The 54,416-nt window shown below is 72.6% G+C and carries 58 protein-coding genes and 1 riboswitch (2 of these 59 running past the window's edge); of the genes, 30 read left to right on the top strand and 28 right to left on the bottom strand.

Features of this window, described 5'->3' with window-relative positions; genetic code table 11:
- Window positions 1–344 carry the 5' portion of a helix-turn-helix domain-containing protein gene (locus MOV08_RS18565; protein WP_039634026.1) on the bottom strand. The gene continues 121 nt to the left of window position 1, outside the view, so the window shows 344 of its 465 coding nt (coding positions 1–344); its start codon is at window positions 342–344; its stop codon lies off the left edge, out of view.
- Window positions 345–552: 208 nt separating this feature from the next.
- Here MOV08_RS18565 and MOV08_RS18560 point away from each other — a divergent pair, with 208 nt between their 5' ends.
- The 3 genes from MOV08_RS18560 to thrS all read left to right on the top strand — a co-directional run bounded on the left by MOV08_RS18560 (window position 553) and on the right by thrS (window position 3,532).
- Window positions 553–909 carry a hypothetical protein gene (locus MOV08_RS18560; protein WP_275308176.1) on the top strand — a complete coding sequence of 119 codons (357 nt, stop codon included), beginning with the start codon at window positions 553–555 and terminating at the stop codon, window positions 907–909.
- A 7-nt stretch (window positions 910–916) separates the two neighbouring features.
- Window positions 917–2,101, top strand: coding sequence for a glutathionylspermidine synthase family protein (locus MOV08_RS18555; RefSeq protein WP_275308174.1), 1,185 nt, complete (start codon window positions 917–919; stop codon window positions 2,099–2,101).
- 195 nt (window positions 2,102–2,296) lie between these two features.
- Complete coding sequence (gene thrS, locus MOV08_RS18550) at window positions 2,297–3,532, top strand: threonine--tRNA ligase (protein ID WP_275308172.1); 1,236 nt, start codon at window positions 2,297–2,299, stop codon at window positions 3,530–3,532.
- 344 nt (window positions 3,533–3,876) lie between these two features.
- On the opposite strand, the gene MOV08_RS18545 is transcribed toward thrS, so the two are convergent.
- Window positions 3,877–4,755, bottom strand: a complete 879-nt coding sequence (locus MOV08_RS18545; RefSeq protein ID WP_275308170.1) for a maleylpyruvate isomerase N-terminal domain-containing protein — start codon at window positions 4,753–4,755, stop codon at window positions 3,877–3,879.
- Window positions 4,756–4,787: 32 nt separating this feature from the next.
- Window positions 4,788–5,684, bottom strand: a complete 897-nt coding sequence (locus tag MOV08_RS18540) for a putative protein N(5)-glutamine methyltransferase (protein ID WP_275308168.1) — start codon at window positions 5,682–5,684, stop codon at window positions 4,788–4,790.
- A gap of 397 nt (window positions 5,685–6,081) precedes the next feature.
- Between MOV08_RS18540 and MOV08_RS18535 the strand changes: the two genes are divergently transcribed.
- The 3 genes from MOV08_RS18535 to MOV08_RS18525 all read left to right on the top strand — a co-directional run bounded on the left by MOV08_RS18535 (window position 6,082) and on the right by MOV08_RS18525 (window position 8,108).
- Complete coding sequence (locus tag MOV08_RS18535) at window positions 6,082–6,501, top strand: hypothetical protein (protein ID WP_039634016.1); 420 nt, start codon at window positions 6,082–6,084, stop codon at window positions 6,499–6,501.
- Complete coding sequence (locus MOV08_RS18530) at window positions 6,498–6,863, top strand: transcriptional regulator (RefSeq protein ID WP_039634013.1); 366 nt, start codon at window positions 6,498–6,500, stop codon at window positions 6,861–6,863. Before MOV08_RS18535 ends, MOV08_RS18530 begins: the two co-directional genes overlap by 4 nt.
- A gap of 258 nt (window positions 6,864–7,121) precedes the next feature.
- Complete coding sequence (locus MOV08_RS18525) at window positions 7,122–8,108, top strand: aldo/keto reductase (RefSeq protein WP_275308167.1); 987 nt, start codon at window positions 7,122–7,124, stop codon at window positions 8,106–8,108.
- A 97-nt stretch (window positions 8,109–8,205) separates the two neighbouring features.
- On the opposite strand, the gene MOV08_RS18520 is transcribed toward MOV08_RS18525, so the two are convergent.
- Both MOV08_RS18520 and MOV08_RS18515 read right to left on the bottom strand, forming a co-directional pair.
- A complete protein-coding gene (locus MOV08_RS18520; protein WP_039634010.1) occupies window positions 8,206–8,580 on the bottom strand; it encodes a VOC family protein in 375 nt (124 codons plus the stop codon).
- A complete protein-coding gene (locus MOV08_RS18515; protein ID WP_275311823.1) occupies window positions 8,580–9,161 on the bottom strand; it encodes a TetR/AcrR family transcriptional regulator in 582 nt (193 codons plus the stop codon). The genes MOV08_RS18520 and MOV08_RS18515 overlap by 1 nt, the downstream gene beginning before the upstream one ends.
- Window positions 9,162–9,468: 307 nt before the next feature.
- Here MOV08_RS18515 and MOV08_RS18510 point away from each other — a divergent pair, with 307 nt between their 5' ends.
- Window positions 9,469–9,888, top strand: coding sequence for a VOC family protein (locus MOV08_RS18510; protein WP_275308166.1), 420 nt, complete (start codon window positions 9,469–9,471; stop codon window positions 9,886–9,888).
- A gap of 60 nt (window positions 9,889–9,948) precedes the next feature.
- On the opposite strand, the gene MOV08_RS18505 is transcribed toward MOV08_RS18510, so the two are convergent.
- From MOV08_RS18505 to MOV08_RS18485, 5 genes are all read right to left on the bottom strand, one after another.
- Window positions 9,949–10,308 (bottom strand): winged helix-turn-helix transcriptional regulator, encoded by a 360-nt coding sequence (locus tag MOV08_RS18505; RefSeq protein WP_275308165.1) that lies wholly within the window; start codon window positions 10,306–10,308, stop codon window positions 9,949–9,951.
- Between the two features lie 146 nt (window positions 10,309–10,454).
- Window positions 10,455–11,024: an NADPH-dependent FMN reductase gene (locus MOV08_RS18500; RefSeq protein ID WP_275308163.1), complete on the bottom strand. Its 570-nt coding sequence runs from the start codon at window positions 11,022–11,024 to the stop codon at window positions 10,455–10,457.
- A gap of 109 nt (window positions 11,025–11,133) precedes the next feature.
- Window positions 11,134–11,565, bottom strand: coding sequence for an ankyrin repeat domain-containing protein (locus tag MOV08_RS18495; protein ID WP_039634000.1), 432 nt, complete (start codon window positions 11,563–11,565; stop codon window positions 11,134–11,136).
- Between the two features lie 228 nt (window positions 11,566–11,793).
- A complete protein-coding gene (locus tag MOV08_RS18490; protein ID WP_275311822.1) occupies window positions 11,794–12,786 on the bottom strand; it encodes an asparaginase in 993 nt (330 codons plus the stop codon).
- Window positions 12,787–12,880: 94 nt separating this feature from the next.
- Entirely contained in the window at window positions 12,881–13,642 is a 762-nt protein-coding gene (locus MOV08_RS18485) for an RsiG family protein (RefSeq protein ID WP_275308161.1), read from the bottom strand.
- A gap of 174 nt (window positions 13,643–13,816) precedes the next feature.
- On the opposite strand from MOV08_RS18485, the gene dtd reads away from it, so the two are divergent.
- Window positions 13,817–14,242 (top strand): D-aminoacyl-tRNA deacylase, encoded by a 426-nt coding sequence (gene dtd / locus MOV08_RS18480; protein ID WP_039633993.1) that lies wholly within the window; start codon window positions 13,817–13,819, stop codon window positions 14,240–14,242.
- Between the two features lie 211 nt (window positions 14,243–14,453).
- Here dtd and ygfZ read toward each other — a convergent pair whose 3' ends face one another.
- The 6 genes from ygfZ to MOV08_RS18450 form a co-directional block, all read right to left on the bottom strand.
- Window positions 14,454–15,434: a CAF17-like 4Fe-4S cluster assembly/insertion protein YgfZ gene (ygfZ, locus tag MOV08_RS18475; RefSeq protein ID WP_275308159.1), complete on the bottom strand. Its 981-nt coding sequence runs from the start codon at window positions 15,432–15,434 to the stop codon at window positions 14,454–14,456.
- A 30-nt stretch (window positions 15,435–15,464) separates the two neighbouring features.
- Window positions 15,465–15,920 carry a Fur family transcriptional regulator gene (locus MOV08_RS18470; protein WP_275308157.1) on the bottom strand — a complete coding sequence of 152 codons (456 nt, stop codon included), beginning with the start codon at window positions 15,918–15,920 and terminating at the stop codon, window positions 15,465–15,467.
- A gap of 21 nt (window positions 15,921–15,941) precedes the next feature.
- The gene (locus MOV08_RS18465) at window positions 15,942–16,979 is read right to left on the bottom strand and encodes an ABC transporter substrate-binding protein (protein ID WP_275308155.1); all 1,038 of its coding nucleotides are present in this window, start codon (window positions 16,977–16,979) and stop codon (window positions 15,942–15,944) included.
- Window positions 16,980–17,006: 27 nt separating this feature from the next.
- A complete protein-coding gene (locus MOV08_RS18460; RefSeq protein WP_039633985.1) occupies window positions 17,007–17,780 on the bottom strand; it encodes an ABC transporter ATP-binding protein in 774 nt (257 codons plus the stop codon).
- Window positions 17,780–18,823 carry a FecCD family ABC transporter permease gene (locus MOV08_RS18455; RefSeq protein WP_275308154.1) on the bottom strand — a complete coding sequence of 348 codons (1,044 nt, stop codon included), beginning with the start codon at window positions 18,821–18,823 and terminating at the stop codon, window positions 17,780–17,782. The genes MOV08_RS18460 and MOV08_RS18455 overlap by 1 nt, the downstream gene beginning before the upstream one ends.
- A gap of 179 nt (window positions 18,824–19,002) precedes the next feature.
- Window positions 19,003–19,087, bottom strand: a riboswitch (cobalamin riboswitch).
- A gap of 72 nt (window positions 19,088–19,159) precedes the next feature.
- Window positions 19,160–19,747 carry a heme-binding beta-barrel domain-containing protein gene (locus tag MOV08_RS18450; RefSeq protein WP_039633981.1) on the bottom strand — a complete coding sequence of 196 codons (588 nt, stop codon included), beginning with the start codon at window positions 19,745–19,747 and terminating at the stop codon, window positions 19,160–19,162.
- Window positions 19,748–20,094: 347 nt separating this feature from the next.
- Between MOV08_RS18450 and MOV08_RS18445 the strand changes: the two genes are divergently transcribed.
- The gene (locus tag MOV08_RS18445; RefSeq protein ID WP_039633976.1) at window positions 20,095–20,460 is read left to right on the top strand and encodes a DsrE family protein; all 366 of its coding nucleotides are present in this window, start codon (window positions 20,095–20,097) and stop codon (window positions 20,458–20,460) included.
- A gap of 38 nt (window positions 20,461–20,498) precedes the next feature.
- Here the strand turns inward: MOV08_RS18445 and MOV08_RS18440 are convergent, their stop codons facing one another.
- From MOV08_RS18440 to MOV08_RS18415, 7 genes are all read right to left on the bottom strand, one after another.
- A complete protein-coding gene (locus MOV08_RS18440) occupies window positions 20,499–20,798 on the bottom strand; it encodes a DUF3099 domain-containing protein (protein ID WP_078875802.1) in 300 nt (99 codons plus the stop codon).
- 169 nt (window positions 20,799–20,967) lie between these two features.
- Window positions 20,968–21,255 (bottom strand): DUF1416 domain-containing protein, encoded by a 288-nt coding sequence (locus MOV08_RS18435; protein ID WP_039633975.1) that lies wholly within the window; start codon window positions 21,253–21,255, stop codon window positions 20,968–20,970.
- 44 nt (window positions 21,256–21,299) lie between these two features.
- Window positions 21,300–22,145 carry a sulfurtransferase gene (locus tag MOV08_RS18430; RefSeq protein ID WP_039633973.1) on the bottom strand — a complete coding sequence of 282 codons (846 nt, stop codon included), beginning with the start codon at window positions 22,143–22,145 and terminating at the stop codon, window positions 21,300–21,302.
- A 204-nt stretch (window positions 22,146–22,349) separates the two neighbouring features.
- Window positions 22,350–22,457 carry a putative leader peptide gene (locus MOV08_RS44185; RefSeq protein WP_350309850.1) on the bottom strand — a complete coding sequence of 36 codons (108 nt, stop codon included), beginning with the start codon at window positions 22,455–22,457 and terminating at the stop codon, window positions 22,350–22,352.
- A gap of 216 nt (window positions 22,458–22,673) precedes the next feature.
- The gene (locus tag MOV08_RS18425) at window positions 22,674–23,375 is read right to left on the bottom strand and encodes an LmeA family phospholipid-binding protein (RefSeq protein WP_275308152.1); all 702 of its coding nucleotides are present in this window, start codon (window positions 23,373–23,375) and stop codon (window positions 22,674–22,676) included.
- Window positions 23,376–23,573: 198 nt separating this feature from the next.
- Window positions 23,574–24,875 (bottom strand): hypothetical protein, encoded by a 1,302-nt coding sequence (locus MOV08_RS18420; protein WP_275308151.1) that lies wholly within the window; start codon window positions 24,873–24,875, stop codon window positions 23,574–23,576.
- Window positions 24,876–24,885: 10 nt separating this feature from the next.
- The gene (locus tag MOV08_RS18415) at window positions 24,886–25,188 is read right to left on the bottom strand and encodes a MoaD/ThiS family protein (RefSeq protein WP_203232704.1); all 303 of its coding nucleotides are present in this window, start codon (window positions 25,186–25,188) and stop codon (window positions 24,886–24,888) included.
- Between the two features lie 131 nt (window positions 25,189–25,319).
- On the opposite strand from MOV08_RS18415, the gene MOV08_RS18410 reads away from it, so the two are divergent.
- From MOV08_RS18410 to MOV08_RS18380, 7 genes are all read left to right on the top strand, one after another.
- A complete protein-coding gene (locus MOV08_RS18410) occupies window positions 25,320–27,053 on the top strand; it encodes an ABC transporter ATP-binding protein (RefSeq protein ID WP_275308150.1) in 1,734 nt (577 codons plus the stop codon).
- Window positions 27,050–29,056 (top strand): ABC transporter ATP-binding protein, encoded by a 2,007-nt coding sequence (locus MOV08_RS18405; protein ID WP_275308149.1) that lies wholly within the window; start codon window positions 27,050–27,052, stop codon window positions 29,054–29,056. The genes MOV08_RS18410 and MOV08_RS18405 overlap by 4 nt, the downstream gene beginning before the upstream one ends.
- An 842-nt stretch (window positions 29,057–29,898) precedes the next feature.
- Window positions 29,899–30,741, top strand: a complete 843-nt coding sequence (locus MOV08_RS18400) for a response regulator transcription factor (protein ID WP_275308148.1) — start codon at window positions 29,899–29,901, stop codon at window positions 30,739–30,741.
- Between the two features lie 24 nt (window positions 30,742–30,765).
- Window positions 30,766–31,791: a LacI family DNA-binding transcriptional regulator gene (locus MOV08_RS18395; protein ID WP_039633959.1), complete on the top strand. Its 1,026-nt coding sequence runs from the start codon at window positions 30,766–30,768 to the stop codon at window positions 31,789–31,791.
- A gap of 117 nt (window positions 31,792–31,908) precedes the next feature.
- Window positions 31,909–33,024 carry a S1C family serine protease gene (locus MOV08_RS18390; RefSeq protein ID WP_039633957.1) on the top strand — a complete coding sequence of 372 codons (1,116 nt, stop codon included), beginning with the start codon at window positions 31,909–31,911 and terminating at the stop codon, window positions 33,022–33,024.
- Window positions 33,025–33,175: 151 nt separating this feature from the next.
- Window positions 33,176–33,916, top strand: a complete 741-nt coding sequence (locus MOV08_RS18385; RefSeq protein WP_275308146.1) for a response regulator transcription factor — start codon at window positions 33,176–33,178, stop codon at window positions 33,914–33,916.
- Window positions 33,913–35,577 (top strand): ATP-binding protein, encoded by a 1,665-nt coding sequence (locus MOV08_RS18380; RefSeq protein WP_275308145.1) that lies wholly within the window; start codon window positions 33,913–33,915, stop codon window positions 35,575–35,577. The genes MOV08_RS18385 and MOV08_RS18380 overlap by 4 nt, the downstream gene beginning before the upstream one ends.
- 19 nt (window positions 35,578–35,596) lie before the next feature.
- Here the strand turns inward: MOV08_RS18380 and MOV08_RS18375 are convergent, their stop codons facing one another.
- Window positions 35,597–37,021, bottom strand: coding sequence for an LmeA family phospholipid-binding protein (locus MOV08_RS18375; protein ID WP_420834179.1), 1,425 nt, complete (start codon window positions 37,019–37,021; stop codon window positions 35,597–35,599).
- Window positions 37,022–37,212: 191 nt separating this feature from the next.
- Here MOV08_RS18375 and MOV08_RS18370 point away from each other — a divergent pair, with 191 nt between their 5' ends.
- The 6 genes from MOV08_RS18370 to MOV08_RS18345 all read left to right on the top strand — a co-directional run bounded on the left by MOV08_RS18370 (window position 37,213) and on the right by MOV08_RS18345 (window position 40,547).
- Window positions 37,213–38,070: an SDR family oxidoreductase gene (locus MOV08_RS18370; RefSeq protein WP_275308143.1), complete on the top strand. Its 858-nt coding sequence runs from the start codon at window positions 37,213–37,215 to the stop codon at window positions 38,068–38,070.
- A 216-nt stretch (window positions 38,071–38,286) separates the two neighbouring features.
- Window positions 38,287–38,616 carry a type VII secretion target gene (locus MOV08_RS18365; RefSeq protein ID WP_052286791.1) on the top strand — a complete coding sequence of 110 codons (330 nt, stop codon included), beginning with the start codon at window positions 38,287–38,289 and terminating at the stop codon, window positions 38,614–38,616.
- Between the two features lie 2 nt (window positions 38,617–38,618).
- On the top strand, window positions 38,619–39,764 hold the full coding sequence (locus MOV08_RS18360; protein ID WP_039633948.1) for a WXG100 family type VII secretion target: 1,146 nt from the start codon (window positions 38,619–38,621) through the stop codon (window positions 39,762–39,764).
- Between the two features lie 3 nt (window positions 39,765–39,767).
- Window positions 39,768–40,031, top strand: a complete 264-nt coding sequence (locus MOV08_RS18355) for a hypothetical protein (protein WP_039633946.1) — start codon at window positions 39,768–39,770, stop codon at window positions 40,029–40,031.
- Window positions 40,032–40,044: 13 nt separating this feature from the next.
- Complete coding sequence (locus MOV08_RS18350; protein ID WP_275308142.1) at window positions 40,045–40,284, top strand: hypothetical protein; 240 nt, start codon at window positions 40,045–40,047, stop codon at window positions 40,282–40,284.
- Window positions 40,284–40,547, top strand: coding sequence for a hypothetical protein (locus MOV08_RS18345; RefSeq protein WP_039633942.1), 264 nt, complete (start codon window positions 40,284–40,286; stop codon window positions 40,545–40,547). Before MOV08_RS18350 ends, MOV08_RS18345 begins: the two co-directional genes overlap by 1 nt.
- Before the next feature lie 359 nt (window positions 40,548–40,906).
- Here MOV08_RS18345 and MOV08_RS18340 read toward each other — a convergent pair whose 3' ends face one another.
- Window positions 40,907–41,089 (bottom strand): hypothetical protein, encoded by a 183-nt coding sequence (locus MOV08_RS18340; protein ID WP_275308141.1) that lies wholly within the window; start codon window positions 41,087–41,089, stop codon window positions 40,907–40,909.
- Window positions 41,090–41,240: 151 nt separating this feature from the next.
- On the opposite strand from MOV08_RS18340, the gene MOV08_RS18335 reads away from it, so the two are divergent.
- The gene (locus MOV08_RS18335) at window positions 41,241–42,008 is read left to right on the top strand and encodes a helix-turn-helix domain-containing protein (protein ID WP_338057172.1); all 768 of its coding nucleotides are present in this window, start codon (window positions 41,241–41,243) and stop codon (window positions 42,006–42,008) included.
- Window positions 42,009–42,309: 301 nt separating this feature from the next.
- On the opposite strand, the gene MOV08_RS18330 is transcribed toward MOV08_RS18335, so the two are convergent.
- Window positions 42,310–44,163 (bottom strand): bifunctional metallophosphatase/5'-nucleotidase, encoded by a 1,854-nt coding sequence (locus MOV08_RS18330; protein WP_275308140.1) that lies wholly within the window; start codon window positions 44,161–44,163, stop codon window positions 42,310–42,312.
- A gap of 186 nt (window positions 44,164–44,349) precedes the next feature.
- On the opposite strand from MOV08_RS18330, the gene mshD reads away from it, so the two are divergent.
- Window positions 44,350–45,321, top strand: a complete 972-nt coding sequence (mshD, locus tag MOV08_RS18325) for a mycothiol synthase (RefSeq protein ID WP_107080325.1) — start codon at window positions 44,350–44,352, stop codon at window positions 45,319–45,321.
- 46 nt (window positions 45,322–45,367) lie between these two features.
- Here the strand turns inward: mshD and MOV08_RS18320 are convergent, their stop codons facing one another.
- Window positions 45,368–46,009 carry a GNAT family N-acetyltransferase gene (locus MOV08_RS18320; RefSeq protein ID WP_275308138.1) on the bottom strand — a complete coding sequence of 214 codons (642 nt, stop codon included), beginning with the start codon at window positions 46,007–46,009 and terminating at the stop codon, window positions 45,368–45,370.
- 318 nt (window positions 46,010–46,327) lie between these two features.
- Here MOV08_RS18320 and MOV08_RS18315 point away from each other — a divergent pair, with 318 nt between their 5' ends.
- From MOV08_RS18315 to MOV08_RS18300, 4 genes are read left to right on the top strand one after another with little or no spacing between them, the layout of a single operon-like run.
- Window positions 46,328–48,625: an RNA degradosome polyphosphate kinase gene (locus tag MOV08_RS18315; RefSeq protein WP_275308137.1), complete on the top strand. Its 2,298-nt coding sequence runs from the start codon at window positions 46,328–46,330 to the stop codon at window positions 48,623–48,625.
- 55 nt (window positions 48,626–48,680) lie between these two features.
- Complete coding sequence (locus MOV08_RS18310) at window positions 48,681–50,000, top strand: CHAD domain-containing protein (RefSeq protein WP_275308135.1); 1,320 nt, start codon at window positions 48,681–48,683, stop codon at window positions 49,998–50,000.
- Between the two features lie 18 nt (window positions 50,001–50,018).
- Window positions 50,019–50,504, top strand: coding sequence for an NUDIX hydrolase (locus MOV08_RS18305; protein ID WP_078875798.1), 486 nt, complete (start codon window positions 50,019–50,021; stop codon window positions 50,502–50,504).
- Between the two features lie 48 nt (window positions 50,505–50,552).
- Window positions 50,553–51,431 (top strand): helix-turn-helix transcriptional regulator, encoded by an 879-nt coding sequence (locus tag MOV08_RS18300; protein WP_275308134.1) that lies wholly within the window; start codon window positions 50,553–50,555, stop codon window positions 51,429–51,431.
- A gap of 47 nt (window positions 51,432–51,478) precedes the next feature.
- Here the strand turns inward: MOV08_RS18300 and MOV08_RS18295 are convergent, their stop codons facing one another.
- The gene (locus MOV08_RS18295) at window positions 51,479–52,339 is read right to left on the bottom strand and encodes a class I SAM-dependent methyltransferase (protein ID WP_039633927.1); all 861 of its coding nucleotides are present in this window, start codon (window positions 52,337–52,339) and stop codon (window positions 51,479–51,481) included.
- Between the two features lie 220 nt (window positions 52,340–52,559).
- Between MOV08_RS18295 and mshA the strand changes: the two genes are divergently transcribed.
- The gene (mshA, locus tag MOV08_RS18290; RefSeq protein WP_039633925.1) at window positions 52,560–53,957 is read left to right on the top strand and encodes a D-inositol-3-phosphate glycosyltransferase; all 1,398 of its coding nucleotides are present in this window, start codon (window positions 52,560–52,562) and stop codon (window positions 53,955–53,957) included.
- A protein-coding gene (locus tag MOV08_RS18285; RefSeq protein WP_039633923.1) for a type III secretion system chaperone family protein crosses the window boundary here: on the top strand, window positions 53,950–54,416 show its 5' portion. It continues 67 nt past the right edge of the window; only the first 467 of its 534 coding nucleotides appear in the window; its start codon is at window positions 53,950–53,952; its stop codon lies off the right edge, out of view. Before mshA ends, MOV08_RS18285 begins: the two co-directional genes overlap by 8 nt.

The raw sequence follows: 54,416 nt of genomic DNA, 5'->3' as shown, positions 1-54,416 counted from the left end.
CCGTTCTCCTTGCGGAAGGACTCGTAGATCTGCAGCAGGACCTGCTTCTGCCGCTCGTTCAGCGACGGGTCGGTGAGTATCGCGGTCTGCACCCCGGCGCCGTCCGGGCTGCGCCGCTCGTCCAGGATCCCGGCCTGGACGTACAGCGTTTCGGCGGATATCCGCAGCGCCTTGGCGAGCTGCTGGAGGATCTCCGCACTCGGTTTGCGCAGACCGCGCTCGATCTGGCTGAGGTACGGGTTGGACACCCCCGCGGCATCCGCCAGCTGCCGCAGGCTCAGCTGCGCGGTGCGCCGCTGCTCCCGCAGGAACTCGCCGAGATTGCCGACATTGAGAGAGGCCATGTCTCGATACTGCACGGTAGCGCTAACTATTGCAAGCAAGTGCTAGCAATAGTGGCGCGCGCCATGGCGGAGGCGGTGGCACGCGGGGTCCCGGAGGGTGCCCGGTGGCGGAAAACGGGTACCCGCCCGCGGTATCGCCGACCAGGGTGGACGCCTAGGGTGAGCGGGCAAAAGCTTGTTCGCGTACGGACAGACGGGGGCGCCAGACATGGCACACAAGACGGAATCAGGACAGATACGGCGACGGCTGCGCTCCAGCACCGTCGTCCTCGGCGGCATGGGAGCGCTCGCCGCGGCCCTCACCTCCTGCGGATCGGAACCGGACAAGCGCTGCGTGGACCCCAAGAGCTACGACAGCGTCCTGGGCTACCGGGTGGTCGGCGCGGCCCAGTGCTCCCCGGCGAAGGGGACGTCCGGCACCACCACGACCGGCCGCTGGTACTACGGGTCCGGCAGCTCCGGCCGCTACGCCGAGGGCGGCACGTTCAGCAAGAGCCAGGCCGTGGACCGCGGCGGCTTCGGCTGCTCCGGCCCCGGCTCCCGGCACGGCTCCTCGGGCGGCTGACCGCGCGATGCGCCGCCACACCATCGAGCCCCGTCCCGACTGGCAGGCCCTCGTCGAGGCCCAGGGCCTGATCTACCCGCTCACCCGGTACCCCGACGACTCGCTGCGCCCCTACTGGGACGAGAGCGCCTACTACTCCTTCTCGGCCGACGAGATCGAGGAGCTGGAGGGGGTCGTCGAGGAACTGCACGGCATGTGCCTGGCCGCCGCCGAGCACATCGTCGCCCACGACCGGTTCGCCGACCTCGGCGTCACCGATCCGCGGCTGGCCGCCCGGATCGCCGAGGCATGGCGCCGGCGCGCCGAACTCCCCTCCGTCTACGGCCGGTTCGACCTGCGCTACGACGGCGACGGCCCGGCCAAGATGCTGGAGTACAACGCCGACACCCCCACCTCCCTGGTGGAGGCCGCCAGCCCGCAGTGGTTCTGGATGGAGGACCGGTTCCCGGCCGCCGACCAGTGGAACTCGCTGCACGAGCGGCTGGTCGACGCCTGGAAGCGGCAGGCGGCGCTGCTGCCGCCCGGCGCCCCGCTGCACTTCGCGCACTCGGCCGCCGACGAACTGGGCGAGGACCTGATGACCGTCGCCTACCTGCGGGAGACGGCCGAACAGGCCGGCCTGGCGACCGAGGCGATCGCCATGGAGGAGATCGGCTGGGACCGGCTCTCCGGCCGCTTCGTCGACCAGCGACTGCGCTTCGTCCGGGCCTGCTTCAAGCTCTACCCCTGGGAGTGGCTGGCCTCCGACGACTTCGGCCCGCACGTCCTGGACACCCTCGACAACGGCGGCGCCACCGGCTCCACCCTGTGGATCGAGCCCGCCTGGAAGATGCTGCTCTCCAACAAGGCGCTGCTGGCGATCCTCTGGGAGCTCTTCCCCGGCCACCCCAACCTCCTCCCCGCCCACCTGGACGGCCCCCGCGACCTGGCCGCCGGCCCCGGTTACGTCGCCAAGCCGCTGCTGGGAAGAGAGGGCGAAGGGGTCACCGTCCACCCGGCCGGATCCACCGCCGTCCGACGCGACGAACCGTGCTGCTACCAGGAGTTGGCGCCGCTGCCGGACTTCGACGGCAACCGGGTGGTGCTCGGCGCCTGGGTCGTCGAGGACGAGGCGGCCGGGCTCGGCATCCGGGAGTCGACCGGCCTGGTCACCGACGGGTACGCGCGGTTCCTGCCGCACATCATCGGGTGAGAAATGCCGTGCGGGCCCGGTGGCGCGCTGCTACCGTCTGCCGCATGCAGCGCGCTGGTCTGTCCTTCACGACGACGCCGGAGAGAGTCCCGGCGCGCTGACTGCTGACCATCGAGTCGTAGAGCCCCGGGGCGAGTGCCCCGGGGCTTCGCCGTGTGGTCACTCGCTCCTCCCGTGACACATGAGGAGATCCCGATGAACGCCACCCCCGTCCACGACCACCGCCGGCTCGGCCGCGAGCTGGACCTCTTCGACACCGATCCGCTGATGGGCGCCGGGCTGCCCTACTGGCTGCCGGACGGCGCGGCGGTGCGGCACGCCCTGGAGGAGTACATCCGCGAGACCGAGCACCGCGCCGGCTACCAGCACGTCTACTCGCCGGTCCTCGGCAAGCGCGAGCTCTACGAGATCTCCGGGCACTGGGACCACTACCGCGACGACATGTTCCCGCCCATGGACCTCGGCGGCGAGCAGGTCGTGCTGCGCCCCAGCCTGTGCCCCCACCACGCCCTCATCTACCGCTCCCGCTCCCACAGCTACCGCGAACTCCCGCTCAGAATCGCCGAGTTGGGTGGGATGTACCGCTCGGAACGCTCCGGGGTGCTCGGCGGCCTCACCCGCGTCCGGGCCATCCAGCTCAACGACGCGCACATCTTCTGCACCCTTGACCAGGTCGCGGACGAGGCCCGCGCCGCCCTGGACCTGATCCGTCGCGCCTACGCCGACCTCGGCATCCGCGCCGCCCGCTACCGCCTCTCGCTCCCCGGCGAGGGCGGCAAGTACATCGACGACCCCGCGATGTGGCGACGTGCCGCGGCCCTGCTGACCGAGGTCCTGGACGCCTCCGGCGTGTCCTACGAGGCCGCCGAGGGCGAGGCCGCCTTCTACGGCCCCAAGATCGATGTGCAGATCGCCGACCGCGCCGGCCGCGAGGCGACCCTCTCCACCGTCCAGGTCGACCTCCATCAGCCGCGCCGCTTCGACCTGTCCTACGTGGGCCCCGACGGCACCCGGCACCGGCCCGTGATGGTCCACCGCGCCGTCATCGGCAGCGTCGAACGCGCCGTCGCCCACCTCATCGAGGAGCACGGCGGCGCCTTCCCGGCCTGGCTCGCCCCCGTCCAGCTGGCGGTGCTCCCGCTCTCCGAGGACGAGCTGCCGCAGGCCGCCGACCTCGTGCGGCGCTGCCGCGAACGCGGTCTGCGCGCCGCACTCGCCGAGCCGGCGCAGGGCACCCTCGGCGCCCGTATCCGGGCCGCCCGACACGTCCCCTACCAGGCCGTCATCGGCCCCCGGGAGGCCCCCGCCGACCTCGTCGCGCTCCGTCTCCGCGACGGCCGCCGCCCCGCACCGCTGCCCGCCACCGAGGCGCTGGCCCGTATCGGGGCGGTGGTGGCGGAGCGCAGGGGGGAGCTGTGGGCGGACGCCTGAGGGGCTGCCGCCGGGCTCCGGCGGGGCTCCCGGCGGGCTACTGTCGGGCGGATGCGGAAGACACACCGGCCCCGCCGGCTCGTCGTGGGCGATCAGTGCTGGCTGTGGACCGTGCGCCACCGGCACCCCGCGTGCCGGGAGGTGCTCTCGCTGCGCCGCGAGGGCAGCCGGGAGGTGCTGCGGATCGTCTTCCGCCCCGGCCCCGGGCGCTTCGTCCCCGACGGCTTCCTGCACTCCGGCGCGGTCATGGACGACCGGCGCCGGTCGCTCAACCTCCATGAGCCGGGCGTCGTACGGAAGTTGCTGGACGCCGCGGTGGGGGACGCCTCCCTGCCCGCGCCGCCTCACTCCCTGAGCCAGAAGCTGACGGCGTGCAGCCAGGCGTCGAGCAGCGGGACGTCGCCGCGGATCTCGACCGGGCCGGTGCCGGCGCCGACCGGGGCGGGTGCGGCGCCGCGGGTGGGGATGCGGCCGTAGACGAGCAGCAGCAGATCGCTCAGGGCGCCGTGGACGGTGGTGGTGGCCGGTGCGGCGAGGGCGTCGGGGGAGGGCGGCCGGCGCCAGGTGAGGGCGTCGGCGCCGAGGGCGATCAGCCAGTCCGCCGCGGCCTCGGGGGCGGCGTCGGTGGCCTGGAAGCGGAGGGTGTGGCCCCGGCCCATGAAGTCGGCGATCCGGGGCGTGGTCTCCCGCACCACCGGCAGGGAGCCGAAGGACATCCACTCGTCGAGCGCGTCCACGGCGACGTCCTCGACGACGGCGAACGGGCGGTCGGCCCCGGCGGACCCGCCGGGGGCCTGCGCGGCCACGAAGGTGGCGTCCGCGCGGTGGACCACCGTCTCGTGCGTCATCCGGCGCGCCCAGAAGGCCGGGGTGCCGCCCGGGGCCACCGTCCACACCGGGGCGTCCGAGCCGGCGGCGCGCAGGGCGTCGGCCAACTGCTCGGCGCCGTCGGTGAGCCAGGCGCCGAGCGTGGCCGCGTCCACGTCGGGGTGACCGGAGACGTCGTCGACCAGGTCGTCGGGGACCGGGTCGGCCGCCCTCGTCCGGATGATCGTCTCGGCCCAGCGGTGGGCGCCGCCGAGGTGGCGCACCAACCGGGCGAGCGTCCAACCGGGGCAGGTGGGAACCGGCGCGGAGAGGTCCGCACCGTCGAGACGGGTCCTCAACAGGGCGGACTGGGCGACGATTTCGGCACAGTGGCGGTCGTAGCTCATCGAAGCCATGAGCCCACCGTACGGCCTGCCGCGGACGATGCTTAAGCGGTTTTCGTCCCGGTCGGGTCGGTCGCCCCCGTCGGGCGGGTGCCGATCACGACGGTGGCGTAGAGCTCGTCGGAGGTGGCCACCCGGGGGACCAGCCCGCTGCGCCGGAAGGTCTCCACGGCCCGGGGCGCCTGGCGCTCGCCGGTCTCGACCAGCAGGTGGCCGCCCGGCGCCAGCCACCGCGGCGCCGCCGCGGTCACCCGCCGCAGCACGTCGAGCCCGTCCGCGCCGCCGTCGAGCGCCACCAGCGGCTCGTGCTCGCGGGCCTCCGGCGGCAACAGGCCGACCTCCTCGGTGGGCACGTAGGGGACGTTGGCCGTCAGGACGTCGATGCGCCCCTGGAGGTGGACGGGGAGCGGGGCGAACAGGTCGCCCTCGTAGACCCGGCCGCCGGCGGCGGCGACATTGCGGCGGGCGCAGCGCACCGCGGCCGGTTCGATGTCGCAGGCGTGCAGTTCGACGCCGCCCAACGCCGCGGCCAGCGCGGCGCCCACCGCGCCGGAGCCGCAGCACAGGTCCACCGCCACGATGTGCCGCCCGGTCCGCCCGGAGAGCCGGTGTCCGAGGGCGACGGCCTGGCCGAGCAGGAACTCGGTACGGCGGCGCGGTACGAAGACCCCGGGGTCCACGGCGACCCGCAGCCCCCCGAACTCGGCCCAGCCCAGAACGTGTTCCAGGGGATGGCCTGCCGTCCGCCGCTCCACCAGGGCGGCGAGGTCGTCCGGGGTGGGGGCCGCGGCGATCAGGAGCGCGGCCTCGTCCTCGGCGAAGACGCAGCCGGCGGTGCGGAGTCGGGTGACGACGACGGAACGGGACGGCTCGGCCGTCTGGGTTGCGGAGTAAGTGCCTGATGCTGCAGGGGACTTGGGAAACGGGTGGGGCGACGACATGGTGGTGAGCCTTTCGGGATGCCGAGGGGCGCTTCCCGGGTCACGGATGTCGGGCGGTCACCTAAGCCGGGTGGACGCACGGACGTGAGACGGGAGCACCTGCCTGGTCTGGCGGGGAATCGGTCTCACCTCCTTGGGGCGGGCGCGTGCACGAGACGGGCGCGGGCCGGCACCGCGTCGGGCGCCGACGGCCGGGGCAACAGTACCCGACCAGGTGATCGACAGTCAGGAGGGGAGCGTCCCGGTGCCGTTCGCGTTCGCGCTGCGGGCGGCCTCTGCCCGCTCGCGAAGAAGAAGATGGAAAGTACTTGTCAGATTGGAAAGTTCTTGTCAGCATGATGAGTGTCGAATGGGTGAGCGAAGACCTCGCTCGCCGTGACGGATGAGGGGGACGGACATGGGGGAGTACGCATCCAGCGACGCGGCGGCCGCGTTGGCCCGCGCGCAGGAGCTGAGTTCGATGGTCCGCAAGCGCACCGCGTGGTACGTGCGGTACCAAGTCGTCTACGGCTGCGCGGCCGGTCTGCTGGTGCTCGTCATCGGCCTGGTGAAGGCCCCGTTCGGGACGGCGGTCGGCATCGGGGGCTGGGTCGCCACGATCACCGCGCTCTCGGTCTACGCGGCCCGACAGCCGGTCGCCCGGCGGGGGTTCGGCCGCTGGCACGGCATCATGATCGGCACCTGGGCACTGCTCTACTCCGCGGTGCTGGTGCTCGGACTGCTCTTCTTCCGGGGGGACGCGTCCTGGTGGGTGCCCGGCGCGGTGGTGGTCTCCCTGCCGGGCCTGATAGGCGGATATCTGGAGGCCCGGAAGTGACGGAGACGCACGAGGCGGCGGCCTCGGATGCCGCCCCGGCGGGCGGAGCCGCCCCGCCGCCCGGAAGCCACCCGCGCCACGGACTGGACGAGGTCATCCACGCCCCCGTCCGCTTCTCCATCGTGGCGACCCTGGCCGCCGCGGAGAAGGCCGAGTTCGCGTTCGTGCGCGACACGGTCGAGGTGAGCGACTCGGTCCTGTCGCGGCAGGTCGCCACCCTGGAGAAGGCCGGCTATGTCGCCGTCACCAAGGGATACGTCGGCAAGCGCCCGCGCACCTGGCTCGCCCTCACGGCGGACGGCCGGGCCGTCTTCGCCGCGCACTGCCGGGCCCTGCGGGCCATAGCGGGCGCCGAAGGCTGACCCGGCGCCGCGGCGATCAGGGGACCGCGACGAGGAAGCCGCGACGGGGAGGCTGCGACGGGGAGGCCGTGCTGAGCAAGTCGTGACGGAGGGGCCGCGACGAGGGAGCCGCGACTTGGGGCGCCCCGTAGATCAGTTGACTTGGAGCGCGCTCCAACTCATAGCGTTGTGAACGGGTTGAGGGACGGCGCCAGTGGACCGCCCGTCCTATGTCTTCCCCTCCCGTCCCGTTCGTCGTACGCACCAGGAGGCAGCAACATGATGGAGATTCCCACCCGTCACCTCGGGGGACTCGCGGTGTCCGCGCAGGGGCTCGGGTGCATGGGGATGAGCCACGGCTACGGCGACTCGGACGACGACCAGTCGATCGCGACCATCCGCCACGCGCTCGACCTCGGCGTCACCCTCCTGGACACCGCCGACTTCTACGGCGCGGGCCACAACGAGGAGCTGATCGGCCGGGCGGTCGCCGGGCGGCGCGACGAGGTGGTGCTGGCCACCAAGTTCGGCTTCGCCAACCGGCTGGGCGAGCCGGTCGAGATCCGCGGCGACGCCGCCTACGTCCGCCAGGCGTGCGACGCCTCGCTGCGCCGGCTCGGCGTCGACCACATCGACCTCTACTACCAGCACCGGGTCGACCCCGACGTGCCGATCGAGGAGACCGTCGGCGCCATGGCCGAGCTGGTCGCGGCGGGCAAGGTGCGCCACCTCGGCCTGTCCGAGGCGGGCGCGGAGACCGTCCGGCGGGCCCACGCGGTCCATCCGATCGCCGCGCTGCAGAGCGAATGGTCGCTGTGGACCCGCGATCTGGAGGAGGAGGTCGTCCCGGTCTGCCGCGAGCTCGGCATCGGCCTGGTGCCGTTCTCGCCGCTCGGCCGCGGCTTCCTGACGGGGCGCTACACCTCGGTCGAGGGCCTGTCGGAGTCCGATGTGCGCCGCACCCAGCCGCGCTTCGCGGACGGCAACCTGGAGCAGAACCTCGCGATCGTGGAGAAGCTCCACGAGCTCGCCGCCGAGAAGGGCGTCACCGCCGGTCAGTTGGCGCTGGCCTGGGTGCAGCACCGGGGCGACGACGTCGTGCCGATCCCGGGCACCCGCCGCCAGAAGTACCTGGAGGAGAACGTCGGTGCCGTGGAGGTGCGGCTCTCCGCCGAGGAGCTCGCCGCCATCGACGCCGCGGCCCCGGCCGGCAAGGTCGCCGGCACCCGGTATGACGCCGGGAGCCTGGCCTTCGTCGGCAAGTGAGGCCACCGGCCGGCGCACCCGAGCGGCGCGCCGGCCGGTGAGGCGGTGGGGCCGGCGGGGGAGTGCCCTACCGCTGCCGGCCCCACCGCCGCCGGCCTCATGCCGGCGACATCACCTCGTAGAGATTGCGGTCGGCGTCGAGGAAGAACAGTCCGCGCGGGCACAGCGGGTGGTCGGTCCGGCCGTTGTCCGGGTGGCCCGGGGCGTTGCCGTAGGGGATGCCGGCCGACCGGAGGCGGGCGAGGACCCCGTCGAAGGTCTCGGGATCGACGTCGAAGGCCAGGTGGTGGCCCTCGGGGTCCGGGACGGCCATGAAGTCCAGGGTGAGCGTCTCGTTCACCCGGACCGGGGCGAAGTGGCCGTCGCGGCCGTCCGGCGGGAGCTCCGGCAAGCCCATCACCGAGGCGAAGAAGCGGGCCGCCGCGCGGTGGTCGGTGGCCGGGACGATGGTGTGGTTGAGGCTGACGGGCATCAGGCGCTCCCGGGGTCGGTGAGGGTGCCGCGGAGCAGCACGGAGACGAGTTCCTCGGTGGTGAGGGGGCTGTGGCCGGGTCCGGCGGGCGAGGGCAGTCGGCTGAAGAGCAGCCCCAGGAAGGCGGCGGCGACCCGCTCGGGGCCCAGCCGCAGCACCTCCCGGTCCGGCTCGATCAGTTCGACCACGGCGTCCTGCAGGGCGCGGAAGGACCGGGTCCGGGGGTCCTCGGGCGGAGCGCCGTCGGCCCGGGGCTGCGGCGGGAGCCCGCGCTCGCGGTGGCGCCCGGTGGCGTAGAGGCTTCTGACGACGGTGCCCATGCGCTCCATGTGGGCGCAGAGGGCCTCGGCGGCCTCGGTGAGCCGCGTGGCCAGCGGCTCGACGAGGGGGACGGAGGCGAGTTCGCGCAGCACGTGGTCGACGCCCACGGCCTCGGCCACGCAGGCGTCCAGCAGCTCGTCCTTGTCCTTGAACGCACGGAAGATCGTGGCCTCGCCGATCCCGGCGGCGCGGGCGATCTGACTGGTGGTGACGGCCGCCCCGTGCTCCCCGATCAGCGGGAGGGCGGCGGCAACGATCATGGCTCGCCGCTGTTCGACGCTCATACCGGGGGCCCGGCGGCGCGGCGGCTTGTCCTCGGCGGAAGAGGTGGTGGGTGACATGCCACCACGCTACGGAGTGAGTACTCACTCCGTCAATGGGAAATGCCGCGGGAGGCGCACCCGCCGCCCCGTCCCTAGACTTCTGAGAGGCGAGCGACGGCCTTCACGCAGGCGGGCGACGCGCGCCGGCCACACCGTCGGCGGCCCGCCGACACCCGGCCCGACGTGCGCCGACGACCGGCGGGACGGGCGCCCGGCCGGTGAGATCCCCGAGGGGCGGCACACCATGGAATGGAAGCTCGCGCTGGTGCCGATTCCGGTGAGCGACGTGGAACGCGCGAAGCAGTTCTACAGCGAGCGGGTCGGCTTCGCCGTCGACTTCGACGTCCGGCTCGACGGCGGCGTGCGGATCGTCCAGCTGACCCCGCCCGGCTCGGACTGCTCGATCGTCCTGGGGGCGGGCGACGGGGTGACGCCGGTGCGCCCCGGCTCGGTGCAGGGGGTGCAGCTGGTGGTGCCCGATGTGGCCGCGGCCCGCGGCGAGTTGCTCGCCCGCGGGGTGCCGGTCGGCCCCGTGCAGCACGTGGAGAGCGGGGCGCTCACCGACGGCCCCGGCGGGGCGTGGAACTCGTTCGTCTACTTCAGCGACCCGGACGGGAACGGCTGGGCCGTGCAGGAGGGCTCAGCGGACCCCGCCGACCGGTGACGACGGCGATGACGGTGATGACGGCGATGACGGTGATGGCCGGCGCGCCGCCGGCCGGGGTCAGACCGCGTCCGGATGGCGCTGCCCGTGGGTGGCCTCCAGATGGGCCATGTGCTGCCGACCCCAGGCACCCAGCGGGGCCAGCGCCTCGTTGAGCGACGTACCGAGCCCGGTCAGCGCGTACTCGACCTTCGGGGGGACCTGCGCGAACACCTCGCGGTGGACGATGCCGTCGGCCTCCAGCTCGCGGAGCTGCTGGGCGAGCACCTTCTCGCTGATCCCCGGCAGTTCCCGGCGCAACCGGCCGAACCGTTGCGGGCCCTGGGCGAGCGCCCACAGGAGCAGCACCTTCCACTTGCCGCCGATGACGTCCACGGCGGCGTCCAGCCCGCACTCGTAGGGGCCCTTCCGTCCGCCCACGCCAACCCCCTCCACGTTCCCCGCAACACCGGCGCGCCTGCCTGCGCACCCGCCTCAAGTATCGACGACCGCGCTGCGGTGCCCACGGCCGCGGCGGCCCGCCCGGGAGTACCGCCGCGTCGCGAGGAACGCCCGGCCGGGTCGGCTCAGTTGCCGTACGGGCGGGCCGTGCGCGCCTCCCGCAGGGCCAGCGCCCACCAGGCCAGCTGGTTCAGCAGCGCGTCCGCGGCCCGGGCCGGCGGCTCCGGGTCGCGCAGCTGCCCCTGGTCGTCGAAGGGGCCGCCGGTGAGCGCGAAGCTGACCGTCTCGCGCACCGTCGTGGCGTGCAACTCGGCGAACACCAGCCGCAGTTGCTCGACCGCGCGCAGACCGCCGGAGATCCCGCCGTAGGAGACGAAGCCGACCGGCTTGGCCTGCCACTCGGCGCGCAGCAGGTCGATGGCGTGCTTGAGCGGGGCCGGGAAGGAGTGGTTGTACTCCGGCGTGATCACGACGAACGCGTCCGCCTGCTCCACGCGCTTGGCGTACGCGATGAACTCCGCGCTCCCGTGCCGGAGTTCGTAGGGCCTAACGGCGTCCAGATCGATGACGTCGACCGTGAGGTGCGGGTGGGCGGCGCTGATGTGCCGGGTGAACCACTCGGTGACGACCGGGGCGAACCGGCCCTCCCGGGTGCTGGCGACGATCACGGCGAGGGTGTAGCGCTCTGCGGACATGTCAGGCCCTTCGTGGCGGAGTGGAGTGCAACGACCACGACGTTAAAACCTCAAGCAAACATGAGGTCAAGCGGCGGGGGCGGGCAGGCACGGCCCGCCCCCGGGGCCGTCACTCCGCGCCGAACAGCTCCAGCAAGTCCGTCTTCTGGAACATCCGCGCCGTCTCGATCGCCGACGGCGCACCGGCCGCCGGATCGGCACCGTGCGCCAGCAGGACCTTCACGACCTCGTCCGCCCCCTTGAACACCGCACCGGCAAGGGGGGTCTGCCCGCGGTCGTTGGCGCGATCGACGTCCCCGCCACGCTGCAACAGGGCCTCCACGGTGGCCGGGTGCCCGTGGTAGGCGGCGAGCATCACCAGGGAGTCGCCCCTGTCGTTCGTCAGGTTGGCGGGCACGCCCGCGTCCACGTAGGCGGCGACGGTGTCGGTGTCACCATGCCGCGCCAGGTCGAACACCTTGGCCGCGAGCTGCAGCACCTCGGGGTCGTGCGCGTGCTCGATCGCCTCGGGCCCCTGCGGCTCGGAATTCGCGTCACTCATGGTCGCCGGCCTCCTGCTGTGATGGTGAGTAGCCATTACGGATGCACCGCCACTCTAGGTTTTCCCGGCCCCCTGCGTGACGGATGCGGGGCGCGGATTCCGCCGGTCCGCCCGGGCGCGGTGGCCGGACCGCCGCGGGGCGCCCACCGACCGGCCCGGCCCGAGGACCGGCCCGGGCGACGCAGGACCGCCGCCCGGAACCACCACGTGGGACGCCGCGGAGCAGGCTCAGAAGGCCGCCCGGATCTCCCCCACCCGGCTCCCGCCCCCGTGCAGCGGCACATCCTCGATCCGCGCGAGCACCGCGTCCTCGACGCCCATCCCGCGCAGCACACGGGCCAGAACGGGCCCCAGCGTGCGCCCCGCGCCGTCGTCGATCTTGAAGGCCAGGGCCCGCCCGTCCGGCAGGGCCAGCGCCTGCACCGCCTCGGCGCCCATCTTGGAGAGGGTGCCGGGAAGGGCCCGCATCAGCCAGGTGTCCGGCCGGCGGGTGCCCGCGACGTACTCCGGGTGCGCCCGCATCGCATCCGCCACGCGCCGCTCCGGCGTCCCCGGCTCGGCGAGCACGAAGTGGCGGTAGGCCCGCGCCAGCCCGGTCAGCGACAGCGACATCAGCGGCGCCCCGCAGCCGTCGGTGCCGATGTGGGCGACGTCCTCGCCGCCCGCCGTGCGGACGACGTCCAGGATCAGCTGCTGGAGCGGGTGGTCCTGCGCCAGGTACGTCTCCAGCGGCCACCCGTTCAGCGCGCAGGCCGCGAGCATCGCGGTGTGCTTGCCGGAGCAGTTCATGGTGAGCGGATCCCGGACGTTGCCGGCGGCGAGGTAGTGCTCCGCCTCCTGCGGGTCCAGCGGCAGGTCCGGCGGCGTCTGCAGCAGCTCCGCGGAGAGCCCGTGCTCGGCGAGCATGGTCCGCACCAGGTCGAGGTGGAACGCCTCGCCGGAGTGGCTCGCCGCGGCCAGCGCCAGCCGCTCCCCGGAGAGGTCCAGGCCCGCCCGCAGGATCGCCGCCGCCTGCATCGGCTTGTTCGTCGAACGCGGGAAGACCGGCGCCGCGACGTCACCGAGGGCCTGCTCGACACTCCCGTCGGCCGCCAGCACCACCAGCGAGCCCCGGTGCCGGCCCTCGACGAAGCCGGAGCGGACGACCTCGGCGAGCACCGGCGACGGCACCGGGGCGACCGGCGTCCCGGGCGCCGCCGCGGACGACGACTGCTCGGGTATCGGGGTGGGCGAGGACGAGGACGAGGTCTTCGACGAGGTCAAGGCCGGCCTTCCGGGGGACGGGGACCCGCTCCCGGAGGCGGCTTGTGGCCGTTCAGGAGAGCAGGTCGTCTACTTGGGCTTCGCCTTCACGGTACCTGCGTGCGATTTCCGCACTGCAATCGTCGGTCGTGCGCTGCAGGGACTGACGGCGCTGCGAGATCTGCCGCTCGTAGCGGATCAGCCGCGCCATCGCGTCGTGCAGCTCCTCGTCCGTACGGGCCGTGAGGTCCGACAGCTCGACCTCGCCGAGCATCTCGTCGGCGAGCCGGCGGTACTCCTCGCTGTGCGGGGTGCCGAGCGTCACATGCCGGGCGGACGAGCGCTGCCGCGACGGGAGGTCGGTGAGGATCTCGGGCAGCCGGTCCAGCAGCGGCGAGTGCGGCCCGGTGCGGCGGGCGATCTCGGCGCGGAGGATGTCGATCCGGCCCTGGAGCAGCCGCCGCAGATAACTGAGGTCGGCCTCCTCCTGCTGGCAGTCGCGGCGCACCACGCGCAGCTCGGGCAGGCTCAGGCCGGACAGCTCCGGTGGGCCGGCCGGACGGAAGCGGTCGCGCTGCTGTGGGGGGCGGGCGGTCTGTGCCTGGCCTGCCTGGAGCATGGGGCCATCCTTGGTACGGGCGGGCTCGACGGGAGCCGGCGCCGGGGTGGTGGTGGTCAGGGCCTGCGGAGCCTCCGGGGCGGTCGGGGTCTCCGGGACGACCGGTCTGGGAGGGCCGGACGGCGGGACGGGGCGGGCCGGCGGCGGGCCGCCGACGGGTGCCGTACGGGCGGTTGGCACGGGGCCGGGTGTCTGGCCGGCGCCGAGTGTGGTCATGAATCGTTCCGTCCCCTCGTCCGGTGCCGCGTCCAGGGCATGTTGTCCGTGAAACGCACCGCGTGCACGCATCGTGCCACTCTGTGCGGCCCGTGTGCAGGGCCATGGCACTCGAACGGCCCTTGTGGGGGTACCCGGGCCGCGGCGCCGGGGCGGCCCGGCATGATGGCGGGTATGCGAGCTGTGGTGCAGAGGGTGAACGGCGCACGCGTCGAGGTGGCGGGCGAGACGGTCGGCGAGATCGTCGGGGAGGGGCTGTGCGCCCTGGTGGGCGTCACGCACGACGACACCCCGGAGAAGGCCGCGCAGCTCGCCCGGAAGCTGTGGTCGGTGCGGATCCTGCAGGGCGAGAAGTCCTGTTCGGACAACGGGGCGCCGCTCCTGGTGATCAGCCAGTTCACTCTCTACGGTGACGCGCGCAAGGGCCGTCGTCCCACCTGGCAGGCGGCTGCGCCGGGCCCGGTCGCCGAGCCGCTGGTCGACGAGGTGGTCGCCCGGCTGCGGGCGTTGGGCGCGCAGGTGGAGACCGGGCGGTTCGGCGCCGACATGAAGGTGTCGCTGACGAACGACGGGCCGTTCACGGTGCTGCTGGAGGTCTGAACGGCTCCCGGGGGCTCCCAAGGGGGGAGGGGAACGGATCCCCTAGGGGACGCGAAGGCCCCCTGCGGGGCCACAACGCGGCGGGCCCGGACGCGCATTCCCGGGGCGCATTCCCGGCCGGGGGCGCACCCGGAGACGCGTTCTCGGGGGCGCCTCACCGGGTGGGGCATGAGACGGCCCACCCCGTAGGGCGCCCCCGTGCGCCCCGCTCCTACGGTTCGACCACGACTTCCTGGGCCGCCGCCGTGCTGCCCGCGAGCAGCGGGGCGTCGGTCGGGACGTTGCGCTTGACCAGGGCCAGGGCGATCGGGCCGAGTTCGTGGTGGCGGGCCGAGGTGGTGATGAAGCCCAGCTGGCGGCCCTCCTCGCCGTCCGCGGCCAGCCGGACCGGCGTCCCGTGCGGCGGGAGGTGGACGTCGCTGCCGTCGAGGTGGAGGAAGACCAGGCGGCGCGGCGGCTTGCCGAGGTTCTGGACCCGGGCGACGGTCTCCTGGCCGCGGTAGCAGCCCTTCTGGAGGTGGACCGCGCCGCCGATCCAGCCGACCTCGTGCGGGATGGTGCGGTGGTCGGTCTCCAGGCCGAGCCGCGGGCGGTGCGCCTCGACGCGCAGCGCCTCCAGGGCGAGGATGCCGATCGCGGGGGCCCCGGCCGCGGCGAACGACTCCAGCTCGGCGCGCGGCAGGAACAGGTCGCGGCCGTGCGGGGTCTCCCGCACGACGGTGCCCTCGGGGGCCTCGACGATGGAGCCGGCCGGGAGGTGGACGACGGCGAAGTCGTCGGTGCGGTCGGCGACCTCGACCCGGTAGAAGAACTTCATGCTCTCCAGGTAGGCGATCAGCGCCTCCTGTTTGCCGGGCTCGGTGTGCAGCCAGGTCGTCTCGCCGTCGTCGACCAGGTAGAGCGCGTGCTCGACGTGGCCGTGCGCGGAGAGGATCAGGGCCTCGGTGGCCTGGCCGGGCGGGAGTTCGCTGACGTGCTGGGTCAGCAGCAGATGCAGCCAGCTCAGCCGCTCGGGGCCGCTGACGGTCACCACGCCGCGGTGCGAGAGGTCCACGAAGCCGGATCCGTCGGCGAGGGCGCGTTGCTCCCGGAACAGGTCGCCGTAGTGCGCGGCGACGCCTTCGTCGGGGGCCTCGGCGGGGACGGCGCCGGGCAGCGACAGCAGGGGGCTGGCGGATGAATGTCGCAGCATGGGGCCAGCCTACGACCAGTGGGCGGCGTGCTACCCGTTCCCCTCGGCCGTACCGCCGCCCTGCGCGGCCCGGGCCGCGCAGCCCGTGCACCGCCCGAAGATCGCGAAGTGCCTCATGTCGGTCTCGAAGCCGAACTGTTTGCGGAGGGTGGCCGCGAACGGCGCGGCGACCGACAGGTCCGCCTCGATGACGTCGGTGCAGTCCCGGCACACCAGGTGGATGTGGTGGTGGCGGTCGGCGAGGTGGTAGGTGGGCGCGCCGTGCCCGAGGTGGGCGTGGCTGACCAGCTCCAGCTCTTCGAGGAGTTCCAGGGTGCGGTAGACGGTGGAGATGTTGATGCCGCCGGCGGTCTTGCGCACCTCGGTGAGGATGTCGTCCGGGGTGGCGTGCTCCAGCCTGTCCACCGCCTCCAGCACGAGTTGTCGCTGCGGGGTCAGGCGGTATCCGCGCCTGCGGAGGTCGCTCTGCCAGTCGGTGGTCACCACACGGCCAGTGTAGGAGGGCGGTCAGTCGGTGCGCACGCCCCGCAGATAACGGGCGAGGTCGCTGATGGCGGTGGGATTGCGGGGGCTTTCGACGAGTTCGGCGTAATCCATCACGTAGATGCGGTGGTGTTTGATCGCCGAGACGCCGGCGATCGGGGCGTAGGACTCCAGGAACGCCTTCTTCTGCGCGGCGGAGGCGTCGCCGTAGTTGTTGATGACGATGACGTCGGGGTCGCGGGCGACGACGGTCTCCCAGCCGACGGTGGTCCAGGAGTCCTTGAGGTCCTTCATGACGTGGTCGCCGCCGGCCTTGGTGATGATGTCGTGTGGGGCGGCGTACTTGCCGGCGGTCAGCGGCTTGTCGCGGCCGTCGTCGTAGAGGAAGACGGTGGGGCGGTGGGCCGGGGTCCTGGCGGCGGCGTCGGCGACCTGCTTCTGGTACGCGCGGATCAGGGCCTGGGCGCGGTCCTCGACGTCGAAGATCTTCCCGAGGGTGGTGAGGTCGGTGTAGAGCGCCTCCAGGGGCGGCATCACGCCGCGGGCGCCGGCGCCGGTGCCGTTGTGGCAGGACTCGGTCAGGACGTAGGAGCCGACGCCGAGCTTCCCGAGGGCGGCGGGGGTCAGGCCGTTGCCCTCGCCGAAGCCGTAGTTCCAGCCGGCGAAGACCAGGTCGGCCCTGGCGTCTAGGGCCATCTCCTTGGTGAGGGCCTTCTTCGACAGCCAGGGGACCTTGTCGTAGGCGGCCTTCCAGGGGACCTTGGTGAGGTCGCCCTTGTCGTCGGGCATGGCGTAACCGGCCATCCGGTCCTCCAGGCCCAGCGCGAACATGATCTCGGTGATGCCGACGTCGTTGGTGACCACGCGGCGCGGGGCGTGCGGGTAGGTGGTCCGGGTGCCGCAGTTGGTGACGGTGACGGGGTAGTGCCCCAAGGCGTGCTCGTCGGTGCCGTGGGTCGGGTCGGCGACGTGGGCGCCGCAGCCGGTGACGGCCAGGGCCAGGGCGGCGAGCAGGGCGGCGGGGCGCAGGGCGCGGCGGGCGGGGCGCGGGGCGTGGGGCATGGGGTTGGGGTTCCTCGGGGAGCGGGCTCAGGCGGCGGGCAGGCGGTCGAACAGCAGCTGGACGGCGCCGGTTTCGGGGTGCCGCACGCGGTGCGCACGGACGCCGAAGACCTCGGCGAGCAGTTCCGCGGTGAGGACGTCGTGCGGCGGGCCGGAGGCGACGATCCGGCCGTCGGCGATGACGTGCAGCTCGTCGCAGTGCACCGCGGCGAGGTTGAGGTCGTGCAGCGCGGCGAGCACGGTCAGCCCGCTGTCCCGGACCAGCGCCAGGACGTCCAACTGCTGGGCGATGTCGAGGTGGTTGGTGGGCTCGTCCAGGACCAGCACCTGCGGCTCCTGGGCGAGGGCGCGGGCGATCAGGACGCGCTGCTTCTCGCCGCCGGAGAGCCGCAGGAAGCCCCGCTCGGCCAGGTGGGCGGCGCCGACCCGGGCCAGCGCCCGGTCGCAGAGCGCGCGGTCCGCGGCGCTGGGCCGCCCCGAGCCGCGCTGGTGCGGCAGCCGTCCCATCGCGACGACCTCGGCGGCGGTGAAGTCGAAGTCGGTGCCCGCCTCCTGGGGCAGCGCGGCCAGCAGCCGGGCGGCCTCCCGGGCGGTCAGCGCGTGCAGGTCGGTGCCGTCCAGGTGGACGGTGCCGGCGGCCGGCCGCAGGGCGCGGTAGACGCACCGCAACAGGGTCGATTTGCCGCTGCCGTTGGGGCCGACCAGCCCGATGAGCCGGCCGCTGCCGGCGGTCAGGGTGACGTCGTGGACGAGCCGCTGCCCGGCCACCGCCACCGACAGCCCGGAGATGTCGAGCCGCATCAGGCACCGCCTCCGAAGGTGTAGCGGCGGCGCCGCATCAGCAGGACGAAGCAGGGCACGCCGATCACCGCGGTGATCACCCCGACGGGCAGTTCCACGGGCGCCATCAGCACCCGGGAGAGCAGATCGACCCAGACCAGCAGCACCGCGCCCAGCAGCGGCGCGACGGCCAGCACCCGGCGGTGGTCGGCGCCGACCAGCATCCGGGTGGCGTGCGGCACCATCAGCCCGACGAAACCGATCGCGCCGCTGACCGCGACCACCGCGCCGGTGGCCGCGGCGGCCACCACGAACAGCTCGCGGCGCAGTCGTTCGGGGTCCACGCCCAGTGCGGCGGCGGTCTCGTCGCCCATGGCCAGGGCGTTCAGCCGGCCGGCGGAGAGCAGCAGGTGCGTCAGGGCCGCGGCGACGGCCAGCCCGGCGATCGGCACCGAGCCCCAGCCGGCGCCGCTGAGGCTGCCGAGCAGCCACATCATCGCCGAGCGGGCCGCCTCGCCGCGGTCGGTGGTGAACACCATCAGGGTGGTGATCGCGGAGAAGCCGTAGTACATCGCGGTGCCGGTCAGCACCAGCCGCATCGGGGTCAGCCCGTGGGCGGTCCGGGCGGCGGCGTAGACCAGGACCATGGCGAGCAGCGCGGAGGCGAAGGCGGCGACGGACAGCGCCCAGACGCCGAGCGCGGCGAGCGTCCCGAAGAGCAGGACGGCGTTGGCGCCGACCGCCGCGCCGGAGGATATGCCGAGCACGAAGGGGTCGGCGAGGGCGTTGCGGACCAGGGCCTGGACGGCGACGCCGATGGCGGAGAGGCCGGCGCCGACGACCGCGGCGAGCACCGCGCGGGGGAACCGCAGCTCCCAGACGATGGTGTACGCGGCGACCTCGTCGGGTCGGATGGTGCCGCCGGTCAGTCCGGCGCCCAGATAGCGCAGCACCTGCGGCCAGCCGATCCCGGCGGCGCCGAGGGCGGTCCCGCACAGCAGCGAGCCGGCCAGGACGGCGGCCAGGGAGACGGCCAGGGGAAGGGTGCGGACGGGACGTGCCAAGGGTGGTCAAGCCTTCGGCTCGGGCCGCGTGCGTGGGGGGTCCCCCTGCTCCTTGAGAGCTGGGGGAGGATGAGGAGCGGCGGCCCGGGCTCCCCCAGCTCACGCTGGCAGGTGCCCCAAGGCGACGTCGGCGTCCCCTCGCAGTCCACGGCGAGTTGGTGTGGATCCGGCGCCGCCGCGGGTGATCGGGCTTGCGGAACGGTGCCCCTTCGGGACGTCCGCATACCGTTGCGGGTCAGCGCCGGACTCTCACCGGACTTCCCCCGCGGGGCGCGTCATGCAGTTGTGGTGCGGGCCGGTCGGCCCGTGGGGCACCCCGGCGGTGGCCGGGGGAGCTCAGCCCTCGTACGGCGTGCCGTCCGGGCGGAAGAAGGAGACGCCGTCGGGCATGTCGTCGGGCAGGCTCTCGGCCCACTCCTTGAGGTCGGCGACCTTCTTCAGCTGCGCGGACATGTAGGGGCGCAGCGGGACCTCCGGGGTGGACTTCTCGCCCACCCACATCAGGTCGCCCTTGACGTAGCCGTAGAGCCGCTTGCCGCCGCTGTACGGGCTGGCCGCGGCGGTCCGCGCGATGGCGTCGGTGGCGAGGTCGATCTGCGGCTTCTTGTCGGCCAGCTCGCCGTACCAGATCTCGACGACGCCCTGGTCGCGGGTCATCACGACCTCGACCTTGCGGTCCCCGTCGACCCGCCAGAAGCCGGTCTCCGTCTCCAGCGGGCGGACCTGCTTGCCCTCGTTGTCGAGCACCCAGCTGTGCGAGGTGTACTCCAGGAAGTCGCGGCCGTCGTGGCTGAAGACGACCTCCTGACCGAAGTTGCACTTCTCGGCGCCGGGGAAGTCGAAGACGCCGGCGCCCTCCCAGCGGCCGAGGAGGAAGGCCAGCGGGACCAGCGACGGGTTCAGGTCGGACGGGATCTCGATCATGAGCTCAGGCGATCTGTAGTGGGGGACAGAAGGGGCGCGCGAAGCGCTCCTATGAAGGGTGGTGGTGGGCGACGGGTGGGCGTCAGCGCTGGCCCTGGTACAGCTTCTTCCAGGTCAGCCCGGCGAACGCGATCACGCCGACGCCGACCAGAACCAGCAGGGTGGTGAAGAATGCCTCAAGCACGAGCGCGCTCCTTGGGCGGAGTGAGGTGTTACGGACCGCCTGCGAGTCTAGTCGGCGCCGTCGGGGGCGGCGCTGTGAGGTCCGCCGTGGCCGTGCGTCCGGTCGTCGGACTCCCCGCGGGGCCTGCGCGCCCCGGCGGCCCGGTCGCGCCTACGCTGGGCCCATGGCGAAGAAGCTGGTGATCAAGGTGACGGCGGGCGCGGACGCGCCCGAGCGGTGCTCGCAGGCGTTCACGGTGGCGGCGGTGGCGGTGGCCAGCGGCGTCGAGGTGTCGCTGTGGCTGACCGGGGAGTCGGTGTGGTTCGCGATGCCGGGGCGGGCGGCGGAGTTCGAGCTGCCGCACGCGGCGCCGCTGCCGGAGCTGATCGACGGGATCCGCGCGGGCGGCGGGGCGATCACGGTCTGCACACAGTGCGCGGCGCGCCGCGGCATCGAGGAGAAGGACCTGATCGAGGGGGCGGGCATCGCCGGTTCCCAGCTGTTCGTCAGCGAGATCATGCCGGAGGGCGTGCAGGCGCTCGTCTACTGAAGCGGGCCGGCTGCCGGAGCGGGCCGGGCGATCGCGCGTCAGCTCCGGCGGCGGTCCTCGTCGTCGCGGTCGTCCAGCTCGCGCCACCAGCGGTCGGACTCCGGGTCGCCGGACTCGTCCCACCAGCGCTCGCCCGGTTCCCGGCGGTTGCCGACGACGGCCGCGACGGGCGGGATGACCATGGCGACGACGCACATCGCGACCGCGACCGGCACGGACCACAGCCGCACCACGCTCCACGCCAGCACGAACAGCACCAGGCACACGCCCATCAGGACGAAGTACCGGCGATGGCGGCGCTGCGGCGGGCTGAGCCGGCGGTGCGCATGCGCGTACATACGTCCACGGTAAGTCCGTCGCGGCCCGGAAAGAAGCCCGCACGGGGGTGCCCTCCGGCGCCGGGGCGGCACGGAGGGCCGCACCCCTCAGCCAAGGCGTCCAAACCCCTGGGGTGCGGCCCTCCGGCCGCGACGGACCCGGGTCGCGGGTCCGTACGCGCGCGTGCCGTCAGACGGCGATGGCGACCTCCACCAGCCCGCCCTTCTGGGCGACGACCGTACGGTCCGCGCTGCCGCCCGGCACGAGCGCCCGCAGGGTCCAGGTGCCCTCGGCCGCGTAGAAGCGGAACTGTCCGGTCGCGGAGGTGGGGACCTCGGCGGTGAACTCGTTGGTGCTGTCCAGCAGGCGGACGTAACCGGTGACGGGCTGGCCGTCGCGGGTCACGCTGCCCTGGATGGTGGTCTCACCGGGCTTGATGGTCGAGGCGTCCGGGCCGCCGGCCTGTGCTCCACACATAGCGGTACTTCCTTGAGGGGTAGGGAGGAGAGGGGCTCTCGGGCTTACTTGTTGGCGCCGAGCTCGATCGGGACGCCGACCAGCGAGCCGTACTCGGTCCAGGAACCGTCGTAGTTCTTGACGTTGGCCTGGCCGAGCAGCTCGTGCAGCACGAACCAGGTCAGCGCGGAGCGCTCACCGATGCGGCAGTAGGCGATGGTGTCCTTCGCCAGGTCCACGGCCTCCTGCTGGTAGAGGGCGGTGAGCTCTTCGTCCGACTTGAAGGTGCCGTCGTCGTTGGCGTTCTTCGACCACGGGATGTTGCGGGCGCTGGGCACGTGGCCGGGGCGCTGCGACTGCTCCTGCGGGAGGTGCGCCGGGGCCAGCAGCTTGCCGCTGAACTCGTCGGGGGAGCGGACGTCGACCAGGTTCTTGGTGCCGATCGCGGCGACCACGTCGTCGCGGAAGGCGCGGATCGAGGTGTCCTGGGCCTGGGCCTGGTACGCGGTGGCCGGGCGGCGGGGGACCTCGGCGCCGTCGACCAGGTCGCGGGAGTCCAGCTCCCACTTCTTGCGGCCGCCGTCGAGCAGCTTGACGCTGTCGTGCCCGTAGAGCTTGAAGTACCAGTAGGCGTAGGACGCGAACCAGTTGTTGTTGCCGCCGTAGAGGACGACGGTGTCGTCGTTGGCGATGCCCTTCGCGGAGAGCAGCTTCTCGAAGCCCTCCTGGTCCACGAAGTCGCGGCGGACCGGGTCCTGGAGGTCCTTCTTCCAGTCGATCCGGACGGCGTTCTTGATGTGGTTCTTGTCGTAGGCCGAGGTGTCCTCGTCGACCTCGACGAGGACGACCTTCGGGTCGTCCAGGTGGGCCTCGACCCAGTCTGCGTCTACCAGGACGTCGCTACGGCTCATGTCGGTCTCTCCTCCGGGGCAGTTGCGGGGGGCGGGATTGAGGGGTGCACACGGGTACGCCGGACGGCGCGGCGCGACGGGATGCGCGCGGCGCTGTACGGGGGACTCGTGAAGGGGCGCGGCCTTGGGGAGGCGGCCGGCCGGGACCGGTGGGTCACCCCCGCTCCGTTGCGGAAGAGCGCGGGGGAGGGAGCCAACGGCCCGTCAGACAGGGCGACAGAGCATGGCGGCGACACGGCACAGGTCGACTGCCCGCCGCTTCGTCAGTACCGCCTGTCGCCGTGGACGGAGACCGCTCAATGCGCTCTGCATGGCACCGATCGTAGGGAGGGAGAGCGCGGCATGTCACCGGTGTGTCAAATGGCGAGATGTGATTGTCCGCGATGCGGGATACGTGTGCCGGGAAACGAGGTCCGGAGGACCCGGCGGGGCGCCGCCGCAGAGGGGGGTCTGGTTTACGGACTGGGGTGTCTCAGGGTGTGGACGGGTGGCGGCCCGGTGGGGCGGTCCGCCACCCGCCGGGGCGGGTCAGCCGGTGAGCTTGACGTCGGTGCCGGACGCGGTGACCGTGATGCCCTGCGCGGTCGTGGTGACCTTCTCCAGCTTCAGGCTGCCCGGCAACTGGTCCAGCTTCCAGCCGTGGTCGGTCTGGGCCCGCACCTTGTGCTCGCAGCCGGGGATGGCCCGGCACATGGCGGGGATGCTGTCGGCCCGGACCTGGAGGGTGTCGCCGTGGGCGATGTCGATGGTGCCGGTGACGTCGAACGAGCTGAGCAGCGGGATGTTGGGGGAGATCTTGACCTGGGCGCGGCCGTCCTTCTCGCCGCCGTAGGAGATCTTGACGCCGCCGCCGGCCGCGTTGGTCATGTCCGCGTAGGAGATCTCGGCCGTGGCGGTGGCCGAGGCGGCGCTCTGGATGGAGGTGTAGTCGCTGGTCAGCGCGACGTCGTGGAACTGCGCCGAGAGGTGCTTGAGGGTCAGCGTGCGCCCCTCGGAACGGGCCGCCACATGATCGAGTTCGGCGTCGACCTCGTCGAGGTTCCGCCCGGCGACCTGGGTCAGGAACGGGAAGCCCCTGATGGAGACCTCGGGCGTCGAGGTGATCCCGTTCATGCTGCGGAGCTTGTCCGCGGCCTTGCTCTCGGCGAGATTGACCGCGACGCGGTCGGCCGCCACGAACAGCCCGCCGAATATCACGACGAGCACCAGCAGCACCTTCAGTGCGCGCATCGAACCACTACCCCCACTTGTGACCGCCGGGCCGGAGTGCGTCCCGTCGGCCGATTCGTCCAATCCGGTACGCGAGCCCCCAGCCCGCGCTCCGGGAACCCTAGACGAACCGGTCGCCGGAACGGGAGCGGCGGCCGTACCGAGCGCCGAACCCTGCGCTCCGTACGGCCGCCGCGGCGCTGCGTGGCGGGCCCGGGGCTACCCCAGCGCCCGGCCCAGGACGTAGACCGCCGGGGCCGCGAGGGCCAGCGGCAGGGCGACGCCCGCGGTCATGTGGACGAACTTCGACGGGTAGTCGTAGCTGGCCACCCGCAGGCCGATCAGGGCGCAGCCGCCGGCGGCCAGGCCCAGCAGCGCCGCGGTGGCCCCCATGCCGGTCAGCTGGCCGGCCGCGATGCCGCCGCCGGCACCGGCCAGCAGGCCGAGCACCAGGGTGAGCGGGCCGGGCAGCGGCAGCGCCCGGGCGAGCGTCGCCAGGGCGACCGCGGCGGCGCCGACCACCACCGCGTCCGGGTCGGCGGCCAGGTGGCCGGAGGCGAGCACGGCCAGCGCGGACGAGGTCAGGCCCGCGGTCAGCGCGTACATCCGCTCGTCCGCGCTGCTGCGGTTGCGCAGCTGGAGGACGATGATCAGCAGGCACCACACGCCGAGCGTGCCGATGGCCACCAGCGGCGCGTCCTCGTGCGGGGTGGCCAGCAGACCGACGTCGGTGGCCACGCCGCCCAGGAAGGCCAGCGCGATGCCCTGGCGGGCCGGCCACATGCCGTTGAGCCGGAACCAGCCGGCGGCGGTGACGGCCTGGAGCAGCACCACCGGGACCACCAGGACCGGGCGGGCCACCGGTGCGGCCAGCGCCAGCAGCAGGGCGAGCAGCGCGGTCAGCGCGGCCGGCTGGATGCCCGGCGGGATGATCGGCGAGCGGCCCTCGGCGCGGGCGATCTGGTTGGGCTTGAGCGGCGCGGCGGGCGCGGGTGCGGCGGGTGCGGCGGCCTCGGTCTCCGGATGGCCGGCCGGTACCGGCTCGGCGGTGGCGGTGGTCCCGTGCGCGGCGCCGTGGGCACCCTGGTGCGCGCCGTGGTGCTGTGCGGCTGCCGGCACCGGGGCGGCGTAGGTGTCCGCCCCGTAGGCGTCGTCCCCGTAGACGTCCGGTCCGTAGCCGTCCTGCCCGTAGGCGGCGGCGGACTGGTGCTGCGGCTGCCCGTACGCGTCGTAGCCGTAGGGCTGCTGTGCGTGCTGCGCCTGTTGGGGCTGCTGGTGCTGCGGGGCCGGCTGGGCCGGCTGGTGCTGCGGTTGCTGCTGCATATAGGGGTCGTAGGGCTGCTGCCCGTACGGGGTGCCGTAGGCCGTCTGCGGGTCGTACCCCGGGTGGTGGTGGTCGGGTGACGGGGGAGCGTAGCGGGAGGCGTCGTCGCGCAGCGGCGTCGTTGCGGGGTGGTGGTCGGGTGACGGGTGGGTGTAGGGGTCGTACGGGTTCTGGTGCTGCGGCTGGTTGTCGCTCATGACCCTCTGCTCATCCTCCGGCGAACGGCGGCAGGACCTCGACGGTGCCGCCCTGGGTCAGCGGCACCTCCGCATGGTCGCGGGAGCCGACCTGGACGCCGTCCACCAGGAAGGAGCAGCGCAGCAGGACGCGGGCGAACTCCGGGTTCGCGGTGTGCGCGGTGCGCGCCGCGTCCAGTGCCTCGGCGAGCGTCGCCGCCGCGTACGGCTCCTCTGGGGCGCCGGCGGCGGCCTTGGCCGCGGCCCAGTAGCGCACGGTGCCAGTTGTTGTCACGGCGGCCTCTTCACGTCGGGGGGCTCTTGCCGCCTCCATGATGGCGTACGCGGCGGCCGGCCCGGTTCCGGGCAAGTTCGGGTAAAGAGTTTGCGGCGGTCCGAGACGATTCCTGCACGGTTCGGGGAAATTCGATTGCCGAAGGCAAGTGTTCGCATAGGCTCCGGCCTGTGTTGGTCCGACTCGCGCGGGCGCATCTGCGGCCCTATAGGCGCTCCATATCCCTGATCGTCCTGCTCCAGCTGATACAGACGCTGGCCACGCTCTATCTGCCGACCCTCAACGCCGACATCATCGACAAGGGTGTCGTGGCGGGCGACACGGGCTACATCTTCCGCATCGGCGGCTTCATGATCGCGGTGACGGTGCTCCAGATCGCCTGCGCGATCGGCGCGGTGTACTTCGGCGCCCGCACGGCCATGGCGCTGGGCCGGGACATCCGGGCCGCGGTCTTCGACCGGGTGCAGTCGTTCTCCGCCCGGGAGGTGGGACGCTTCGGCGCGCCGTCGCTGATCACCCGCACCACCAACGACGTCCAGCAGGTCCAGATGCTGGTCCTGATGACGTTCACGATGATGGTCTCGGCGCCGATCATGTGCGTCGGCGGCATTGCCATGGCGCTCAACCAGGACGTGCCGCTGTCGGCGCTCCTCCTGGTCATCGTCCCGGTCCTCGGGATCCTCGTCTCACTGATCGTGCGCCGGATGCGTCCGCTGTTCCGCGGCGTGCAGGAGCGCATCGACACCGTCAACCGCGTGCTGCGCGAGCAGATCGCCGGCATCCGCGTCATCCGCGCCTTCGTCCGCGACCGGTACGAGCGGGAGCGGTTCGCCGGGGCCAACACCGATCTCTACGACATCTCGATCCGCGCCGGACGGCTGATGTCGATGATGTTCCCGCTGGTCATGCTGATCGTGAACCTCTCCAGCGTGGCCGTGGTCTGGCTCGGCGGGCTGCGCATCGACGCCAAGGAGATGGAGATCGGGGCGCTGACGGCCTTCCTCAGCTACCTGATGTACATCCTGATGTCGATCATGATGGCGACGTTCATGGTGATGATGCTGCCGCGCGCCGAGGTCTGCGCCGAGCGCATCCAGGAGGTGCTGGCGACCGAGTCCAGCGTCACCCCGCCCACCGCACCGGTCAGCACGCTGCGCCGGCACGGCGAACTGGAGCTCCGGGACGTGGAGTTCCGCTTCCCCGGCGCCGAGCAGCCGGTCCTGAAGGACATCTCCCTGACCGCCCGCCCCGGCGAGACCACCGCCGTCATCGGTTCCACCGGCTCTGGCAAGTCCACCCTCCTCGGGCTGGTGCCCCGGCTCTTCGACGCCACCGGCGGCACGGTCCTGGTCGACGGCGAGGACGTGCGCACCCTGGCCCCGGAGACGCTGGCCGCCGTGATCGGCCTGGTGCCGCAGAAGCCGTACCTCTTCTCCGGCACGGTCGCCAGCAACCTGCGGTACGGCAACCCGGACGCCACCGACGACGAGCTGTGGCACGCCCTGGAGACCGCGCAGGCCCGGGACTTCGTCGCGCGGATGGAGGGCGGCCTGGACGCGCCGATCGCGCAAGGGGGCACCAACGTCTCCGGCGGTCAGCGGCAGCGCCTGGCGATCGCCCGCGCCCTAGTCCGCAAGCCGGAGATCTACCTCTTCGACGACTCCTTCTCGGCCCTGGACTACGCCACCGACGCGGCCCTGCGCGCCGCGCTGGCCCGGGAGACCGACCGGGCCACCGTGGTGATCGTCGCCCAGCGGGTCTCGACGATCCGCGGCGCCGACCGGATCGTGGTCCTGGACGAGGGCCGGATCGTGGGCACCGGCACCCACGGCGAGTTGATGGCCGGCAACGAGACCTACCGGGAGATCGTGCTCTCCCAGCTCACCGAGCAGGAGGCGGCATGACCACCGCGGACAAACAGGGCCCGGCCACCGACCGGGCCCCGGAGGCCCCCGCGTCGGCCCCCCGCCGCGGCCCGGCCCCCGGCGGCGGTCCGATGGCCCGCATGATGGGCGGCCCGATCGAGAGGTCCCTGAACTTCAAGGGCTCCGGCAAGCGGCTGTTGGCCCAGATGCGGCCGGAGCGCGGCCTCATCACGGTCGCGCTGCTGCTCGGCGTGCTCAGCGTGGCGCTGACCGTCGTCGGCCCCAAGGTGCTGGGCCGGGCCACCGACCTGATCATGGCCGGCATCGTCGGCCGCGACCTGCCCGCGGGGCTGACCAAGGAGCAGGCCGCCGACCTGCTGCGGGCGCACGGCCAGGGCGGGCTCGCGGACCTGGTCGCCAGCATGCCGGTGGCCCCCGGCCCGCACACCGACTTCGGCGCGGTGGGCCTGGTCCTGCTCTTCGTCGCGCTGATCTACGCCGGCTCGTCCGTCTTCGGCTTCGTCCAGGCCCGGATCGCCACCCGCGTCGTGCAGCGCACCGTCTTCCGGCTGCGCGAGCAGGTCGAGGAGAAGCTCGCCCGGCTGCCGCTGAGCTACTTCGACAAGCAGCAGCGCGGCGAGGTGCTCTCCCGCGCCACCAACGACATCGACAACATCCAGCAGACGCTCCAGCAGACCCTCAGCCAGATAGTGGCCTCGCTGCTGACGATCGTGGGCGTGCTGGGCATGATGTTCTGGATCTCCTGGCTGCTGGCCCTGGTCGCCCTGGTCACGGTCCCGGTCTCGGTCGTCGTCGCCACCAAGGTCGGCAAGCGCGCCCAGCCGCAGTTCGTCCAGCAGTGGAAGACCACCGGCAAGCTCAACGCGCACATCGAGGAGATGTACACCGGCCACTCCCTGGTCAAGGTCTTCGGCCGGGAGAAGGAGTCCGCCGCGCTGTTCCGCGAGCAGAACGACGCGCTCCACTCCGCGGGCTTCAAGGCCCAGTTCATCTCCGGCATCATCCAGCCCGCGATGATGTTCATCGGCAACCTCAACTACGTCCTGGTGGCCGTGGTCGGCGGCCTGCGGGTCGCCTCCGGCGCGCTGTCCATCGGCGACGTCCAGGCGTTCGTCCAGTACAGCCGCCAGTTCAGCCAGCCGCTGACCCAGGTCGCCTCGATGGCCAACCTCGTCCAGTCCGGCGTGGCCTCCGCCGAGCGGGTCTTCGAACTCCTCGACGCCAAGGAGCAGCACCCCGACGCCGAGCGGCCCGCCCGCCCGGAGCAGGTCACCGGCCGGGTCGCCTTCGAGGACGTCTCCTTCCGCTACGACGAGAACAAGCCGCTCATCGAGGACCTCTCGCTGTCCGTCCGCCCCGGCCAGACCGTCGCCATCGTCGGCCCGACCGGCGCCGGCAAGACCACCCTGGTCAACCTCCTGATGCGGTTCTACGAGGTCCGCGACGGCCGGATCACCCTCGACGGCGTGGACATCGCGGAGATGTCCCGCGAGGAGCTGCGCGGCCACATCGGCATGGTCCTCCAGGACACCTGGCTCTTCGGCGGCACCATCGCCGAGAACATCGCCTACGGCGCCCCCGAGGGGATCTCCCGCGACGAGGTCGTCGAGGCCGCCAGGGCCACCCACGTCGACCGCTTCGTCCGCACCCTCCCCGACGGCTACGACACCGTCATCGAGGAGGAGGGCGCCAACGTCTCGGTGGGTGAGAAGCAGCTCATCACCATCGCCCGGGCCTTCCTCGCCGAGCCGGCCATCCTCGTCCTGGACGAGGCCACCAGCTCGGTCGACACCCGCACCGAGGTGCTGATCCAGCACGCCATGGCCCAACTCCGCAGCGGCCGCACCAGCTTCGTCATCGCGCACCGCCTCTCCACCATCCGGGACGCCGACCTCATCCTGGTGATGGAGAACGGCTCGATCGTCGAACAGGGCACCCACGACACCCTGTTGTCCGCGAACGGTGCCTACGCCCGCCTGTACGCGGCCCAGTTCGCGGAGGCGGTGACGGAGGCGGGGTAGCGGCGGCCCGGTGGAGGCGTCGCATCGACGCCGTGCCCCGGTAGTGCCACCGGGCGGGGCACCGACCGCGACCATGACATCGGGGGACGCATCCGTGCGCTCCCCGTGCTCCCCCCGGCCGTCGGCGGCCCGCCGGCGGCCGCGCGGGGCGGCCCGTCGGAGCGCGACCGAGCCGCCCGGGGAGGAGCCGACGGTGGTGATCCGGCGGTGGCCCGGGGAGCGGGCCCGGCGGTCGGCGGCGGTCGGGTCGTGGAGCGCGCGGCGGCCGGCGGTGGACCGGCCGGCGCAGCCGCCGTGGCCCCGCAGGGCGAACGTGATCACGTCCGCATGCTGGGACAACGCGGCGGCGGCGCCGCGGAGCGCGGGCCATTCGAGGGAGCCGGTGCAGCCGTGCGCGAGGACGACGGCGGGGCCGTTCGCGGGGCGGCGGAGGGGGCGGACGAGGGCCCGGAAGGCCCTGCCGCGGGCGGAATCCGGGGGTGCGGGCGACCTCCACACGAACGCCGTCGGACGTCAACAGGAACGCACGGCGACCACTCGAAGTGATCGACGGAACACAAGAACGGGCACAATCGGCCTCGGGTCCACAACTCAGGTGAGCTATTCTGCTGGACAAGAAGGATCCGGGCAGCGTCGCCCCCGGGTCCTTTTGTGCTTTCACGCACGCAACGTGTGTGATCGGAAGCACCCCGTACGAAGCAGTGCCGCAGCCCCCCGGCCGAGCCGGGTGGTGCCCCCGTCGCAGGGACCGAGGAGGAACCAGACGTCATGGGCAAGCGAAGCGTGCAGGACAGTGAGCCGCACAGGATGAAGCTCGTCGGAAACCGGGTAGGTGGTCGGAAGTGAGTTCGCTTCTGCTGCTGACCAATGCTCTCCAGCCGTCGACGGAGGTGCTCCCGGCGCTCGGCTTGCTGCTGCACAGCGTCCGGGTGGCCCCCGCCGAGGGCCCGGCCCTGATCGACACCCCAGGGGCCGACGTCATACTGATCGACGGCCGCCGCGATCTTCCACATGTGCGGTCCCTGTGCCAGCTGCTGCGGTCCACCGGGCCGGGCTGTCCGCTGGTGCTGGTGGTCACCGAGGGCGGGCTGGCCGCCGTCACCGCCGACTGGGGTGTCGACGACGTGATGCTGGACACCGCCGGTCCGGCCGAGGTCGAGGCGCGGCTGCGGCTGGCGATGGGCCGCCAGCAGATCACCACCGACAACGGGCCCATGGAGATCCGCACCGGCGACCTGTCGGTGGACGAGGCCACCTACAGCGCCAAGCTCAAGGGCCGGGTCCTGGACCTGACCTTCAAGGAGTTCGAGCTGCTGAAGTACCTGGCGCAGCACCCGGGCCGGGTCTTCACCCGCGCCCAGCTCCTCCAGGAGGTGTGGGGCTACGACTACTTCGGCGGTACGCGGACGGTGGACGTGCACGTCCGGCGGCTGCGCGCCAAGCTCGGCCCCGAGCACGAGTCGCTGATCGGCACGGTCCGGAACGTCGGCTACCGCTTCGTGGTGCCGGAGAAGGTGGAGCGGGCGGCCGCGGAGGCCCAGGTCCAGGCGGACACCACGAAGGCGGCGAAGGTGGCGAAGACGGTCGGGGACGGCGACGGGGGCACGCGGGCCGACGGGCCGGCGTCGGTGCGTTCGCCCTCGTCGGGTGCGGGATCCACGTCCGCGCAGCCTGCCCGCCGGTAGGACCACCCGCGTAGACTGCCGCGCGTGGCCAAGGTGACGCGGGATGATGTGGCAAAACTGGCGGGGACGTCCACCGCCGTCGTCAGTTACGTCATCAACAACGGACCCAGGCCGGTCGCCCCGGCCACGCGCGAGCGGGTGCTCGCCGCCATCAAGGAGCTCGGCTACCGGCCCGACCGGGTCGCGCAGGCGATGGCGTCGCGCCGTACGGACCTCATAGGTCTGATCGTGCCGGACACCCGGCAGCCGTTCTTCGCGGAGATGGCGCACGCCGTCGAACAGGCCGCCTCCGAGCGGGGCAAGATGGTGCTGGTCGGCAACGCCAACTACATCGACGAGCGCGAGGTGCACTACCTCCGCGCGTTCCTCGGGATGCGGGTGGCCGGGCTGATCCTGATCAGCCAGGGCCCCAGCGAGCACGCCGCCGCGGAGATCGAGGCGTGGGACGCCCGGGTGGTGCTGCTGCACCGCCGGCCGGACGCCATCGACGACGTCGCGGTGATGACCGACGACATCTGGGGCGCGCAGCTGGCGACCCGGCACCTCCTGGAGCACGGCCACCCCTACGTCGCCTTCCTGGGCGGCACGGAGGAGACCCCGAAGTCCGGCGACCCGGTCACCGACCACCTTGAGGGCTGGCGGCGGGCCATGCTGGAGTTCGGGCGGTCGCCGGAGGGGTGCTACTTCCAGGCGCCGTACAACCGCTACGACGCCTACCAGGTCGCGCTGCGGGTGCTGGCCGGGCCGGACCGGCCGCCGGCCATCATGTGCGCCACCGACGACCAGGCCATCGGCGTACTGCGAGCCGCCCGCGAGCTGCGGATCGACGTTCCCGGCGAGCTGGCGGTGGCCGGCTTCGACGACGTGAAGGAAGCGGCGCTCACCGATCCGCCGCTGACGACGGTGGCCTCGGACAGGCAGGCGATGGCCCGGGCCGCGGTCGACCTGGTGCTGGACGACGGGCTGCGGGTGGTCAACTCGCGCCGCGAGCGGCTGCGGCAGTTCCCGTCGCGGCTGGTGGTGCGGCGCTCCTGCGGCTGCGGCGGCTGAGCGGGCCGCTGAACGGGGCCGCGCCGGGGGCTTCCTTATACCGGGCATACCCACTTCTGTTGGGTCTCTCAGGGCGTTCTCAGACGGTTCTCATGCAGCGGCCGCAGAGTCGTGGGCATGACCGAGAGCTACCGCCGCAGCGGCGAAGAGATGCCCCAGGACCGGCCGTACGCCTACGGCACCGAATACGGCACCGGCCACCTCAGCAGCGACCACGGCGCGGACCGTGCGCGCGGCGACGTACCGCCGCCGCCCCCGTACGCGCCGGGCATGCCCGCGGCCGACGGCCCCGGCGCGGGCGAGCCGCGGCGCCGGGCCCGCCGACCGATCGCGCTGATCGCGGCGGTGGCGCTGGCCTCGGGTCTGATCGGCGGTGGCAGCGCGGCGCTGATCGCCGGTGCCACGCAGCAGGGCAGCACGTCCGGCGGCATCTCCACCCCGCTGGTCAACGCCGGGCAGAACTCCGGCGGCAGCGGGGTCGCCGGGGTGGCCAAGGCGGTCAGCCCGGCCATCGTGGAGATCAAGGCGCGCACCGGGGGCGGCGAGTCCACCGGCTCCGGCGTGGTGATCACCAGCAGCGGCGAGATCATCACCAACAACCACGTGGTGGCCGGCGCGCGCCAGGTGAGCGTCACCTTCAGCGACGGCAGCAAGAAGACCGCGACGGTCGTCGGCACCGACCCGGACAAGGACCTCGCGCTGATCAAGGTCCAGGGTGCCAAGGGGCTGACGCACGCGGTGCTCGGCGACTCCAACAAGCTCGCGGTCGGCGACCCGGTCGTCGCGATCGGCTCGCCGGAGGGCCTGACCGGCTCGGTGACCAGCGGCATCGTCTCCTCGCTCAACCGTGACGTCACCGTCCCCAAGGAGGGCGGTCAGGGCCAGGACCAGGGGCAGGGGCAGGGTCAGGGCGGTCGCGGGGGCTTCGGCGGCGGCGGTGGCTGGCCGTTCGAGTTCGGCGGCAACCAGTACAACGGCGACACCGGCTCGTCCAAGACCACCTACAAGGCGATACAGACCGACGCCGCGCTCAACCCGGGCAACTCCGGCGGTGCCCTGATCAACATGCAGGGGCAGATCATCGGCATCAACTCGGCCATGTACGCGCCGGGTTCGTCGGACAGCAGCCAGGCGGGCAGCGTCGGCCTCGGCTTCGCGATACCGATCAACACCGTCAAGGCCGACCTCGACGCGCTGCGCAGCGGCGGCGGGGGCGGGAACAGCGGGGTCTGAGGGCGGCCGGCCCCGGGCCGGGCCGCCGCCGGGCGGTGGATATCCACAGGCGGTCGTCCACAGGTCGTCCGTCCGTGCGGCATCCGTGTCAGGCTGAAGCCAGGAAAGGTCCAGCCGGTCGTTCGCAATGTCATCCGAGGTAGTCACGCACATGAGCCCCGCCGAGCACGGTGATCACCCCGCCCGCATCCTCATCGTCGACGACGAGCCCGCGGTCCGCGAGGCGCTGCAGCGTTCGCTCGCCTTCGAGGGGTACGGCACCGAAGCGGCCGTCGACGGCCTGGACGCGGTGGAGAAGGTCGCCGCCTACGACCCCGAACTGATCGTGCTGGACGTGCTGATGCCCCGGATGGACGGGCTGACCGCGGCCCGCCGACTGCGGGCGAGCGGGGTGACCGTACCGATCCTCATGCTGACCGCGCGGGACACCGTCGGCGACCGGGTCACCGGCCTGGACGCCGGCGCCGACGACTATCTCGTCAAGCCCTTCGAGCTGGACGAACTGCTGGCCCGGATCCGCGCGCTGCTGCGCCGCAGCTCGTACGCGACGGCGGCCGGCACCGCCCGCCCCGACGAGAGCGAGCTGCTGGGCTTCGCCGATCTGCGGATGAATCTGGCCACCCGCGAGGTCACCCGCGGCAACCGCCCCGTCGAGCTGACCCGTACGGAGTTCACGCTCCTGGAGATGTTCCTGGGCCACCCCCGGCAGGTCCTCACCCGCGAGCAGATCCTCAAGGCCGTCTGGGGCTTCGACTTCGAGCCGACCTCCAACTCCCTCGACGTGTATGTGATGTACCTCCGCCGCAAGACGGAGGCGGGCGGTGAGCCGCGGCTGGTCCACACCGTGCGCGGGGTCGGCTATGCGCTGCGGTTGGGGGGCGGCGCGGAATGAGCGGCACCGGCGACGCCCACGCCCCGCAAGGCCCTGAGACGCACGGTCACGAGGCGCACGGTCACGAGGCGCACGACGCGGGCGGCGGGGGTGCGGTGCCCCCGGCGGGCGGCTCCTTCGGCCTGACGCGGTTCCACCAACTGCCGCTGCGCTCCCGGCTGGCGCTGCTCACCGCCGTCGCGGTCGCGTTCGCGGTGGCGCTGTCGGCCGCCGCCTGCTGGCTGATCACCCGCGACCGGCTCACCGAGCAGCTGGACACCAGCCTCGGCACGGTCGAGGTGAACTCCGACTACGTCCAGGCGATCAGCGCCCGCTGCGCCGGCAGCCCGCTGAACGTCCGCTTCCAGCCCACGCCGTACACCATCCAGCTGGTCTCCGCGAGCGGTTACGTCTGCACCTCGCCCAACAAGGCGCCCATCCCCGCCCAGCGCGTGGACCAGGCGGTCGCCGACGGGCGGCTGGCCAGCGCCGTCCACACCACCAAGGACGAGAACGGCGCCTCGATGCGGGTCTCGACCGTCCCCTACCGCGGCCCGATCGCCGACGCCCAGGGGAACCGGGTGGCGATCTCGGTGGCCGCGCCGATGGACCAGGTCACCGACCCGCTCAACCAGCTCGCGCTGGTGCTGCTGGTGGTCGCCGGCGTCGGGGTGCTGGGCGCGGCGACCGCTGGCCTGTGGGTGGCCCGGGCGGGCCTCAAGCCCGTCGACCGGCTGACCGCCGCCGTCGAGCACGTCGCCCGCACCCAGGACCTCACCATCCGCATCCCCACCGACGGCGAGGACGAAATCGCCCGCCTCTCCCGGTCGTTCAACGCGATGACCGCCGCGCTGGCCGCCTCCCGCGACCTCCAGCAGCAGCTGATCGCCGACGCCGGCCACGAGCTGCGCACGCCCCTGACGTCCCTGCGGACCAACATCGACCTCCTGGAGCGCAGCGAGCGCTCCGGCCGGCCGATCCCGGCCGCGGACAAGGAGGCGCTGCTCGCGTCGGTCAAGGCCCAGATGGGCGAGCTGGCGGCGCTCATCGGCGACCTCCAGGTCCTCTCCCGCCCATCGGAGACGGGAGCCGGCGACGGCGCGGCGTCCGTCCGGGTGGTCGCCCTCCACGACATCGTCGGCACCGCACTGGAACGGGCCCGGCTGCGCGGCCCCTCCCTCACCATCACCGCCGACCTCGACCCGTGGTACGTCCGTGCCGAACCGGCCGCGCTGGAGCGCGCGGTGGTCAACCTCCTCGACAACGCGGTGAAGTTCAGCCCGTCCGGCGGCACGGTCGAGGTCCGCTTGGCCGGCGGCGCGCTGACCGTCCGGGACCACGGCCCCGGCATCCCGCCCGAGGAACTCCCGCACGTCTTCGAACGCTTCTGGCGTTCCCCCTCCGCCCGTAGCCTGCCCGGCAGCGGACTGGGCCTGTCCATCGTGGCCCGCACGGCGGAGCAGGCCGGCGGCGGCGTCCGCCTGCGCAACGCCCCCGGCGGCGGTACGGAGGCCCTGCTGACCATGCCGGGCGCGCCCACACCGCCGCCGGACATACCGGGGGCGGCCGGCGGGCCGGCGGACGAGCCGGGTGCGCCGGGCCGGCCGGCGGCGCCGGGCCATCGGGCCGCGCCGGGGGACGGTGCCGAGCCGGGGGAGCAGGGGGCGCCGCCGGGCGCGTAGGCCGGTCCGGGCGGGGCCGCTACTTCCCCTTCCCCCCGCCCTTCGCCGCGTCGCCGAACGGCAGGTTCGCGCCGGTCAGATCGACCCGGATGCCGTCGCTCTCCACGGTGATGTTGCGCAGCCGCACGTCCCCCGGCGTCTTGGGAAGCTGGAAGGAGAGCGACAGCCGGTCCGCCAGCTGAGGCTTCGTCAGGTCGGTCAGGGCGCCGAGCATCTTCGCGTCGAGGCCGACCTTCTGGAGCAGCCAGGGGTGCTCCATCACCACGTCGACGAGGTTGACCTGCATCAGCTGATGGACGAAGCGCGGCGAGCCGATCAGCTCGTGCAGCTTGTCGTCGCTGCGCAGGGCGTCGTCGATGTACTCCTTGGGGATGCCGATCCGCTCGGCGATCGCCGGGATGCTGAGCATCGACTTGACCTTGGCCGCCTGCCGGCTGAGCTCGGCGGCGCCCTTCTGGGTCAGCCGCAGGCCCTCCTCCTTGCCGGTGCCCGGGCGGTAGACCGCGACATCGCCGATGTCCAGCCGCATCTGCCCGATGTCGGTGGAGATCCCCCGCTCGCCGTTGCGCTGGATGCGCGCCTCGGCCCGCACGCGCAGGGTGTGTCCGGCGATCGGCAGCTCGCCGACCGCGCGCACCCCGTTGCTCCCCATCCCGCTGAACTTGACCTGGGACGCGCCCAGTTCACGGTTCATGTCGTCGAAGGCGAGCAGCACACTGCCGTGCATCGAGCCGATGGTGGCGCCCTTGATGGCGGTCGGCAGATCGCCGTCGAGCCGGATGTCGCGGGCCGTGGCCTCCACCTTCGCCAGCGAGACCCGGTCCGCGGCGACGTCCGGGATCACCACGTCGACCTGGTCGAGCCGCTTGTCGAAGACCTGGGTGAGGAACGGGAACCCGTGGATGTCCACCTCGGGCCGGGCGTGCAGGTGCAGCGCCGTCTTCACCTGCTCCTCGGCCTTGTTCTGCGCGTACAGCACGGCGAACCGGTCGGCGAGTGCGAGCGTCCCCGCGCAGGCCGTCAGCGCGACCAGCAGCTTGAGGGTGCGGGGGACGGCGGCGAAGCGGCTGATGCCCCGCTTCACCTTCCGGTGGTTCGGGGGCGACCAGGTGTCCTCGTCGACCTCGTCGTCCGAGCGCAGGCCCAGGCCCAGCGGATCGTCGCTGTGGTCCCGCTCGTTGAGGTAGGCGCGCCGCACGGACGACGGGCCGTACTCCGCCCCGGCCTCCCGGGCGTACGCGTGGTCCGCTCTGGGTTCCGGGTCGGCGAGCGCGGCCAGGTCCGCGTACGGATTGGCGGCGTCGACCGACGGGAGCTCCCTGGTGTCGCCCTGCGGGTCGTCCGGGTGCCCGGCTATGTGGGGCTGGTCACCGGCCTCGGGAGCGGAGGCGGCCGGACGTGCAGGTGGGGACGAGGGTGAAGCTATGCGTATGGGGGTTCGCATCCGCACATCCCACCACGAGCGGGACCCAGGAACGCAAGTCGCGCCCACGGAATGTGAGGAACGCGAAAGTCGTCCCGTCGCCCTTGGCGAAATCTTGCCGCGTCCTTGTGCCTCGCTGAACTACCGTCAATCTTCAGCGCATCTCTCGGCAGGCGTCCGCCGCCGCGCTCGCGTTCCTCTGGAGGGGCACCGTGATCGTCGTAACCGGAGCAACCGGCAATATCGGCCGCAGTCTTGTGGGTCGTCTTCTGGAGGAAGGTGTTCCGGTTCGCGCGCTCACCCGGGACCCGGCCCGCGCCGGCCTCCCCGTCCGGACCGAGGTGGTCCGCGCCGACCTCACGGCGGACACCGACCTCGTCCCGCTGCTCGGCGGCGCCGACGCCCTCTTCCTCAACCTCGCGGCCGGCGGCGGCGAGTCCGCGCAGCGGCTGATCGACGCCGCCGTCGAGGCGAAGGTCCCGCGCCTGGTCCTCAACTCCTCCCTCGGGGTGACGGACACGCCCGACGACGAGACCAACTTCATCTCCCGCTCGCACGCCGCGGTGGAGCGTGCGGTACGCGCGTCCGGCCTGGAATGGACCTTCCTGCGCGGCGGCAACTACGCTACCAACGCCCTCGGTTGGGCCCCGACGGTCCGCAGAGACGGCGTGGTGCGCGACCCGCACCCGGGCGCTCAGGGCGCGCCGATCCACGAGGCCGACCTCGCGGACGCCGCCGCCGTCGCCCTCCTGGACCGCGCCGGCACCCACGTCCACCAGGTGCACCGCCTGACCGGCCCCGAGGTGCTCACCAACGCCCAGCAGGTCGCCGCCATCGCCGAGGCCATCGGCCGCCCGGTGCGCATCGAGCAGATCCCGGAGGACGAGGCCGCCGAGGCGATGGCCGGCCCCCACCTCCCGCTGGCGGCCGCCCGCGAACTCATCGGCCTCTTCGGCCGGACGGTGGACGCCCCCGTCTTCCCCGTCACGGACACCGTCGCACGCGTCACCGGCCACCCGGCCCGCCCCTTCGCCCAGTGGGCGCGGGACCACGCGGCGGACTTCTCCTGATCCCGGTGGGGTGCGCCGCGGCGAATTCGCCTGCGCGCAAAGGCCGTTGACCCGGCCGGGTTCCGCATGTGGATTTGGTCACGTCCAGGTATGGGACGTCCCATGGAGGTAAAGCGGAACCCAATCCCGTATCCGGGACCCGTTAAAGATCCTTTCCGCGCGGTCGCCCCCCACGTACTTCTGGAGTCACGTAGGTGAGCGAACAGGGGGAGCGGGATGAGCGGGCAGTTCGGCGTGGAGCCGGCGGCGCTGACGGATCTGGCCGGCAAGTTCGACCTTCAGGCGAAGGACCTCGACGGCCCGATCCGTTCCTTCGCCGCGACGTCGGCGGAGGTCGGGGAGGCGTTCGGGATCCTCGGCGCCTGCGACGGCGCGATGGAGAAGTACCAGAAGCTGCTGAACAGCACGGTCAAGGCGCTCGGCCAGCTGCCCCAGGTGCTCACCAGCGACGCCGAACGGCTGCGGATCAACGCGTCCCAGTACGAGGACGCGGACCAGGCGGCCGTCGGTCACCTCCAGTCCGTGCCCCGTTACCAGGGGGTGTGACGGTGAGCGTCAACAGCTGGATCGACGGCAAGGTCCTGGAGATCCTCCAGGCGTTCGGCGTGGAGCTCCCGGGCGGCAACGGCGACACACTGCGCACGATCGCGCACGCCTGGGACTCCATGGGCGACGACCTGACCAAGGTCGTAGGGGCCCTCGACCGCGCCATCGACGGCGTCGACAAGCAGGGCTGGCACGGCGCGGCCCGCGACGCCTTCGAGAAGCACTGGCAGGACCAGAAGAAGACCATCACCGACGTCGCGAAGAACCTTCACCAAGTCGCTGACGGGCTACGGGAATTCGCCGGCGAGATCGACAAGATCAACGAAGAGATCATCGACATCTGCGTGCAGATCGCCGAGATGGAGGTGCTCGGCGCCGCGCTGTCGTTCTTCACCGGATTCCTCTCCGACCTGGTCGCCAACGCTGCCGTGGCCGCGAAGGTCGCCAAGATCATGGACCTGGTCAAGCTGTTCACGTCGGCGGCGGAGAAGGTGGCGGAGCTGCTGGAGCGGTTCGGCGGGATGAGCGCGGAGACGGCGGTGACGTTGGAGAGGATGCTCACCGCCACCGCCCGGTTCAGCGGCAAGTTCCTCGCGAAGGGTGTGGAAAGCTACGCCACGAACTTCGTCGCCGACTCGGGCAGCCAGATGCTCAACCAGGCGCTCACGGGCCAGCCGGTGACAGTAGGCAAGGATTTCGCCACCGCCAACCAGGAAGCCCTGGGCACGGCCGCGTTCACGGCGGGTGGCGCGTCGCTGGCGGAAGGAGCCAAGCTGACGGGCGCGGTCGGCAGGATGCTCAGCGGCGAAGGCCGGGCCGGCAACGCCGTCAACGGTGCACTCGGTAACATCGCCGGCGGCCTCACCACCGACGTGTGGAACGACAAGGATGGCGGGACCACCCTGTGGGACGCGGGGACGAATGCCGTCACCGGCGCCCTCGGGAACCACGTCGGCGGCACACTCCTCGGAAAGATGGAGCGGCACAGTCTCGGCGGAGAGAACGTCGCCGAGGGGCATGAGGTCTTCGACGTAGCGTACCGGGACGGCTTCGGAACCGGCCTCAACACGGCTATCTACTCGGGTGGCTCGGGCATCGAGTCGGATCTGCAGGACCTGGCTCAGGAAGCCCAGAAGGGGGACGAGTGACCCGTGCCGAGTGGAGTCGATGGCCTGATTCTGGCCGGCGTCGCGCACGTCAAGTCGAACTATGACGCAGGCTGGGGCCCTGGACTGCTCTTGATCCTCGGCGTCTTCGGGTGCCTGGTCGTCTGTGCCGGTGCCGCCGTGACCAGGGCCCTCCTGCGTGTCGAGGGCGAGAAGAACTGGGTCGGCCGTGCGGTCGGTCCGGTGATCTTTGCCATGGGTCTCGCCATGACCGTCGTCGGCTTCGGCTTCTCTTTCGGGCTGCTGTGAAGCGAGCGGCACCGTGATCCTGGTAGGCGTCGCGCACATCCCCAAGCACGACCCCGGCTTGGCCCCTGATCTCTTGGAGTTCCTTGGGTTCGTCGGGTGCGTGTTCGTGTTTGCCGGTGTCGGCTTGACCAAGGGCCTCTGGAGGGTCAGGGACGACAAGAACTGGTTCAACTGCCTTTTCGGACCGATGGTTTTCGTCCTCGGTCTGGCTATGGCCGTCGTGGGTTTCGGTTTCTCCTTCGGGCTGTTGTGATGGGTGCTGTCGACGACGTGATCCTGGCGGCGGTCGTGCACATCGACCCGAACCACCCCGACCCTGGCTGGGGCCCCCTTTTCCTGGCGCTCCTGGGGCTCGCCGGGTGCGTGGTCGCCGGTGCCGGTGGCTACCTGATCCTCGCTCTCTGGCGTGCCCACCACGAGAAGAAGTGGGGCGACTACGCGATCGGGCCGGTGTTTCTCGCTATCGGCCTGGTCATGACCGTCGTCGGCTTCGGCTTCGCTCTTCGCCTGCTATGACGTGGGCCGGCCGTTTGCCGTGATCCCCATCAGCCGAGCCAGCACCGCCCGGTCACGGTGGCGCTGCTGCTCCTCGTGCGCAACGACGTAGGGCCGCACCGACGGGACGGCATCACCGTCCAGCGGTTCCTGAGGCTGGCGCGCCATGAAGGTCGCACTGGGTCTGGCACGCCGGGGCACCTCCGCCGCGCAGGTGAGGGCCAGGGGTGGGCACACTCGGCCCCGCGCGTGCCGCCCCCACACCGTGGGCGGCACGACAAGCTGCCGTACCGATACGAGGCAGCGGGCTATGAGACCGAGCATTGTCATCAGCTCCTCTGACTCAGATGGTGGCCATTCCCGAACAGTCAGCGAGACGATCACGGGCGCACCTCCCGCAGATGCCGCCGCAACATGACGTTGCAGTCGGTCTCGGCGCTGCGGTCGTACTGTTCGCGGGCCGTGGTGCGGCGGTTGTCGAGGTCGGCGCAGTGCGCGCAGCCGGGCTCTGGCTGGGGTGGGGCGGGCCAGGGGGCGGGGACGGGAGATGCGGGGTTCGGCATGGAGGTGCCCTTCCGTGAACCGGGGCTGTTCGCGAATCGGCGGCCCGTGGGCCTGCTGGTCGAGAGCTGATCCTGGCTGCCCATATGAGGCATTCGTTGAGCAAGGCAAGGACAGTTGGGCCGTCTCGGCAGTACCGTGAAGAACGCCCAAATGTCCGTGGGGAGTGCCTTGAACGCGACATTAAGGTCTGCTATGCAGGCCGCTGGTTTATCGCCCCGTCAGCTCGCCGTGAGGGTAGGCGTGTCCACCAAGACCGTTGAACGGTGGCTGGCGGATTCCGAGCTGATACCGCATGCCCGAAATCGCGAGGACGCCGCTCAGGCGCTGGGAGTTGACGTTGAGATGCTGTGGCCGAAGTCCGTCGCGGAGAGAGTGAAGACCGGCGCCGACCGTGAGATCGTCCGTAGCTATCCGTACCGTTCGGCGTGTCCGTCCACGGTGTGGGCGGATCTGGTCGGCCGGGCGAACGGCGAGTTGTTCTTCGCCGGGTACACGAACTACTTCCTGTGGACGCAGCAGCCCGCGTTCGCGGCGACGTTGCGGGCCAAGGCCGAGGCCGGCTGCCGGGTCCGCTTCCTGGTCGGGGATCCGGAGGGCGAGGCGACGCGTCGGCGTGAGGCGGTGGAGGGCGTCGCCCTCTCGGTCTCCACGAGGATCAGGATGACGCTGGACGAGCTGGCGAAGATGGGTCCGGTGGAGGGCGTCGAGGTGAGGACCTCTGACGCCCCGGATGCGGCGTCGCACATCGCGCTCTCGGTCTTCCGGTTCGACGACGAAGCACTGGTCACCCCGCACCTCGCCCGTCTGGTTGGCCACGACTCACCGTTGCTGCACTTGAAGCGGTACGAGTCGGGCGGGATGTTCGACCGGTTCGTGGAGCACGCGGAGGAACTGTGGGTGGGGGCAGCGGCGGTTTGACTTCGATGCCTGGAAGGGCCGAAGGAAGTGGAGCGTTACGACGCTGCGTTCCGGGAAATCCGGGTCGTGGCGCTCGATGAGCAGGCGTCACGGCGCCTGATCGCTGCGGTGGCAGCGAGTCATGAAAAGACTTGAGGTGCGAGACGCACACTGGGCCCGGTCCTGACCAGCAGTGCCGAGGGATGGCGCACCTTCATCGCGAGCGTCGTCGATGGTGCGTTTGGTGGGCGGCAGGGAGCCCAGGACGACAGCGGCGCCCCCGGTACGACCCGTACCGAGGGCGCCGCTCTGTGCTACCCCGTCACTTCACCACGGTGATGCGGTCCGCCTTCGGCGGGGCCAGCGGGGCGGTCGGGGACGAGTGGGCCGTCAGATAGGCGGTGAGGGCGTCGAGGTCCGACGGGCCGACGTACTTGTTGGTGCCCTGCTTGAGGGCGGGGAAGCCGTCGCCGCCGCCGGCCAGGAACTCGTTCATGGCGACCCGGTAGGTCTTGGCCGGGTCCAGGGCGGCGCCGTCGAGCTTGACGGAGTCGGCGGCGACGCGGGCGGCGCCGGTCCTGGTCATGTCAAGGGTGTAGGTCAGGCCCCGGGAGATCTGGAGGATCTTGGGGGAAGCCTCGTTGGGGCCGCTGACCTGCTGCTGGAGGGCGGTCAGCAGCTGGGCGCCGGTCAGGTCCACGACGTTGGTCATGTTGGTGAACGGCTGGACGGTGAACGCCTCGCCGTAGGTGACGACGCCGTCGCCCTCGTTGCCCGACGCCTTGTAGGCGAGGTCGGAGCGGATGCCGCCGGGGTTCATCAGCGCGAGTTGGGCGCCGCCCTTGCCGCTGTCCTGGGTGGCCGCCAGTTGGGCGTCGGCGATGACGTCGCCCAGGGGTTCCTCGGGGGTGCCGGCGCCGCGGCCGTTGATGTCGGCGGAGATGTAGCCGACGGGCTTGTTGGCGACCGGGGCGGCCAGCTTGTTCCAGCGGGCGATCAGGGACGTCATGTCCGCGGCCTTGGGCTGGGCGCGGTCGACCACGTGGTTGGCCGCGTGCGGGCCGTGTACCGCGGTGCGGACGATGTCGTGGGTCCGGCGGTCGTAGGTGAGGGTGGTGTCGGTGTAGAGGCGGCCGTAGGAGGCGGCGGAGGTGACCGTGCGGGGGTGACCGGCCGGGTCGGGGATGGTGCAGGTGTAGGACTGGTGGGTGTGGCCGGTGACGAGGGCGTCGACCTTGGGGCTGACGTGCTTGGCGATGTCGACGATCGGGCCCGAGATGCCTCCCCCAGTCTCGGCTTCGCTCGACCGGGGGGACCCCCACACCGGGCCGGGGCTGTCGCAGTCGTAGTTGTAGGACGTGGAGGCGGGCAGGCCGCCCTCGTGGATGAGGGCGACGATCGCCTTGACGCCCTGGCGGTCGAGGACCTTGGCGTACTTGTTGATCGTCTCGACCTCGCCGTGGAAGGTCAGGCCCTTGACGCCGTCGGCGTTGACGATGTCCGGGGTGCCCTTGAGCGTCACGCCGATGAAGCCGATCTTGACGCCCTTGTGCTGCCAGATCGTGTACGGCCTGAGGAGGGGCTTGCCGGTCCGGTCGTCGGTGACGTTGGCGGCGAGGTAGGGGAAGTCGGCGCCCTTGAAGGTCTTGCCCTTCTCGTAGCAGCCGTCCTTGGGATGGCAGCCCCCGCGCTGCATCCGCGTCAACTCGGCGCGGCCCTCGTCGAATTCGTGGTTGCCGACGGAGGTGACGTCGAGGCCGAGCTTGTTCATCGCCTCGACGGTCGGCTCGTCGTGGAAGAGGCCGGAGAGCAGCGGGCTGGCGCCGATCACGTCGCCGGCCGCCGCGGTGACGGAGTACGGGTGGCCCTTGCGGGCGGTGCGGAGGGACTGCGCCAGGTACTCGACGCCGCCGGCCGGGACGGTCTTCTTGGTGCCGTCGGCCTGGAGCTCCTCGACGGTGCCGGAGGAGCCCTGCGGCGGTTCGAGGTTGCCGTGGAAGTCGTTGAAGGAGAGCAGCTGGACGTCGACCGTGCCGGCCGGGCGGTGCGCGCGGCCGCTGTCGGCGCCGGCGGGCGGGGCGGTGGCGGTCAGGGTGACGCCCGCTGCGGTGGCGAGCACGGCGGCGCCGGCCGCCAATCTGCGGGCGAGACGGCGCCGTTGAGGTGTCGGTGGCATGGTTCCCCTCCATGGATGGTGCTGAGCGGACGGCAGCATATTGTCGACGCGCGTAGAGGGATAGGGGGCGCGGTTTACGGCTCGGTGACGGTGCGGTGGCGATGCGGAACGCGACGGCGCCCGCGACACCCGCGTGACGCCGCGGCAGCGTCGTACGCTTCAGGCATGACTGACGCTGCACAGGAGATGGGTCGGACCGGTCGCAGGATCCAGGTGGTCGACGAGCTCGCGCCGGAAGGGGCCGCGGCCGTCCTTGAGCTGATCGAACGGGCCGCGCGGACGGACGGGCAACCGGCCGTGTCCGAGCAGGGGCGGTTCCAGCTGCGGGGCGGTCGGCGCGATCAAGAAGGTGCATCGCGTGGCGATTCCGGTCGGGGCGGTGGTGGGCGACGGGAGGGCGTGCGGCATCTGCTGGTGTACGCGCCCGGCGAGAGCGGTGAGGAGCTGGTCGGGTACGGGCAGCTGGAGGACACCGACCCGGTGGAGGCGCCGGCCGCCGAGCTGGTCGTCCACCCGGGGTACCGCGGTCGCGGCCACGGCCGGGCGCTCGGCGGCGAGCTGCTCGTCCAGTCCGGGCGCCGGCTGCGGGTGTGGGCGCACGGTGGGCACCCGGCCGCCCGGCACCTGGCGCAGACCCTGGGGCTGACGATGTTCCGCGAGCTGCGGCAGATGCGGCGGTCGCTGGCGGACCTGGACCTGCCGGAGCCGGTGCTCCCCGACGGGGTGACGGTGCGGACCTTCCAGCCGGAGACCGACGACGCGGCCTGGCTGGAGGTCAACGCGGCGGCCTTCGCGCACCACCCCGAGCAGGGCTCGCTGACCCAGCGCGACCTCGACGACCGCAAGGGCGAGCCGTGGTTCGACCCCAAGGGCTTCTTCCTCGCGGAGCGGGAGGGCGCGCTGGTCGGCTTCCACTGGACGAAGGTGCACGCCGAGGAGGGCCTGGGCGAGGTGTACGTCCTCGGGGTGCAGCCGGGCGCGCAGGGCGGCGGCCTGGGCAAGGCGCTGACCGCGATCGGGCTGCGGCACCTGGCGGCGCAGGGGCTGGCGACCGCGATGCTCTACGTGGACGCGGACAACGTGGCCGCGGTGACGGTCTACGAGCGGCTGGGGTTCGTCACCCACGAGACCGACCTGATGTACCGGTCGGAGACGTGACCGGTGCGGGGCGGGGCGGGCACCCGGGCCCGCCCCGCACCCGCCGTCACGGGCGGGAGGACTCGAAGGAGTGCTCCCGCCCGGCGCGCCACTCGCGCGCCAGCATCGCGTAGACCACCTCGTCGCTCCACTCGCCGTCCAGGAACTCGTTCTCCCGCAGATGGCCCTCGCGGCGCATGCCCAGGCGCTCCAGCAGTTTCGCGGAGGCGGTGTTGCGGCCGTCCAACTCGGCCTGGACGCGGTGCAGTCCGAGCTGGTCGAAGCCCAGCTCCAGCAGGGCGCGGGCGGCCTCGGTGGCGTAGCCCCGGCCGGCGTGCTCGGGGTTGAAGACATAGCCGATGCCGCCCTGGCGGTGCCGGCGGCTGGCGTAGACGAACGTGACGTCGCCGACCAGGGTGCCGGTCTCGTGGACGACGACGGCGAGCTGGAGGAAGTCGCCGGACTCGCGCAGCGTGGTGCGGGTCGTCTTGTCGGCGACGGAGGCGCGGGAGGCGGCCTCGTCGTGCGGGCCCCAGTAGAGGTAACGGCAGACCTCGGGGCGACGCTGGTAGGCGTAGACGGCGTCGAAGTCGTCGTGGCGTACGGGGCGGAGGTCCAGGCGCTCGGTCCGCAGGGGGTAGGCGGGGGTGAACGGGAGCGGCGGCAGCGGGGGGAGCGGCGGTATGGGCGGTGTGGAAGGTCTGAGCACGCGCTCAGCGTAGGGAGCGGGGGCGGGCCGCGCAGCGGACTTTCCGGATACCGGCGGCGGTGCCGGTCCGGCTTCCGGTGCTTCGCCCGGATTGGCGGGTGTGAAGATCGCCGACGGGCGGGTGACCGGAAATCACCCCGGAGTAGTTTCCCGCTTCCCTGGCCGCCATGTTCGCGTTACCGGCCATTCAATATCGCTTGCAAGCATCACTGAATGCAGCCCGCTGTGCCGAACGTCCCGAAACCGCGGCTAGAGATCGCGATCGCGCCGTCTCCTCCTGACGCGCCTGGAAGCGCCCGAGCGCGGAAGAATAAGGACATGACCCAGCAGCGCAGCGCTCAGGCCCCGGCCCAGCCTGAGATGCCGTCCCAGGAATCGCCGAGGGTGGCAGGCTCCTCGGTGCAGCAGCCCTCGGTGCAGCCGTCGGTGGGCTCGATCGCCGCGCACCGCCCGAACGCCGTTCGTCGCGCCATCTCCGGGCTGGAGCCCGACCTGGACGCCGATCCGGATGCCTACGACGACCACGGCGTCCCGGGTGCGAACGGCGAGGAGCTGCCCAGCGGGCGCTTCCTGGACCGGGAGCGCAGCTGGCTGGCGTTCAACGAGCGGGTGCTGGAGCTGGCCGAGGACCCGGCCACCCCGCTGCTCGAACGGGCGAACTTCCTTGCGATTTTCGCCAGCAATCTGGACGAGTTCTTCATGGTCCGGGTCGCCGGCCTCAAGCGGCGGATCGCGACCGGGGTCGCCACCCGCTCCGCCTCCGGGCTCCAGCCCCGCGAGGTGCTGGAGCAGATCTGGACGCGCTCCCGGGAGCTGATGGCGCGGCACGCCGCCTGCTTCCAGCAGGACATCGCCCCGGAACTCGCTGACCAGGGCATTCACCTGATCCGCTGGCCCGATCTGACCGAGAAGGAGCAGGCCCGGCTGTTCACGCTGTTCCGGCAGCAGATCTTCCCGGTGCTCACGCCGCTGGCGGTGGACCCGGCGCACCCCTTCCCGTACATCTCCGGGCTGTCGCTGAACCTCGCCGTGGTCGTCCGCAACCCGGTCAGCGGGCATGATCACTTTGCGAGAGTGAAGGTTCCGCCGCTGCTCTCCCGCTTCCTGGAAGCCTCCCCGCAGCGCTACGTCCCCATCGAGGACGTGATCGCCGCCCACCTGGAGGAGCTGTTCCCGGGGATGGAGGTGCGGGCGCACCACATGTTCCGGGTGACCCGCAACGAGGACCTGGAGGTGGAGGAGGACGACGCCGAGAACCTCCTCCAGGCCCTGGAGAAGGAGCTGATGCGGCGGCGCTTCGGGCCGCCCGTCCGCCTGGAGGTCGAGGAGTCCATCGACCCGGCCGTGCTGGACCTGCTGGTCCAGGAGCTGAAGGTCTCCGAGTCCGAGGTCTACCCGCTGCCCGGCCCGCTCGACCTGACCGGCCTGTTCGGGATCGGGGCGCTGGACCGCCCGGAGCTGAAGTACCCCAAGTTCGTGGCGGGCACCCACCGCGACCTGGCGGAGGTGGAGTCGGCGTCCGCGCCCGACGTCTTCGCCGCGCTGCGCGCCCGCGACGTCCTGCTGCACCACCCCTACGACTCGTTCTCCACCTCCGTGCAGGCGTTCCTGGAGCAGGCCGCGGCCGACCCGAACGTGCTCGCCATCAAGCAGACCCTCTACCGCACCTCCGACCACTCCCCGATCGTGGACGCCCTGATAGACGCCGCGGAGTCCGGCAAGCAGGTGCTGGTCCTGGTCGAGATCAAGGCGCGCTTCGACGAACAGGCCAACATCAAGTGGGCCCGCAAGCTGGAGGAGTCCGGCTGCCACGTCGTCTACGGCCTGGTGGGGCTCAAGACCCACTGCAAGCTCTCCCTGGTGGTGCGCCAGGAGGGCGAGACCCTGCGCCGGTACTCCCACGTGGGGACCGGCAACTACCACCCCAAGACGGCCAGGTTGTACGAGGACCTGGGGCTGCTGACCGCGGACCCCCAGGTGGGAGCCGACCTCTCCGACCTCTTCAACCGGCTCAGCGGCTACTCCCGGCGGGAGACCTACCGCCGGCTGCTGGTGGCGCCCACCTCGCTGCGCGACGGGCTGATCCAGCGGATCAACAAGGAGGCCGCGCACCACCGGGCGGGCCGCCCCGCCTATGTCCGCATCAAGGTCAACTCGATGGTCGACGAGGCGGTCGTCGACGCCCTCTACCGGGCCTCGCAGGCCGGTGTGCCGGTCGACATCTGGGTGCGCGGCATCTGCGCGCTGCGCCCCGGGGTCGCCGGGCTGAGCGAGACCATCCGCGTCCGCAGCGTCCTCGGCCGCTTCCTGGAGCACTCCCGGGTCTTCGCCTTCGGCAACGGCGGCGAGCCCGAGGTGTGGCTGGGCAGCGCCGACATGATGCACCGCAACCTCGACCGGCGGATCGAGGCGCTGGTACGGGTCACCGACCCGGCCCACCGGGCGGCCCTCAACCGGCTGCTGGAGACCGGCACTTCGGACTCCACCTCGTCCTGGCACCTGGGCCCGGACGGCGACTGGACCCGGCACGCGGTGGACGCGGACGGCACCCCGCTGCGGAACGTACAGGAAATGCTCATCGACGCCCGGAGGCGCCGGCGTGGCCCAGCGACATGACCAGCCGGCCGGGGGGCCGTGGCCCGGTCACCTCGGTACCGGCTCGGGGAGCGGAATGGTCAGCGGAATCGGATACGAGCCCGGCCGCGCGCCGGGGGCCCGTGCGGCAGTAGTGGACGGGCCGGGGGACGGTGTGTACGGGGACGGGATGTACGGGGAGGCACTGCACGGGGCGGACGGCGGTCCGTTCGGGGCGGTGGGGGGAAACCATCGGGTGGAGGGCGGGAGCTACCGGGTGGAGGGCGGTAGCTACCCAGCCGGGGCGCCGTACGGGCCGGCCGACGGCCCGGCCCGCGGCGGCGGGGTGGAACTCGCCGGACGGACGGCCGAGGAGGTGCTGGCCGGCTATCTGCACCGGCAGGCCGCGGAGTTCCTGCGCAGCCTGCGGCTCCATCGGGAGGCCGGTCCGGACGCGGCGGGCGCGGGCGAGGCGGCCCGGCAACTGCGCCGCGCCGCCCGCCGGATCAGCGCCACGCTGCACACCTTCCGGCCGCTGACCGAGGAGATCTGGGCCGACCAACTCCGCGCCGAACTGGGCTGGTTGAGCGGCACGCTGGCCCGGGAGCAGGCGTGCACGGCGCGCCGCGACCGGCTGATGGCGGCGTTGCAGCGGCTGACCGGGCGGGGCGAGCGGATCGAGCGGGCGGCGGAGCGCGGCGGCCGGGGCGTACGGGGCGCCCGCAGCGTCCGGGAGGCCCGCCCGGCCGCGTCCACCGCCACCTCCACTGTGCCGGCTGCCGCCACCGAGCCGGACGCCGAGAGCGCGCTCGCCGCCGGTGCGGCCCGCGCCGGCGCCCTGCTCGACCGGCAGCTCACCCTCGCCCGTACGCGGGCGCACTCCGCCGCCCTCCAGGCGCTCGGCTCGTCCCGCTTCCACGCCGTCGCGGACGCGCTCGCGGTGCTGGCCTCCGAGGCGCCGCTGGCCCGCCGGGCCGGCGAGGTGTCCGCCGCGGAGGCGCTGCCGCCGCTCGCCGAGCTGGCTCACCGACGGCTCGCCGAGGCGGTCGCCACCCTGCCGCTGGCCCGCGCCGGCCACCCGTACAACGCCGACGCGCTCGCCGTCGCCCGTCACCAGGACGCGCCCTGGCACCAGGCGCGGCTGCTGGTCCGGCTGAGCCACTACGGCCAGGAGGTGGTCGCCCCGGACGCGATCGACTCCCGGCTGACCGAGTCCGGCCTGGCGCTGGAGCACCACCGGGACGCCGCCGAGGCCGCCGCCGCTGCCGCCGCCGCGGCCCGTACGCCGCGGATCGCGCCGGCCACCGCCTACGCGCTGGGCGTGCTCCACGCCGACCAGCGCCACGAGGTCGAGGCGGCCCGCTACGCCTTCGGCCGGGTGTGGCTGCCGGGCCCGTCCGTCGAGCGCACCGGCTGAAGCGGGGCGAGGGGAGCGATGGGCAGGACGGCGGGCCGCAAGGACGGCGGGGCGGCCGGCGACCGGGCGCCGGCCGGGCCGATCCGGGCGGCGGGCTGTGTGCTGTGGCGCCGCGCGCCCGGCGGCGACGGGATACAGCTGGCACTGGTGCACCGGCCCAAGTGGGGCGACTGGTCGCACCCGAAGGGCAAGCTGAAGCCGCGCGAGGACCCGCGGCGGGGCGCGCTGCGCGAGGTGCTGGAGGAGACCGGGGCGACCTGCGAGATCGGCCCGGAACTCCCCACCGTCCGCTATCTCGTCGGCGGTCGCCCCAAGGAGGTGCGCTACTGGGCGGCCGAGGCCACCGGCGGCGGGTTCATCCCCAACAAGGAGGTGGACCGGATGCTGTGGCTGCCGCCGGACGCGGCCCGCGACCTGCTCACCCGGGACCGCGACAGGGAACTGGTGGCGGCCCTGCTCAGCGCGCTGCACGCGACCGGCCGGGTGCCGGACGAGGACGGCTGAGCGACGCCACGGAATTTCTCGTTCCGCCCCTCGGCGCATACTGGAGTGATGCTGCACGGGGAAATCGAGATCAGCGCCTTCCTCAAGGCGCGCCGTGCCGCGCTCGATCCGGCCGAGGTCGGCCTGCCCGACGGGTTCGGCCGCCGCCGGGTGCGCGGGCTGCGGCGCGAGGAGGTCGCCCAGCTCGCCGGGATCAGCGTGGACTACTACACCCGGATCGAACAGGGCCGGGCGCCGGCGGTCTCCGACTCCGTCCTGGACGCCGTCGCGCGGGCGCTGCGGCTGTCGGACGGCGAGGTGGCGTATCTGCGGAACATCGCGGTGCCGCGCCGCCGGCCCGCCGAGGGGGCCGGCGACTGCTGCCCGCCGCTGCCGGCGCAGACCGTCCGCCCGGAGATCCGGCGGCTGCTGGCGGCCATGGCCCCGACCGTCGGCGCCGTGGTGCTGGGCCGCGGTCTGGACATCCTGGCCTGGAACACCACCGGCGGCCGGCTCTCCTGGGACATCGAGACACTGGCCCCCGAGCGGCGGAACACCGCGCTGCTGGTCTTCCTCGAACCGGCCTCGCGGGAGCGGTACCCGGACTGGGAGAACAAGGCCGAGGAGGTCGTCGGCAACCTGCGCGCCGAGAGCGGCCGGCACCCGGACGACCCGCGGATCTGCGAGGTGGTCCATGAACTCCTCGACCGCAGCCCGGAGTTCCGGCGGCTGTGGGCGGCGCAGGGGGTGCGCGAGTGCCTGCGCGGCACCAAGCGGGTGCGGCACCCGGCGGTTGGCGAGCTGACCGTCACCTTCGAGAGCTTCCGGCTGCCCGTGGACCCGGAGCAGGTGCTGGTGACGTACACCGCGCCGGCCGGCTCGGTCTCCGAGGACCGGTTGCGCGCGCTGGCGGCGGGCACGGCCGTCCCGGCCGGGAGCGTGCCCTAGCGTCTGTCCGGCGGATCATGGCCGGGGCCGCGGTGTCCGGTGCGGGCTCACCCCGCCGCGCCGCGCCGCGGGGCCAGCGCGTCCCACCGCACCGTGACCTCGCCCTGGCGCCGCCGGCGGGGGTCCCCGGCCAGCGGCCAGTCCGCGGCCAGCGAGGCGACGGCGGCGCGCCACCGCTGACGGGCGCCCAGCGCGCCGAGCGGGGCGGCGCTCGCCCAGGCCCGGTCGAAGTCGCGCAGGAAGGCATGCACCGGCTCGCCCGGGACATTGCGGTGGATCAGCGCCTTGGGCAGACGTTCGGCCAGGTCGGAGGGGGTGTCGAGGGAGCCGAGCCGGGTCGCGAAGGTGACCGTGCGGGGGCCCTCGGGACCCAGCGCGACCCAGACGTGGCGCCGCCCTATCTCGTCGCAGGTGCCCTCCACCAGCAGCCCGCCGGGCGCCAGCCGGGCGCACAGCCGCGCCCAGACGGCGGCGACCTCGTCCTCGTCGTACTGGCGCAGCACGTTCGCGGCCCGGATGAGGACCGGGGCGCGGCCGGGCCCGCCGGGCAGCGGCACCTCGAAGCCGCCGTGGACGAAGTCCAGCCCGGCGCGGGCGTACGGCAGGGCGGCGGTGACCCGGGCCGGGTCTATCTCGATGCCGACGACCTGGGCGTCCGGCCGCACCGTGCGCAGCCGCCCGAGCAGCTCCAGCGCGGTCCACGGGGCGGCGCCGTAGCCGAGGTCGACAGCCACCGGGTCGGCGGCGCGGCGCAGCTCCGCGCCGTGCTCGGCGGCGATCCAGCGGTCCATGCGGCGCAGCCGGTTGGGGTTGGTGGTGCCGCGGGTGGCGTTTCCGACCGGCCGGGACGGCGCGGGGGCCGGGGCGGCGGCGGTGCGGGAGGCGGAAACGGGGGAGCGGCGGGCCATGCATCGAGGGTATGGGGTCCCGGCGGGAGGGCCGGTCGGGAGCCCTGACCTGGGCCGCTCTGCGGGGCGCGGGCATGCTTTGGCAGAGTACGAAGGGAAGTACACGGACCACCACGAACAAATTTCGAAGACGTCGGGCCGGACGGAAATGGATGGCGGTCCGGTGTTGTTGGAGGGGGGCGGAGGCGCGCCGCCCGCCTCGCCTAGGAGGTAGCTCGCAGTGAGCCAATACGTGTCCAGGCTCCGCAGCCGGCATGGGGGTCCCCCCGGGCCGTCCAGGCAGTTCGCGGGGCCGTCGCGGCTGCGCCTGCCCGGAGCCCGCCGCCCCCGCCGGGTGGCGATGCTCAGCGTGCACACCTCCCCGCTCCACCAGCCCGGCACCGGCGACGCCGGCGGGATGAACGTCTACATCGTCGAGCTGGCCCGCAAGCTCGCCGCGCTCGGCATCGAGGTGGAGATCTTCACCCGGGCCACCACCGCGGCCCTGCCGCCCTCCGTCGAGCTGGTCCCCGGCGTGCTGGTCCGGCACGTCGCCGCGGGCCCGTACGAGGGGCTGGCCAAGGAGGAGCTGCCGGCCCAGCTGTGCGCCTTCACCCACGGCGTGATGCAGGCGTGGGCCGGCCACCGCCCCGGTTACTACGACCTGGTGCACTCCCACTACTGGCTCTCCGGCCACGTCGGCTGGCTCGCCGCGGACCGCTGGCGGGTCCCCCTGGTGCACGCCATGCACACCATGGCCAAGGTCAAGAACGCCGCGCTGGCCGACGGCGACACCCCCGAGCCGGCCGCCCGGGTGATCGGCGAGACCCAGATCGTCGGGGCCGCCGACCGCCTGATAGCCAACACCGCCGAGGAGGCGGACGAGCTGGTCCGGCACTACGACGCCGACCCCGGCAAGGTCGCGGTGGTCCACCCCGGCGTCAACCTCGACCGCTTCCGGCCGCTGACGGACGGCGGCGCGGGCGACGTCGCGGCCAGCCGGGCCGCCGCCCGGGCCCGCCTGGGGCTGCCGCAGGACGCGGTCATCCCGCTCTTCGCCGGCCGGATACAGCCGCTGAAGGCCCCCGACATCCTGCTGCGCGCCACCGCCGCGCTGGTCGACGGGGACCCGTCGCTGCGCTCCCGGCTGGTCGTCCCGGTGGTCGGCGGGCCCAGCGGCAGCGGCCTGGCCAAGCCCGAGGGCCTGCAGAAGCTGGCCGCCCGGCTGGGCATCGCCGATCTGGTCCGGTTCCACCCGCCGGTCGGCCAGGAGCAGCTCGCCGACTGGTACCGCGCCGCGTCCGTGCTGGTCATGCCCTCGTACAGCGAATCGTTCGGGCTGGTGGCGATCGAGGCCCAGGCGTGCGGCACCCCGGTCGTCGCGGCGGCGGTCGGCGGGCTGCCGGTGGCCGTGCGGGACGGCGTCAGCGGCTTCCTGGTCGCCGGCCACGACCCGGCCGACTACGCCCGCGCGCTGCGCCGCTTCGTCGACGACGCCTCGCTGGCCGCCCGGATGGGCGGCGCCGCGGCCCGGCACGCCCAGTCCTTCGGCTGGGACACCGCCGCCGGGGCGACCGCGGATGTCTACACCGCCGCGATGCAGGAGCGCCGCCGTCACCTACGATCACTGCATGGGTGAGGAACGGCGGCCCGCCGAGGGCGAGCGGCAGGCGACGGACGCCGGTGCGGTCATCGAGCGCACCCTGAAGGACGCGGATCTCGACTGGGAGTCGCCGGCCGCCGGCAACTACGTCGTCAAGCTGCCCGGCACCCGCAAGCTGTCCACGACCTGCTCGCTGGTCGTCGGCCGCCACTCGCTCTCCATCAACGCCTTCGTCGTCCGCCGGCCGGACGAGAACCACGAGGCGGTCCACCGCTGGCTGCTCGAACGCAACACCCGCCTCTACGGCGTCAGTTACGCGATCGACAAGCTCGGCGACATCTACCTCGTCGGCAAGCTCCCGCTGGTCGCCGTCACCCCCGCCGAGCTGGACCGGATCCTCGGCACCGTCCTGGAGAACGCCGACGGCAGCTTCAACACCCTGCTGGAGATGGGCTTCGCCTCGGCGATCCGCAAGGAGTACGCCTGGCGGGTGGC

Origin of the sequence: Streptomyces yunnanensis (assembly GCF_029011865.1) — a bacterium.
In the GTDB taxonomy this organism is placed as follows: Bacteria; Actinomycetota; Actinomycetes; order Streptomycetales; family Streptomycetaceae; genus Streptomyces; species Streptomyces yunnanensis.
Note: the sequence above shows the minus strand (reverse complement) of the source record. Positions and strands in the feature narration are given on the sequence as shown.

Coding starts and splice junctions, on each gene's coding strand:
- MOV08_RS18305 (WP_078875798.1), top strand. CDS start 50,019: ATGGGCAGGACGGCGGGCCGCAAGGACGGCGGGGCGGCCGGCGACCGG.
- MOV08_RS18340 (WP_275308141.1), bottom strand. CDS start 41,089: ATGCCGAACCCCGCATCTCCCGTCCCCGCCCCCTGGCCCGCCCCACCC.
- MOV08_RS18315 (WP_275308137.1), top strand. CDS start 46,328: ATGACCCAGCAGCGCAGCGCTCAGGCCCCGGCCCAGCCTGAGATGCCG.
- MOV08_RS18435 (WP_039633975.1), bottom strand. CDS start 21,255: ATGTGTGGAGCACAGGCCGGCGGCCCGGACGCCTCGACCATCAAGCCC.
- MOV08_RS18430 (WP_039633973.1), bottom strand. CDS start 22,145: ATGAGCCGTAGCGACGTCCTGGTAGACGCAGACTGGGTCGAGGCCCAC.
- MOV08_RS18560 (WP_275308176.1), top strand. CDS start 553: ATGGCACACAAGACGGAATCAGGACAGATACGGCGACGGCTGCGCTCC.
- MOV08_RS18535 (WP_039634016.1), top strand. CDS start 6,082: ATGGGGGAGTACGCATCCAGCGACGCGGCGGCCGCGTTGGCCCGCGCG.
- MOV08_RS18390 (WP_039633957.1), top strand. CDS start 31,909: ATGACCGAGAGCTACCGCCGCAGCGGCGAAGAGATGCCCCAGGACCGG.
- MOV08_RS18520 (WP_039634010.1), bottom strand. CDS start 8,580: ATGCCCGTCAGCCTCAACCACACCATCGTCCCGGCCACCGACCACCGC.
- MOV08_RS18460 (WP_039633985.1), bottom strand. CDS start 17,780: ATGCGGCTCGACATCTCCGGGCTGTCGGTGGCGGTGGCCGGGCAGCGG.
- MOV08_RS18405 (WP_275308149.1), top strand. CDS start 27,050: ATGACCACCGCGGACAAACAGGGCCCGGCCACCGACCGGGCCCCGGAG.
- MOV08_RS18515 (WP_275311823.1), bottom strand. CDS start 9,161: ATGATCGTTGCCGCCGCCCTCCCGCTGATCGGGGAGCACGGGGCGGCC.
- dtd (WP_039633993.1), top strand. CDS start 13,817: ATGCGAGCTGTGGTGCAGAGGGTGAACGGCGCACGCGTCGAGGTGGCG.
- MOV08_RS18310 (WP_275308135.1), top strand. CDS start 48,681: ATGGTCAGCGGAATCGGATACGAGCCCGGCCGCGCGCCGGGGGCCCGT.
- MOV08_RS18495 (WP_039634000.1), bottom strand. CDS start 11,565: ATGAGTGACGCGAATTCCGAGCCGCAGGGGCCCGAGGCGATCGAGCAC.
- MOV08_RS18500 (WP_275308163.1), bottom strand. CDS start 11,024: ATGTCCGCAGAGCGCTACACCCTCGCCGTGATCGTCGCCAGCACCCGG.
- MOV08_RS44185 (WP_350309850.1), bottom strand. CDS start 22,457: ATGCAGAGCGCATTGAGCGGTCTCCGTCCACGGCGACAGGCGGTACTG.
- MOV08_RS18380 (WP_275308145.1), top strand. CDS start 33,913: ATGAGCGGCACCGGCGACGCCCACGCCCCGCAAGGCCCTGAGACGCAC.
- MOV08_RS18540 (WP_275308168.1), bottom strand. CDS start 5,684: ATGTCGTCGCCCCACCCGTTTCCCAAGTCCCCTGCAGCATCAGGCACT.
- MOV08_RS18525 (WP_275308167.1), top strand. CDS start 7,122: ATGATGGAGATTCCCACCCGTCACCTCGGGGGACTCGCGGTGTCCGCG.
- MOV08_RS18450 (WP_039633981.1), bottom strand. CDS start 19,747: ATGATCGAGATCCCGTCCGACCTGAACCCGTCGCTGGTCCCGCTGGCC.
- MOV08_RS18345 (WP_039633942.1), top strand. CDS start 40,284: ATGGGTGCTGTCGACGACGTGATCCTGGCGGCGGTCGTGCACATCGAC.
- MOV08_RS18545 (WP_275308170.1), bottom strand. CDS start 4,755: ATGGCTTCGATGAGCTACGACCGCCACTGTGCCGAAATCGTCGCCCAG.
- MOV08_RS18300 (WP_275308134.1), top strand. CDS start 50,553: ATGCTGCACGGGGAAATCGAGATCAGCGCCTTCCTCAAGGCGCGCCGT.
- MOV08_RS18415 (WP_203232704.1), bottom strand. CDS start 25,188: ATGGAGGCGGCAAGAGCCCCCCGACGTGAAGAGGCCGCCGTGACAACA.
- MOV08_RS18555 (WP_275308174.1), top strand. CDS start 917: ATGCGCCGCCACACCATCGAGCCCCGTCCCGACTGGCAGGCCCTCGTC.
- MOV08_RS18440 (WP_078875802.1), bottom strand. CDS start 20,798: ATGTACGCGCATGCGCACCGCCGGCTCAGCCCGCCGCAGCGCCGCCAT.
- MOV08_RS18295 (WP_039633927.1), bottom strand. CDS start 52,339: ATGGCCCGCCGCTCCCCCGTTTCCGCCTCCCGCACCGCCGCCGCCCCG.
- MOV08_RS18385 (WP_275308146.1), top strand. CDS start 33,176: ATGAGCCCCGCCGAGCACGGTGATCACCCCGCCCGCATCCTCATCGTC.
- MOV08_RS18425 (WP_275308152.1), bottom strand. CDS start 23,375: ATGCGCGCACTGAAGGTGCTGCTGGTGCTCGTCGTGATATTCGGCGGG.
- MOV08_RS18445 (WP_039633976.1), top strand. CDS start 20,095: ATGGCGAAGAAGCTGGTGATCAAGGTGACGGCGGGCGCGGACGCGCCC.
- MOV08_RS18510 (WP_275308166.1), top strand. CDS start 9,469: ATGGAATGGAAGCTCGCGCTGGTGCCGATTCCGGTGAGCGACGTGGAA.
- MOV08_RS18330 (WP_275308140.1), bottom strand. CDS start 44,163: ATGCCACCGACACCTCAACGGCGCCGTCTCGCCCGCAGATTGGCGGCC.
- MOV08_RS18485 (WP_275308161.1), bottom strand. CDS start 13,642: ATGACCACACTCGGCGCCGGCCAGACACCCGGCCCCGTGCCAACCGCC.
- MOV08_RS18465 (WP_275308155.1), bottom strand. CDS start 16,979: ATGCCCCACGCCCCGCGCCCCGCCCGCCGCGCCCTGCGCCCCGCCGCC.
- ygfZ (WP_275308159.1), bottom strand. CDS start 15,434: ATGCTGCGACATTCATCCGCCAGCCCCCTGCTGTCGCTGCCCGGCGCC.
- MOV08_RS18420 (WP_275308151.1), bottom strand. CDS start 24,875: ATGAGCGACAACCAGCCGCAGCACCAGAACCCGTACGACCCCTACACC.
- MOV08_RS18335 (WP_338057172.1), top strand. CDS start 41,241: ATGTCCGTGGGGAGTGCCTTGAACGCGACATTAAGGTCTGCTATGCAG.
- MOV08_RS18365 (WP_052286791.1), top strand. CDS start 38,287: ATGAGCGGGCAGTTCGGCGTGGAGCCGGCGGCGCTGACGGATCTGGCC.
- thrS (WP_275308172.1), top strand. CDS start 2,297: ATGAACGCCACCCCCGTCCACGACCACCGCCGGCTCGGCCGCGAGCTG.
- mshD (WP_107080325.1), top strand. CDS start 44,350: ATGGGTCGGACCGGTCGCAGGATCCAGGTGGTCGACGAGCTCGCGCCG.
- MOV08_RS18375 (WP_420834179.1), bottom strand. CDS start 37,021: ATGCGAACCCCCATACGCATAGCTTCACCCTCGTCCCCACCTGCACGT.